We start from the raw sequence: 56,350 nt of genomic DNA, 5'->3' as shown, positions 1-56,350 counted from the left end.
ACCGTCGTACGTTACGTTCTGCGCCGCCCTCCGGTCAAACCGAACACACATATCCCCAATGACGCCGGGGCTTGTGCACAAGTTGTGGACAACCCTGTGGATGACGCGTGAGAGAGTGTTCGTCTGACGTTTCGCGGGAGGACTAACGCCCACTACCGGGGCGCCGGCCGCTTCGAGGGAGGGAACCAGGATATGGACGGGCTGGATCTTGCGCTCGTGTGGACGAGGGCCCTGGAGGCCCTGCCCGCCGATCTGCCCCCGCAGCATCGCGCCTGGCTCTCCATGACCCGGCCGCTGGCCCTGGTCGAGGACACGGCGCTGCTCGCGACGCCGAACGAGTTCGCCAAAGAGGTGCTGGAGAACCGCCTCCACCCGTTCATCACCGAGGTGCTGTCCGCCCAGCTCGGCCGGGAGATCCGGGTGGTGGTCACGGTGCAGCCCGACCCGTCGCCGTCCGCCGAGCGCCAGGTCCCCGCGGAGCCGGAGACCGATCACGAGCAACCGTCCCACGGCCCCGGCGGCTACCGCCTCGAAGGTCCCCGCTTCTCCACCGCGCCGCAGCGCGGACCGTCCGGCGACCCCGGCCCGTACGGCGAGCCGGGCCCCGGCCCCTACGGTGACCCGGGCCCCGGCTCGTACGGCGACCCTGGTCCGGCCCCGTACGGCGATCCGAACGCCCCGGCCCCTGCCGGACCGAACCTCGGCGGGTACGGCGACCCGGGCGCCGGTGGGCCGGGAGCCGGCGGATACGGGAACCGGGGAACCGGCTCGTACGGCGGTGACCGATACGGCTCCGACCGGTACCGCCCGGACCAGCAGTACGGCGGTGGCGACCCCTTTGGCAACGATGCCTATGCCGGCGAGGCCTACCGCGACCAGTACGGCGCGCCGAGCGGTCCAGGCGGCCAGGGCGGCCCGTACGCGCAGGACCAGCAGCGCCGCCCCGACCAGCAGGGACTGCCGAACGTTCCGGGCCGGCGCGACCCCTTCGTGCCGACGCCCGGCGCGGCGCCCGGTGGCGGCTGGCAGTCCCGGCCGTCGTCGGACCCGGCCGAGAAGACGAGTGAGCCCGCGCGGCTGAACCCGAAGTACACCTTCGACACGTTCGTCATCGGATCGTCCAACCGGTTCGCGCACGCGGCGGCCGTGGCGGTGGCGGAGGCTCCGGCCAAGGCGTACAACCCGCTGTTCATCTACGGCGACTCCGGCCTGGGCAAGACGCACATGCTGCACGCCATCGGCCACTACGCGCAGAGCCTGTTCAACGGGGCGCGGGTGCGGTACGTCAGCTCCGAGGAATTCACCAACGACTTCATCAACGCGATCCGGGACGGCAAGGCCGACAACTTCCGCCGCCGCTACCGGGACGTCGACATCCTCCTCGTCGACGACATCCAGTTCCTGGAGAACAAGGAGCAGACGCAGGAGGAGTTCTTCCACACCTTCAACACCCTCCACAACGCGAACAAGCAGATCGTGATCTCCAGCGACCGCGCGCCCAAGCAGTTGGTGACGCTGGAGGACCGGCTCCGGAACCGCTTCGAGTGGGGGTTGATCACGGACGTCCAGCCGCCCGAGTTGGAGACCCGTATCGCGATCCTGCGCAAGAAGGCGGTGCAGGAGGGCCTGGTCGCGCCGCCGGAGGTGCTGGAGTACATCGCCTCGAAGATCTCGACGAACATCCGGGAGCTGGAGGGGGCGCTGATCCGCGTGACGGCGTTCGCCAGCCTGAACCGCCAGTCGGTGGACCTGCAGCTCGCCGAGATCGTGCTGAAGGACCTCATCCCCAACGACAGCGGCCCCGAGATCACCGCGGCGACGATCATGGCGCAGACGGCGACGTACTTCGGGATCGACATGGAGCAGCTGTGCGGGCCGTCGCGTTCGCGGGTGCTGGTGACCGCCCGGCAGATCGCGATGTACCTGTGCCGGGAGCTCACCGACCTGTCGCTGCCGAAGATCGGGCAGCAGTTCGGCGGCCGTGACCACACGACGGTCATGCACGCGGAGAAGAAGATCCGCAAGCTGATGGCGGAGAAGCGGCCGATCTACAACCAGGTCACCGAGCTGACGAACCGCATCAAGCAGCAGGCCCGCAACGGTGGTGCGTGAGTTGTCCCCAGCGGTCGTCCACCGGACGCCTCGCTTGTCCCCAGCGGTCCACAGGCGTCCACAGGAGATGCACAGGGGTTATCCCGAGATCGTGGATTACACAGGGTGGGGATAAACCTGTGGATGGATCGCGGTGGACAACCCTGTGGAACAGGGGGGTGAATCGGTGGATGAGATGGGGACGGACGGTGGACGAGGTGGGGACAGATTCTCGTCATCCCCAGCCATCCACGGGATCCACAGGGTCGATGCACACCGGCAGTGGATACAGAAACGGGGTCTGACCTGCGGAGACTAGGCTTCTCCACAGTATCCACGGCCCCTATGACGATGACTCTCCTTGTATCTACAAAGAAAGAAAGTCAAAACGTAGAGGGGCATGCGGGCCCACCGGCCCGCCCCGTACGGTTTCTTAAGTTCCACCACACAAGGTGATCAAAACCTCAGGAGACGGTCCAAAGTGAAGTTCCGCATCGAGAGAGACGTTCTCGCCGACGCCGTTGCCTGGACCGCGCGCTCGCTGCCGGTCCGGCCGCCCGTGCCGGTCCTGGCCGGGATGCTCATCGAGGCCGGCGACCAACTGAAACTGTCCTCGTTCGACTACGAGGTCTCGGCGCAGATGACGATGGACATCGACGCCGACGAGCCGGGCACCGCGCTGGTGTCGGGCCGGCTGCTCGCCGAGATCTGCCGCAGCCTGCCCGCCGCCCCCGTCGAGATCACCACCGACGGGGCCAAGGTCACGCTGAAGTGCGGCTCGGCGAAGTTCACACTCCTCACCATGCCTGTGGAGGACTACCCGAGCCTCCCGGCGATGCCGCCGGCCGCGGGCACCATCGGCAGCGACGCGTTCGCCGCCGCCGTCTCCCAGGTCGCGATCGCTGCGGGCCGCGACGACACCCTCCCCATGCTCACCGGTGTGCGTGTGGAGATCGAGGGCGAGACCGTGACCCTGGCCTCCACCGACCGGTACCGTCTCGCGGTCCGTACGCTCCGCTGGCAGCCGGAGCGGCCCGACATCTCCGCGGTCGCCCTCGTGCCCGCCAAGACGCTCTCGGACACCGCCAAGTCCCTCACCTCGGGCGCGGAGGTCTCGATCGCGCTGGCGGCCGGCGGCAGCGGCGAGGGCATGATCGGCTTCGAGGGCGGCGGCCGCCGTACGACGACCCGCCTGCTCGACGCGGAGTTCGTGAAGTACCAGTCCCTGTGGCCGAAGGAGACCTCGGCCGTGGCGGAGATCCAGACGGGTCCGTTCGCCGAGGCCGTGAAGCGCGTGGGCCTGGTCGCGGAGAAGAACACCCCCGTCCGCCTGTCGTTCCGGCAGGAGGAGGTCGTGCTCGAGGCGGGCAGCGGCGACGACGCACAGGCTGTGGAAGTTCTGGGCGCGTCGCTGGACGGTCAGGACATCGACATCGCGTTCAACCCGAACTTCCTGCTCGACGGCCTCAGCGCGATCGGGTCGGACGTCGCCCGGCTGGCCATGACGACCTCGACGAAGCCCGCGGTCATCACCGGCAAGCCCGCCGACGACGGAGATCCGGACTACCGCTACCTGATCATGCCCATCCGGCTGTCAAGCTGAATCTCGGGGGTAACTAGGCTCAGACGGACACAGAGCGCCATCTGAGGAGATGTTCATGGAACTCGGGATGATCGGGCTCGGCCGCATGGGCGGCAACATGGCCAAGCGGATCAAGCAGGCCGGGCACACGGTCGTCGGCTATGACCGTGACCCGGCGGTCAGCGACGTCGGCTCGCTGGAGGAGCTCGTCCAGCGGCTGAACGCCCCACGGGCGGTATGGGTCATGGTCCCCGCCGGCGGCCCGACCCGGGAGACGGTCGACCGGCTCGGCGAGCTGCTCGAGGCGGGCGACGTCGTGATCGACGGCGGCAACTCGCACTACCAGGACGACCAGAAGCACGCCGAGCTGCTGGCCGAGCGCGGCATCGGCTTCGTCGACGCCGGCGTCAGCGGCGGCGTCTGGGGCCTGCAGAACGGCTACGCGCTGATGGTCGGCGGCGGCGACGAGAACGTCAAGCAGCTCATGCCGATCTTCGAGGCGCTCAAGCCGGAGGGCGAGTACGGCTTCGTGCACGCGGGCGCCGTCGGGGCCGGGCACTTCGCCAAGATGGTCCACAACGGCATCGAGTACGGCATGATGCAGGCCTTCGCGGAGGGCTGGGAGCTGCTCGAGGCCAGCGGCGTCGTCAACAACGTCCCGGAGACGTTCCGCAGCTGGCGCGAGGGCACGGTCATCCGGTCCTGGCTGCTCGACCTGGCCGACCGCGCGCTGAAGGAGGACCCGGAGCTGGCCCACCTCAAGGGTTATGCACAGGACTCCGGCGAGGGCCGGTGGACGGTGCAGGCGGCCGTGGACCTCGCGGTGCCGCTGCCCGTCATCACCGCGTCGCTGTTCGCGCGGTTCGCCTCGCGGCAGGACGACTCGCCGGCGATGAAGATGATCGCCGCGCTGCGCAACCAGTTCGGCGGCCACGCGGTGGAGACGCTGAAGGGCGCCGACTCCCCCGGCGCGGACGTCGCCCCGCCGCAGTCCTGAGCCCCGCCGTGGTCCCACGGGTCGCCGAGGCCCTGTGGACGGGCGCGACCCCGCGCCCCGGTGCTCCGGGGCGCATTCGTCCCCGATCATCCACAGGGCTGTGGAAAATCCGACCCGTTCTGGGGACGACGGTTACGGAGCCCTGGCAGCGGCCAGGGCCTCCCCGCGGTGCCGGGACGACCGTGTCGTCCAGGCCGCACCCGTGCCCGGCGGGGCCGGTGTGCGGCCGGGCAGCGGCGAGCGTCCACAGGGCCTACCCTCATCTGGGTGTACGTCGCCCACCTCGCGCTGCAGGACTTCCGGTCGTATGAGTCCGCGGAGATCGCCCTCGACCCGGGGATCAGCACCTTCCTCGGCCCGAACGGCCAGGGCAAGACGAACCTCGTCGAGGCGATCGGCTATGTCGCGCTGCACGGCAGCCATCGCGTGTCCACAGACGCGCCGCTGGTCAGGCACGGCGCGCCGCGCGCGATCGTACGGGCCGGGGTCGTCCGGGACGAGCGCAAGGCGCTGATCGAGCTGGAGATCAACCCGGGCCGGGCCAACCGCGCCCGGCTGAACCGGTCGCCCGTCCAGCGCCCCCGTGAGGTGCTGGGGATGCTGCGGACCGTGCTGTTCGCGCCCGAGGACCTGGTCCTGGTCAAGGGCGATCCCGGCGAGCGCCGCCGGTTCCTCGACGAGCTGCTGACCGTACGCGCCCCGCGGTTCGCGGGCGTGCGCTCGGACTACGACCGTGTCCTCAAGCAGCGCAACGCCCTGTTGAAATCCGCCGCCCAGCACCGCCGGGCGCCCGGTCCGGAGGTGCTGAGCACCCTCGACGTGTGGGACACCCACCTGGCGCGTACGGGCGCCGAACTGCTCGGCGCCCGTCTCGAGCTGGTCGCGGCGCTCGGCCCGCTGGTCGCCAAGGCGTACGCCGCGCTCGCCCCCGGCGGCGCGGCCGACCTGGAGTACCGCTCCTCCGTCGTGCTCCCCGGGAGGTCGGACGGGGCCGGTTGGTCGGGAGAAACAGGTTCGTCCGGGGAAGCAGGTCGGTCGGGGGAAGCGGAGTTGTCCACAGACCGTGCACAACTCGCCGAGGCCCTGTTGACGGGGATGGCGGAGTCGCGCAAGAGCGAGCTCGAGCGGGGGGTGAGCCTGGTCGGCCCGCACCGGGACGAGCTGGTGCTGGGGCTCGGCGACCTGCCGGCGCGCGGCTACGCCAGCCACGGCGAGTCCTGGTCGTTCGCGCTCGCGCTGCGCCTCGCGTCGTACGAGCTGCTGCGCGCCGACGGCGACGACCCGGTGCTGATCCTGGACGACGTCTTCGCCGAGCTCGACTCCGGGCGCCGTACCCGGCTGGCCGATCTGGTGGCCCAGGCCGAACAGGTGCTGATCACCGCGGCGGTCCCCGAGGACGTACCCGAACGGCTCAGCGGCGCGACGTACGAGGTCGCGAGTGGGGAGGTCACCCGTGTCCGATGACCAGCGGGATCCACAGCCTGTGGAAGAACCGAAGTCGGGAATCGAGCTGGCCCGGGAGGCCCTCGCGCAGGCCAAGGCCGACGCGAAGGCGCGCGGCGCCCAGCCCGGGCAGACGCGGAAGAAGCGTGCGGCGCGCGGCGGCCGGGAGGGCGGCCGGCGCGGCGGCGACCCGACCGCGTTCGGCCCCGCCATCCGGGAGCTCCTCACGGCCCGCGGCTGGCAGGAGCGGGCCGCGGTCGGCGGCGTGTTCGGGCGCTGGCCGCAGATCGTGGGGCCGGAGCTGGCCGAACACACCGAGCCGCAGACGTTCGAGGACGGGATCCTCGTCGTGGCCGCCGACTCCAACACCTGGGCGGCGCAGCTGCGCCTGCTGTCCGGGCCGCTGGTGAAGCGGCTCAACGAGGAGCTCGGGCACGGCACCGTTCAGCGGGTGAAGGTCATCGGCCCCTCCTCGGGGCCGCGCGGGACGGGCCGACTGAGGGTGACCGGCGGCCGCCGCCGTACCCCTTGAGAGGCTGTTGTCCACAGGCTGTGGGAGTGGCCTTGCGCGGCGGGCACTGATTCGTTTTCGTCGTCTGTACGCCTCGTGACCCCCCAGGACCGGTAGGGGGACCTCCGGGCGACTCTGTTCGTCGCTTGTGCGCGCTGAGAACGCCCTACATGGCCCAAGAACGGGTCCGGGACGGATAGAATGGAGGCCGGATACAGGACACGATCGCCGTTGCGGGCCGCCCGTGGATCGGGCGCCCTGCTTGTGTATACGGGGAGCTGCGCGGCGCGTGTCCTCCGGCAGGAGGATCTCCACTTGGCGTACGACGCTAGCTCGATCACTGTCCTAGAAGGCCTTGAGGCGGTTCGCAAGCGCCCGGGCATGTACATCGGTTCCACCGGGGAGCGCGGTCTCCACCACCTCGTCTACGAGATCGTGGACAACTCGGTCGACGAGGCGCTGGCGGGATACGCCGACACCATCGACGTGACGCTGCTGCCCGACGGCGGCGTCCGGGTCCAGGACAACGGCCGCGGCATCCCCGTCGGCGAGCACCCGGTGGAGAAGCGACCGGCCATCGAGCTGGTCCTCACCACGCTGCACGCGGGCGGCAAGTTCGACAGCAAGTCGTACGCCGTCTCCGGTGGCCTGCACGGTGTGGGGTCGGCCGTGGTGAACGCCCTGTCCACCCGGCTGGAGGCCGAGGTGCGCACCGACGGCCACGTGTGGCGGCAGTCCTACACCTGGCAGGGCGCCGAGGGCCCGCTGCGGAAGGGCGAGCCGACCGACGAGACCGGCACGACGATCACCTTCTGGCCGGACGGGTCGATCTTCGAGACGCTCGAGTGGAACTTCGAGACGCTCAGCCGGCGCATGCAGGAGATGGCGTTCCTCAACCGGGGCCTGTCCATCACCCTCCGCGACGAGCGGCCGGAGCACATCAACGGCGAGCCGCGGGTGGTCACGTACCACTACGACGGCGGCATCGAGGACTTCGTCCGCTACATCAACGCGAAGAAGGAGACCGTCCACCAGTCGGTCATCGCGTTCAGCGAGGAGACCGACGGCATGTCGGTCGAGGTCGCGATGCAGTGGAGCGGGGCGTACTCCGAGTCCGTGCACACCTTCGCCAACACGATCAACACGGCGGAGGGCGGCACGCACGAGGAGGGCTTCCGCGCCGCGCTGACGACCGTCGTCAACAAGTACGCGCGCGAGCAGAAGCTCCTGCGCGAGGGCAAGGACGACAACCTCGCCGGTGAGGACGTCCGTGAGGGCCTCACCGCGATCATCTCGATCAAGCTGGCCGACCCGCAGTTCGAGGGCCAGACCAAGACCAAGCTCGGCAACACCGAGGCCCGGTCCTTCGTGCAGCGCGCGATGTACGAGAACTTCCGCGACTGGCTGGACCGCAACCCCGGTGAGGCCAAGGAGGTCGTCAACAAGGCCACGCAGGCGGCCCGCGCCCGGATCGCCGCCCGGCAGGCGCGCGACCTGACGCGCCGCAAGAGCCTGCTGGAGTCGACCTCGCTGCCCGGAAAGCTGTCGGACTGCCAGTCGACCGACCCGGCCAAGTGCGAGATCTACGTCGTGGAGGGCGACTCGGCGGGCGGCTCGGCCAAGGGCGGCCGCGACGCCATGCACCAGGCGATCCTCCCGATCCGCGGCAAGATCCTCAACGTGGAGAAGGCCCGCATCGACCGGGTCCTGAAGAACAACGAGGTCCAGGCGATGATCACCGCCCTGGGCACCGGCATCCACGACGAGTTCGACATCGAGAAGCTGCGGTACCACAAGATCATCCTGATGGCCGACGCCGACGTCGACGGCCAGCACATCCGCACGCTGCTGCTGACCCTGCTGTTCCGCTTCATGAAGCCGCTGGTCGAGGCCGGCCACGTCTACCTCGCCCAGCCGCCGCTCTACAAGATCAAGTGGGATGCGCGGGGCAACGACTCCGACTACGCCTACTCCGACCGCGAGCGTGACGCGATCATCGAGGCGGGCATCGCGGGCGGCAAGCGCGACCCCCGCCCGCGCGACGGCGTGCAGCGGTTCAAGGGCCTCGGCGAGATGAACGCCAACGAGCTGTGGGACACCACGATGGACCCGGCAAACCGCGTTCTGCTCCAGGTCACGCTCGACGACGCCGCCCAGGCCGACGAGCTGTTCACCGTTCTCATGGGCGAGGACGTCGAGGCGCGGCGCTCGTTCATCCAGCGCAACGCCAAGGACGTGCGCTTCCTCGACATCTGACCGGCGCTCGGGCACCGGGCCGATCCCCGGTGCCGCCCGGCCACTGACTCAACAGCGGAAGAGGTTCTCAGGTGACGGACGTTACCTTGCCGCCGGAAGGCCCGGCCGACCGGATCGAACCGGTCGACATCCAGGTCGAGATGCAGCGCAGCTATCTCGACTACGCGATGTCGGTCATCGTCTCGCGGGCGCTGCCCGAGGTGCGCGACGGTCTCAAGCCCGTGCACCGGCGCGTGCTGTACGCGATGTACGACGGCGGGTACCGGCCCGACCGCGGCTACTTCAAGTGCGCCCGCGTCGTCGGTGACGTCATGGGTAACTACCACCCCCACGGCGACGCCTCGATCTACGACACCGTCGTACGCCTCGCGCAGCCGTGGGCGATGCGGTACCCCCTGGTCGACGGCAACGGCAACTTCGGCTCGCCGGGCAACGACCCGGCCGCGGCCATGCGGTACACCGAGTGCCGGATGGCGCCGCTGGCCATGGAGATGCTGCGGGACATCGAGAAGGAGACCGTCGACTTCTCGCCCAACTACGACGGGCGCTCCCAGGAGCCCGAGGTCCTGCCCAGCCGCTTCCCGAACCTGCTCGTCAACGGCTCGGCCGGCATCGCGGTCGGCATGGCCACCAACATCCCGCCGCACAACCTGCGCGAGGTCGCGGCCGGCGTCGAGTGGTACCTCGACAACTTCGAGGCCACCGACGAGGCGCTCCTCGACGCGCTGATCGAGCGGATCAAGGGCCCGGACTTCCCCACCCACGGCCTGATCGTCGGCCGCCGTGGCATCGAGGAGGCCTACCGTACGGGCCGCGGCCTCATCACGATGCGGGCGGTCGTCGAGGTCGAGGAGATCCAGGGCCGTACCTGCCTCGTCGTCACCGAGCTGCCGTACCAGGTCAACCCGGACAACCTCGCGCTGAAGATCGCCGAGCAGGTCAAGGAAGGCAAGATCAGCGGCGTCGCCGACGTACGGGACGAGACCTCCGGCCGCACCGGCCAGCGGCTCGTCATCGTCCTCAAGCGCGACGCGGTCGCCAAGGTCGTCCTCAACAACCTGTACAAGCACACCCAGCTGCAGGAGACGTTCGGCGCGAACATGCTCGCGCTGGTCGACGGCGTGCCCCGCACGCTCCGCCTCGACCAGTTCGTCCGCTACTGGGTCGACCACCAGGTCGACGTCGTCGTCCGGCGCACCCGCTTCCTGCTGCGCAAGGCCGAGGAGCGCGCCCACATCCTGCGCGGCCTCCTCAAGGCCCTCGACCGCATCGAAGAGGTCATCGCGCTGATCCGGCGCTCGCCGTCCGCGGCCGAGGCGCAGAACGGCCTGATGCAGCTCCTGGAGATCGACGAGATCCAGGCGCAGGCCATCCTCGACATGCAGCTGCGCAAGCTGGCCGCCCTGGAGCGCCAGCAGATCACCGATGAGTACGACAAGCTCATGGCGGAGATCGCGGACTACAACGACATCCTCGCCTCGCCCGAGCGGCAGCGCGGGATCGTCCGCGACGAGCTGCAGACCATCGTCGAGAAGTTCGGCGACGACCGCCGTACCCAGATCATCCCCTTCGAGGGCGATGTGTCGATGGAAGACCTCATCGCCGAAGAGGACGTCGTCGTCACCATCACCCGCGGCGGCTACGCCAAGCGCACCAAGACCGACCTGTACCGCGCGCAGAAGCGCGGGGGCAAGGGCGTCCGCGGCGCGCAGCTCAAGCAGGACGACATCGTCGACCACTTCTTCGTGACGACGACCCACCACTGGATCCTGTTCTTCACCAACAAGGGCCGTGTCTACCGCGCCAAGGCGTACGAACTGCCAGAGGCCGGCCGGGACGGCCGCGGCCAGCACGTCGCCAACCTGCTGGCGTTCCAGCCCGACGAGCGCATCGCCGAGGTCCTCGACCTGCGCGACTACGGCGTCGCGCCGTACCTCGTCCTCGCCACCAAGCAGGGCCGCGTCAAGAAGACCGACCTGTCGGCGTACGACTCGCCGCGGTCCGCCGGGCTCATCGCGATCAACCTCGAAGAGGGTGACGAGGTCATCGCCGCCCGTCTGGTCTCCCCCGAGGACGACCTGCTCATGGTGAGCAGCGGCGCGCAGGCCATCCGCTTCCCCGCCCGCGACGACGTTCTGCGCCCGATGGGCCGCGCCACCGCCGGCGTCATCGGCATGCGGTTCGACAACGGTCAGGAAGTTCTCGACATGCACGTCGTCCTCGAAGGCGAAGACGTGCTGGTCGCCACCGAGGGCGGGTACGCCAAGCGGACCCCCGCCGACCAATACCCCGTTCACGGTCGTGGGGGGAAGGGCGTACTGACCGCTAAGATCGTGGAGAATCGCGGCAGGCTGGTCGGTGCCCTCATGGTCAGGCCCGAGGATGAGGTGTACGCCATGACTGCCAGCGGTGGCGTAATCCGTACACGAGCGGCCGAGATCAAGCAGTCTGGGCGCTCCACGATGGGGGTACGCCTTATGAATCTCGCTGATGGGGACAGTGTGGTCGCCATCGCGAGGAACGTGGAGTCCATCGAGGACACCGAGGCTGAGCCGGACACAGAGTCCGGGGAGGGGAGCGACGCGTGAGACGCCTCGTGGCGCGTCATGACGTGAGTCGCCTCCCCGGGGAGGTTATATGACGGCCAACGCCGGAAAGGGCGCCGACGGGGAGTCCGGGCGTACCACCGGGAAGGGCGGCAAGAGCGGCCCGGGCAAGAAGACCAGCGCCGCGAACAGGCCGCCGACCGACGAGGTGACGGTGAAGAAGACCGACGACAAGGCCAACGAGGTGGAGCCGGCCGATCGGGCGGAGGAGACCGTCATCGACCTGGCCACCAATAAGGACGGCAGCGAGGACACCGTCCAGGACCTCAGGCTGCCGCCCAAGAAGCCGGACCCCACCGGAGACGCCGCCGGCAGCAAGGACCGGCTCGTCTCCCGGGGTTCCAAGAGCTCCCCGGGTGAGGGATCGACCACGGAAACGTCGAAGACGAGCGAGCCCGGCACCGCGTCGGGTAGGACGACGTCCATGGACATTCCCAAGACCAGTCCAGGGTTCGGCTCCACCGGCTCCGCGACCGGCCCCGGCCCGTCGTCGTACGGACCCGGCTCCTCCACCGCCCTGGAGCCCGCTCCGCGGCCGACGGACGCGACCCCACCCGCCGGCGGCAAGTCCGCCGGACGCAAGGCGCCGCGCAAGGCCCACCTGCAGGTCGCCCGGTTCGAGCCGTGGTCGGTGATGAAGTTCAGCTTCATCATGTCGCTGGTGTGCTTCCTGGTCCTGTTCGTCGCGGTCACCGTGCTCTACCTCATCCTGTCGGCGCTGGGCGTCTTCGACGCCCTCACCAACACGATCAAGGACCTGCAGGGCAAGACCAGCGGCGGCCTGAACCCCGCCAGCTGGTTCTCCGCGGCCCGGATCCTCGGCTACACCGCGCTGATCGGCACCCTCAACGTCCTCCTCATCACCGCTCTGGCGACCGTCTGGTCGGTCATCTACAACATGGCCGCCGACCTCGTCGGAGGCGTCGAGGTCACTCTCAAGGAGGCCGACCAGTAATCTGCGGTCCGCCGCCCCGGAGAACGGGATTCGATTTCCTGTTGGGGCCGACGATCGGGTATGTTTCTCGACGTCGCCCCGGTTGGTTCCACACGGGGGCGGCTGCATGGGCCTATAGCTCAGTCGGTTAGAGCGCATCCCTGATAAGGATGAGGCCGGTGGTTCAAGTCCACCTAGGCCCACGCGAGGCGGGTCACCATGGTCGGCGCTGGAGCGCCTTCCCGGTGGCCCGCGCTTTGTTTTTCGAGGGACGACCCCCCGAGCCCCCCGATGTGGGGGGCTCCGCCCCCCACGCCCCCTCGCGGGCTGGAGTTCGCGAAGGCCAACAGGTCGCCGAGGGGCGGCCTGCGGCTGAGGAGCCGTCGTGATCCAGACGTCCACCGAGACGATGCTCCTATCGGCCGGAGTGGGCGTCGCGGGTCTATGGGGCGTCGGGGTCGGAATCACCATGCTGACCGACTTCCGAGGCCTGGCGACTTGGTGGGCACGGCAACCCGATATATGGCGTCCGTCTCCCCGACGCGACGCGCCGATCACCCCACGGCGGTTGCTCCACACCAGAGTCACCGGCCTGTTCTTCTTGACCAGTGGTCTCCTGGCCGTGGTCTCCGCCATGGTCGTCGTCACTGACTCGATCGCCAGCAGGTGGGGCTGACGAGAGTGACAGCAGGGTCCACCGCCCAAGGCGTACCGAATGCTCGGCCACCGCGGTCCAGGAAAGGGTCAGAGCTGGCATATCAGCGCCTCGGGCGAGGCCTTACCCGAGCACCCGGTACGAGCTCAGGCGATCACTCCACGGAGAGAACGGACAATCTCCATGGATCGCAGCTCTCGCCGTGCCGCACGGTCACAGGTCGACCAGCAAGTGATTCACCGCGGACTGGTCGGTGCTGAGGTTCCTTCTCCGGCGGCCCCGCGGTACCCGAAAGGGGGAAATGCGACAGCCCTCTCCTGGAGGAGAGGGCTGTCAGTGGGACCGGGCTCCGCTCAAGGCGAAGCTCGGCGAGCGGTCAGCGGCCTCGCCGGGTGTTCCGCGCCTCGACGTCCATGCGGTAGTCACCGTCCTCGGCCGTCGTGAGCGTAGGGGTGCTCACTTGGACGTCCTTCGGGTCGCAGCCGAACTCGTTCGCGGCCACGCCACGCGCCTCATTGGCGATGCCGGACAGGTCCAGTTCCCGCGCGCTGTCGGTGGTGCACTCGACAGTCGTGGTCCCGGGGAAGTGCGCCCGTCCGCCCTTCTTGATCTCCGCCTTCATGGCAGTCTCCCGATTCTGGGGGTGTGGGCAGGCCACACCCGCCTGTCTGTGTTGTAGGGCTTTGCGATTACCGTCTGCGGAGATCGAGAGACGGCAACACCGCTCCCTGCGGGAATTCCCCCGGGCTCGCCGCCACCTCACCTCGCGGTCGCTTCGGGAGAGCTTGGCGCGTCCTGGAAAGAAGAACCGCCGAGACTCTCGTCTCGGCGGCTGGAGGGCCCGCAGCCCTCCTTGGGTCCAGCACCCGAAGGTGTGGACGGCGACGCCTCGCCGCGCCTACTGGAAGAACGCCATGAACGCGGCGTACTCCTGAGGCGTGGCGGGCCAGGCGTACGTTTCGGTGCCGTTGCCGGCGACGCTGTAGCCCATCCAGTAGGTCTCACCGTGCTTGAAGGCGAACCCCCGGCGCACGGCCCCCTTGATCAGGAAGAACTCCGCGCCCTTCGGGACCGACTTGTAGTATTCCCCGGTCGGGTTCTTCTCGACCGAGAGGTGCCCGATGCGGTGAGCCGTCGCGATCCGGCCGAGGAACTCCCCGGCCACGGCGGCGATCTTCTCCTGCTCCTCCCGGACGGAGAGGATCTCGCCGTCGTTGTGGTTGCGCCACATCTCCACCCAGCGGCGGGCGGCGGCGGCAGCGGCAATGGTGCGGAAGGTAACAGCAGCAGGCATGTGAACTCCCTGTTTGTCGTCGAGCTTCAGAGAGAACCGTGCCGCCATGGCCGCGTCGCGCAACCAGGAATCGCCCGACAGCGCGCTGAGGCCCTGATATGCTCTTTATCAACGTTCAGCCTTCCTGGTCCGGAATTCATCCGGCGGGGAGGCTTTTTTGATGTCTGAGGGCATCTTGCCCAGTGCCGGTGGACCCCTCGGTCACGGCCGGCCGAGTCCTGATCAGTGACTTCGGCCTGAAGCCTCGCCACTCTCGCCACTCTCGCCAAGGAGACTCGAATGCGTTTCGTCGCCGTCCCGATAAGGGGGCGTCGCTGAACATGACCGCACACGTCGGTGCGGCGGCCGCGGGGACCTGGAGGCTCGGTGACCTGACGGTCAATCGCATCGGCCTGGGCGCGATGCGCCTCACGGGGGACGCCGCCTTCGATCTCGGTGCGCCGCGCGACCGCGCGCGTTCGATCGGCGTGCTCCGGCGCGCGGTCGAACTGGGCGTGAATCACATCGACACGGCCGCGTTCTACTTCTCGTCGCTGCGGTCGGTCAACGAGCTGATCAATACGGCGCTGAGCCCGTATCCGGATGATCTGGTCATCGCCACGAAGGTCTGGCCGGGGCGGGACTCCTCCGGTGAGTGGTGGTGGGCCACACCCGCGCAGCTGCGCGGCCAGGTCGAGGAGAACCTCCGGCAGCTCGGTCGCGACCATCTCGACCTGGTGAACCTGCGCATCCCCCGGCGGCCGGTCGGCTCGATCGCCGAGCACTTCGGGGTGCTGGCCGCTCTCCGCGACGCCGGTCTGATCCGGCACCTGGGCGTCTCGAACGCCACCGCCGAGCACCTCGCCGAGGCTCGGTCCATCGCGCCCGTGGTCTGCGTTCAGAACGCCTACGGGGTCGGGGCGCCGCCCGAGGCCCAGGCGCTCCTGCGCACCTGCGGAGAGCAGGGCGTGGCGTTCGTGCCGTTCTTCACCATCGCGGGTGAAGGGCGCGAGGCCGGTGCCGTCACGACCGACAGCGCGCAGGTTCTCGCCGTCGCACGTGAACACGGCGCGACGCCGGCCCAGGTCCGGCTGGCCTGGGCGCTGCATCAGGGGCCGCACGTACTGGTCATTCCGGGTACCGGCGATCCGGACCATCTCGCCGAGAACGTTGCCGCGGGATCCCTGCGGCTGTCCGACGAGGAGGTGGCGTGCCTGTCGGGTCAGCTCAGGTAGTACCGGGCATACCAGCGACCCTGTGACGCCACGGAGAAGTCCGCGAAGTCACCGGCCGCCTCGCAGCTGAGCAGGTAGGCGAGCGCCGCCGAGGCGTCCTCGGAGGCGGCGGCCGCCAGGTGCTCCTTCGTCTCCTCCAGGCCGGCGCCGCAGAGCAGTTGCACATCGATCGAGAAGTGGGCGTCCCAGCTCGACTCCTTGGCCCGCCAGATGGTCGGTACGTCGCCCAGGTCGCCCGCGTTGAAGAGCTGCACACAGCTCAGCTTCATCAACTCGGTGTCACCGTCGCCCTGGCGCCGGCGTTCCATCGCCGTGCGGGTCTGCAGCAGTTCACGGATTCGTTCAAGATCTCCTGCGGATGGACGCAGACCGTACCGCCGCAGGCTCTCATCCTCGTCCACAGCGGGATTCTCGCATGGGCGGGGAGGCGGCCCGTCCGCGGCGAATGCTCGCCGGTTCACTGGAATTGGCCGGCTGTTTTCATTTCTTTCACATCGTTCACCGTGGCTACGGCGATCCGGTAAAGCGGCATGGGTCGAGTCCCGCGATAAACCCTTGTGCCGAACCGTGTTCTGGCGGCCGCCCTCCCGTACGGGGAGGCGGCCGCCAGAGATCACGAGCGCGACGGCACGTTCACCATCGGTACCAGCGGCGACGCGGGCCGCCGGAGGTCGCCGAGCCGCGGAACACGAAGCCCAGCAGCCACAGCACCAGCACGACGAGCGCGATCCACCACAGAACGTGGACGGCGAATCCGGCACCGCCGAGGATAAGAGCAAGGATGAGAACCGCGATCAAGAGGGGCACTTTTTTCTCCTTTCGGGCCTGGCGTCCTCTTCATGACCGACAGGAAAGCGGTTAAACATCCGCCGCGACGGCTCGTACGGCAAGCGCCGGAAAATAACGAATTGTGGATACGTGAACTCGCGGCGTGAACAGACGCAGGTGAGCCGTCGCGAGCCGACCCGTACCGGCGGACGCGCCGCGGCGCGGCGGCGAGGAGAACGTCAGAAGGCGAAGCCGCCCGGCCGTCCGTTGCGGTCGGCGATGAGACCGGCCAGCGTCGCGACGGCGATCTCCGCGGGCGTACGGGAGCCGATGTTCAGGCCGACCGGCCGATGCACCCGGGCGATCTCCTCGGCCGGCACGCCCAGCTCCGTCAGGAGCCGTACGTGCGGGCCGGGGTGGCGTGGATTGCCGAGCACGCCGATCCACCGGACGTCACGGGTCAGCAGGTCGCGCAGGACGAGCCCGAGGTCGGAGCGGTGGTGGTCGGTGACGACGACGTCCGCCGTACCGTCCAGGTCGGCGGGCGGGGCGGTCACCACCGCGGCGGAGTCGGGCGCCGCCGTCGCCGCGCGCTCGGCGTCCGGCTCCAGCAGGAGACATCGGTAACCGAGCTCGCCGCCGAACCGCAGCAGGCAGTCGGCCACCGGCGAGGCGAACACCGCGACGAGCGTACGGTCGCCCACGTCGCCGGGGGCCTCGCCGTGCGCGACGGCGCATGCCGGGTCGTGCTCGGGTCCGTCGGCCATGCCGCCAGTCTCGCACGGGTCCGGCGAGATTGACCTGAAGCATGGTTGAGGTTGCAGGGTGGAGCACCAGACGTGATCGAGCGAGGGAGAGTCCGTGCACGCCATCCGACAGCATGAGTTCGGCCCGCCGGAGAACCTGCGATACGAGGAGGTCCCGGACCCGCGGCCCGGCGCCGGACAGGTGGGCATCGCCGTACGGGCGTGCGGGGTGCACCTGGTCGACACGATGCTGCGCAGGGGGACGTACGAGGGGCCGTTCGCGCTGCCGGACCTGCCGATGACCCCCGGCCGTGAGGTGGCCGGGGTGGTCGACGGAATCGGCGACGGCGTCGACGAGAGCTGGCTCGGCCGGCGCGTGGTGGTCCATCTCGGCATGGCGAGCGGGGGCTACGCCGAACGCGCCGTCGCCAACGTTGCGGACCTGCACCCGCTCCCCGACGACCTGGAGTACGACGCCGCCGTGGCGATGGTCGGGACCGGCCGCATGACCATCGGCATCCTCGACGTCGCGCAGCCGACGGCGGAGGACGTGGTGCTCGTGACGGCGGCCGCGGGCGGGATCGGCACGATGCTCGTGCAGGCGGCGCGGAACCTCGGCGCCACGGTCGTCGGTCTGGCCGGCGGTGCCGCCAAGGTCGCCCGCGTACGAGAGTCCGGGGCCACCGTCGCGGTGGACTACACGGCGCCGGACTGGTCGGACCGGGTACGGGACGCGCTGGAGGGCCGCGGGATCACCCTGCTGCTGGACGGCGTCGGCGGACCGGCCGGACAGGCCGCCTTCGACCTGCTCGCCCCCGGGGGCCGACTGGTCGTCTTCGGCTGGTCCGGCGGTGAACCGATCCGGTTCGACTCCGCCGACCTGTTCAAGCGCAGCCTGTCGGCGTCCGTCGCCCTCGGCCCCGGGATCCTCCGCCGCCCGGGTGGTCTGCGCGGCCTCCAGGAGAGGGCGCTCGCCGAGGCGGCGGCGGGCCGCCTCGTCCCGGCCGTGCAGACGTTCGCGTTGAAGGACGCCGCGGCGGCGCATGCCGCGTTGGAGACACGCGCCACCGCCGGCAAGGTGGTCCTGGTGCCGTGACGGCCCGGAGGTAAGGCGGGATCCGCGGTGCTCAGCACTTCTTGAGCACCGCGCTGATGGCCTTCTTCTCGGCGGAGTCGACGGACAGGCCCCAGACGTACTTCACGCTGACGTAGGCGCGGATGTAGGTGCAGCGGAAGGCGCGGCGCGGCGGCAGCCAACGCGCGGGGTCCTTGCCGCCCTTCTGCTGGTTGACGGGATCGTCGGCGGTCCACAGCTCGGGATGCTTCAGGTCGTTGGCGAAGGCGCGGCGCTTGGCGGTGCTCCAGGACCTCGCGCCGGAACGCCAGGCCTCCGCCAGCGCCACGAGGTGCTCGATGTCGACCTTGTGGGGATTGGTGAGGTACTTCCCGTCGTACGGGCTGTACCAGCGGCCTTTCACGGGGTAGCAGTCGGAGCCGACGCGCACGTGCGCGCCGTCGCGCTTCAGGACGACCTCGCGGGTGTTGCACCCGTGGCCCTGGTCGATCCACTGGGGGAACTTCGCGCGGCTGTACCCGGAGAGCGTGCCTTCGCGGCGCACTTTCAGCCTGGCCAGTTCCTTCTTCGCCGTCGCCGTGGTGGGCGGCGACGGCGGCGCGGCGGAGGCGGGGGTAGCGAGGGCGACGGACAGCAGGGGGAGAGCGGGCAGGAGGGCGGTGACGGCGATCGCGCGTCTCACGGGCAATCTCCTCTCGGGGGGCTTCCCATGCGCGAGAGTCGCTCCCCCGAGCCACGCCGGAGCGATCACAGAGTGAACCGGGTATGGCGTTATGCGAGTCAAGTGGTAACAAGCGCCATTTACCGCACTTTGCCGGTGGTGTCATCACTCCGGGAAAGGTTCGGAGAGCCGGTGATCGACCCGCCGAGCCATCGGCCGGGGGTCGGCGGATTGGACTGCTCGAGGGCGCGGATCGGTGAAGGGATCACCGCTCCGGCGCACCGCCGCGACCCGGCGATCCCCGAGTTGTCCACAGGGTGTGTGGATAAGTGGGTGCGCCCGTGGCGGCGAAGTCGAGCTGCGGACCGCCGAAACGGCCGGTTATCCACAGGCGGTGGAGAACATCCTCAGGTCGACAGGGTGATCCCGGCCGTCGTCGATCCGGACGCCGTACGCGGAACCGGGCCGGAGTCGTACGCCAGATACGAAACCGCAGGTCAGCGCGGATCACCGACTGATCGGAACGGGAGGCCGCGCGGGGCCCCGCGGATCCGCGCCGTACGTCCCGCGCCGGGCGTCGTCCTTCACCGCCGCGCCGCCCCGGCTCATCCATGTCCACATGATGTCCACCGAGTGGTCCGGCCCCAGCTCACCCCGATTCTCGAGCGAACGAGACGCCGATACCTCCGCCGCAGGTGCGCCTCAACCGGGTATACGGGGATTGTGAGGCAATTGACCGCCTCGACGCTGAAGAACCATGGAATCCAGATGTTCCGCGACCCACGGGGGGAAGCGGCACGGGCTTGCCGGGGTGGTTGCTAGGCTGCGGTAACGCAGTGCTAGTCGAGGTTTGAAGGGGTTCCCATCGTGAAGAAGCTCATCGTTCTCGCGCTGGTCGCCCTCGGTGGTTTCGCGGTTTGGCGCCGGCTTCAGCAGGACCGGGCCGAGCTGGACCTGTGGACCGAGGCGACGTCGTCCGACAGCTGAGAGATGTCTTGACCGTGCCGGCGAGGGCATACGGGGGGTGGGCGTGGACGACGAGTCGCGGATCACGCTCGCCTGTCTTGACCTCGCCGGTACGACCGTCGCCGACGACGGAATGGCCGAGCGCGCCTTCACCGAGGCCCTGGTAACCCAGGGCATCGTCGCCGGCACCGATTCCTACCGCCGTGCCATGGCCCGGGTGCACGCCGCCCGCGGCAGGTCCAAAATCGACATCCTCCGCGACGTCTTCGCGGACGAGGACCGTGCCCAGGCCGCCAACCACGCGTTCGAGCAGGCGTACGACTCCATCATCGACCGGGTCGGCCTCTCCCCGATCCCCGGCGCGGAGGCGGCGATCGACGCACTCGCCGCGTCCGGAGTTCGCATCTGCCTGATGACCGGCTTCGGCAGCCGGACGCTGGGCCACATCATCGACACCCTCGGCTGGTGGAAACGCGCCGACCTGCTCCTGTGCCCCGCCGACGCGGGCGGCCGCGGCCGCCCGTACCCCGACATGATCCTCAAGGCGGCGCTCCACGTGCAGGTCGACGACGTCCGCCATATCGCCGTGTGCGGTGACACTGAGAGCGACATGCGCAGCGGCCATCGTTCGGGCGCCTCCATCGTCGCGGGCACCCTCACCGGCGCTCACGACCGCGCCCGCCTGGAAGCCGCCGGCGCGACCCACATCCTCAGCAGCATCACCGAACTCCCCATGATCGTCGAAGCCGTAGGATGCCCCGCCACCACGCCGCACGGCGATCAGGTGGCACCATGACGAGCGGGCAGCCCCCATCCCCCGGTAGGCTGTAGGGCGATCTCCAGGGGCCATAGCTCAGTTGGCAGAGCGCCTGCTTTGCAAGCAGGAAGTCCGGGGTTCGAATCCCCGTGGCTCCACCAGCCAAAACGCCCCCGTCCCGATCTTCGGACGGGGGCGTCGGGCCATTAGGCCACCGGGACAAGGGTTCCGGGGGAGCATCTTGTCCTCATCCACGGCCGTGGTCAGGATTGCCCGCAGCAGCCGATATGCCTTGGCCGCCGTCGAGATTGAGACACCGGCGCTCAAGAGGTTGCCCGCCAGGTCCGGACCATCTGAGGCGTCATCTTCCGGTGGCGCTCCCCGGAGGCCCCTGGTCTGCTTTCCTGGCGGATGGGACGACGACGGACGGGATGATCAGGCAGGGGAACCGTGCGGAGGTCCGCTAGGCGTTCACAGGTCGCGTTCGAGACGCGCTGCGACCTCTCGGTACCGGCTGACCGGCACCAAGTGCACGCCGTCGAAAGCGCCGCTGTCGCGAATGGCCAAGACCTGCGCGCATGCCGCGTCCACCCCGGCATCTCGGTCTCGCGCAACATTGTCGACCAACTGGTCGGGGATATCGATGTCGGGGATGGCGGCCGCCAGGTTACGGGCCATGCCTGCGCTGGCCAGCACCATTACCCCGGCATAGACAGGAACATCCAGACTGACGCTCTCGCGCCAGCGCAGCAGAGCATCGACCGAGTAGCTGACCTGGACGAACACAAAGTCCGCAGCGCTCTTCCACGCGGGAACCGGGCGCAGACCAGACGTGACGCCGACCCGGAAGGGCTGACAGCCGGCGAACGTTGGATCCTCGGACGCGCCACGTGTTTCTTCGATCATGGCCCGCACCGTCAGCTCGCTGGTGCGCCCGCCCGCGGTGGGCTTGTCGCCATAGACGAACAAGAACCGATCCACCCCATATGCGGCGGCCGTCAGCAAGTCCCTGCGAAACCCCAGCAGGTTGCGATCCCGGGAGTTCAGACATGCGATGCCACGAGCCCCCATCGTTTGAACCTCGTGGGCGACCGCCACGCTCGACACCGTCGCCCGCCCAATGTGGTTGTCAGGAATCAAGAACGTGTCCGCTACCGGGCTCAACACACCAATCTGGTGACGCACCCGCGTCAAGTCCGGACGGGCAGGCGGTTCGATCTCACAGACCAGCTCGAAACGACGATCAGGCATGCCGTCACCCTACCGACGACGCTCCAGGCGGCAGCCGGTTTGACGTGCCCGCTGCGCGCCCGTTCGAGCGGGCGATCGCAAGCTGCTTCAAGAGCCGTTTCGCGGTGTGCCGCGAAGCCTGCGACCAGCGCTGGTCGCAAGCGATCTTGTGCAACTGGTCTGCGAAGCGCTCGACCTCCGCTACACGATGTACATCACCGCGTCGGCCATGCCGCAGCTCCCTCAGGGCTGAGGCCAATCACGGCTGGCATATCCCACTCGACGGTGGGAGGTGCCAGCCGTTTGCCATGGTGGATCAGGTTGGGCAGTACCGGGACCGCAGTGAGAGCAAGTGCCGGGGTCGTCAGCCGCCCGCGAAGCTCAGGCCCACAAAAAGATGACTACGAGCATGACGGCCGAAAATGCGGCCAGGCAACCCCCAGACCGCCGTGCCTGGCCATAACCCATCCCACGCCTTACGGCATAGTGATCGGCCAACCCGCGAGGCCGATCCAGGGCGACGAGGAGACCGTAGACCAACGGCACAAGCCAGATCAGGCCGAGAAGGTTGCTCCCGGGATGCACGTGTCTCCAGTGGTCGTACACGCCCCAGCCCCCGTCTCCGCACCAATGGCTCGATCCGCCTTAGATCCGCCGACGTGGGCCGAGGTTCCCTCCGCTTTCAGGCACGGCGTGGTCGACGGTGGTGCCGATGGCCTCCACGCTGGGACGGGCGCTGGGCATAGCCTCTGGCCATGCCGAGCCTCGAGATCACACCAATAGGTACGGTCCGGAATGACCGGACGGATATCCAGCACACGGACAACTGGGGCGCCGTCCGCAGCACGATCACCATCGACGAGCGCTTCGGCGAGGCGTGCCTCCAGAGTCTGGAGGGCTTCTCCCACGTGGAGGTCCTCTTCGTCTTCGACCAGTTCCCGGAGCGCGAGGATTACCGCGAACCCCGCCCCTACCGCGGCCGCTCCGACCTCCCGCCCGTTGGCGTATTCGCCGGCCGCGGCCCCGGAAGACCGAACCGCATCGGTGTGACGTGCTGCGCCATCGAATCCGTCCACGGCCGCGAACTGACGGTGGTGGGCCTCGACGCGGTCTCGGCCAGCCGGTGAACGTCAAGCAGCCGGAATGGGTCAGCCGCCTGATGTCGGAGTACTTCCAGCCGTAAGCGGGGTCTGGGGGCGAAGCTCAACGCTCGGTGAAGCCGGCCCCGGCGCAGGCCTTATCGGGAGAAGTCGCCTTGCGGAGCGGCCTGTCGCCGAGCCTTTGGCGCGGCCTCGGCATCAATCGTGGCTGATCAGACTCCAAGGCCTCGCAGGAAGCCCGTGCCGGCGGATCGGACCGGATCCGGTCTTTCCCGGGATACGCCGTGGCCGGCCGCCCGCCGGCCCGGCTCCTGCGGCTTATGGTTGGCCCATCGGACTCCGGAGGTGTGAGCATGCCGCGCATGGAAACCCCGTCCGCGCGCTGATGCGACTCGACGACCGACTCCTGGGTGCCCGGCTCTACTACCGACCGCTGCCGCCGCTCCGCATGGACATCGCCCGTACGGTCGCCGCTGCCACCCTCGTGTCGCTCTTCGCCGCCCTCACCGGGAACCTGTTCTTCCTCGTTCTCCCGATTCCCGCCATCGCCGCAGTCTGGTACCGGCGAGCCCGTCACGATCGCCGATCCGGCTGACCGAGAAGCGCCTCCGGTGGGGGCACAGGCTCCAGGATCCCCGGGCCGGCCAGAGCGGCACCGTCGGGTGCCGACACCGCCGGCGGCGTACGGCCGCGCCGTGCTATCGGCCGGTCACCACGGGGCGGTCCGAGGGAATTCCCCACTCGCTCCAGGACCCGTCGTACACGGCCAGCTCCCGGTACCCGGCGAGCCTGGCCGCGAGTGCCAGGACGCAGGCGGTGACCCCCGAACCGCAGCTGAAGATCAGCTTTTCGCGGTCCTCAACGAGACCCGCGAAGATGCCTTCCAGCTCAGCGACGGGCAGCATCAGTCCCTCCCGCTGAACCTCGCCGAACGGCAGGTTGACCGCTCCCGGCATATGGCCGCCGCGCAATCCCGGGCGGGGCTCGGGGGCCGTACCGGAGAACCGGTCCCGAGAACGGGCGTCGAGGACCGTTGAGGATGGATCGATCAGGGCGGCCGTCACCTCGTCGCCGCCGACGATCCACCCCGGTCGCGGGCGGGCTGTGAAGCTCCCAGGGCGCGGTGCGGGTGCGGGCCGCCCGCTTTCCACTGGCAGCCCGGCTGCTTCCCAGGCGGGCAGGCCACCGTCGAGTACGGCGACCCGGTCGAAGCCCATCGCCTGGAGCATCCACCATGCTCGGGCGCTGGAGTAGATCCCTGCCGTGTCGTAGACGACCACCGTGCTGTCGTCATCCAGTCCGAGGGAGCGCATCTCGTCGGTGAACCGATCTGCCCCGGGCATCGCATGGGGCAGCGGATCGGAGTGGTCGGACAGTGCCCCGTCGATGTCGAAGGGCCGTGTACCCGGGATCCGCCGAGGGGCGCCGCGGTGCACTCCCACCGACGCATCAAGCACGACCAGGCCGGACGTACCCAACCGGCGCGCAAGCCAGTCGGCGGTAACGAGCGGGCCGAATGGTTCAGGGGCAGTTCCTGTCAACGCCTCGTCGGCTCGTTCCACGCAACGCCCTCCTCAGGACCCGCCAACCGGGGCCGCATCCTAGTACTACATAGCTAGATCTGGATGACCTGGAGGCGCAGTCGTCGCTTGACGTGGTGCCTGCGTGCTTCGGCTTGATGGGCGCGCCGGACGATTGACCAGTAGAGCCCCTGGTCAACCATGTGATCGTCGTTGTCGATCAGGTTGAACAGGCGGCGGACCTCGCCGATGGATAAGGCGATCAGCCGGCGGATCGGGTGCGGAGGCGCCTCGTCGGTGTCGCATGAGGATTCGTGCTGATTCGCCGGGTGTGCGACGTCAGGTGCTGGCGGTCGTCCACAGGTCGTGGATCCCCTTTTTACCGGCAGAACGCCCGCATGCTCTGCCAAGTGAACGGCGAGGCGTCGCACCGTGTGCAATCCGGAATACCCCCACAGGTCGAACCACACGACATCCTCTTCGGCCAGCGCGCCGTGGCGCCGTCCCGGCGATGTCCTACGGGCGTGGCGTCCGGTCACCCTCCAAGTCCCTGAAGGAAGTCCGCGATGGCGGCTCGGACCGCATCCGGTCTCTCCAGGTGCACGTCGTGACCGGCCCCCGGCACCGTGACCACGGTCGTGTCCGGCCGGTCACGCGCGATCTCGCGCGCGGCGTCGGCGGAGAAGAAGCCGGACTCGGCGCGCACGACGAGGGTCGGACAGGACACCCGCCTCCACTCCGGCCAGAACGAACGCTGAGACAGCTCCACCACGGACCGGACCATGAGCTCCGGTTCGAAGCGCGGCCACCATCCGCCCTGCCGTTCCTCCAGTCCGGCCGCCCATCCCGAGCCCACCGGGCCGCCGCCGAAGAACTCGATCGCCGCATTCTGCGAGCCGAATGGCACGGGCCATGACGCGAGCCAATCCTTGATGGCGCTCGGGAGGTCGGCGTCGGGGTTCCCGGAGCCTGCCTCGACCAGCACCAACGCCTGGACCAGGTCGGGACGGGTGGCCGCCGCGAGCATGGCCGTGTGACCGCCCAGAGACTGCCCTATCAGGACGGGCTCTCCCAATTCCAACTCGTCGATGATGGTGACGACGTCGGCGACGTAGGCCGCTCGGGACACATCGGCCGGATGCCGCTCACTCGCGCCATGCGCACGCTGATCGAAAGCCACGACGCGGTGTCGCTCCCGCATCCACCCGGCGGTCGTATCCCACTCTCCGGAGTGACCGGCCAGCCCATGGATCAACACGACCGGCGACCCGGACCCGCCGTAATCGCGGACCGCCAGGCGGACCCCGTCCCTGACCACGATGCGTTCCACCCAGTCCACCATGGGCCCTCCGTTGCGAATCGGCATCTGACCCCTCATCGGGGAACGATCGCCGGCCGGCCTCAACCAGGACCGCTTCGCCCGCGCCGCGATCGCGTACGGCCGTCGTTGTCAAACGGGTTCTGAGGCGGCCTCCCCAGGTTGGAGTGCGGCGGCGTCCGGCTTGGTCGGCCCGGCGGGGACCAGCAGGAAGACCTTCGGGCTGAGGCGTTCCATGTCGCCGCCTCGTGCGCAGATGAGGCCGGCGGCGAAGTCGACGAGTTGTCTGGCCTCGTCGTCCGTCATCGCCGTGAGGTCCATGACGACCGGAACACCCTTACGGAAGTAGTGCCCCACGTAGAGCACCTCGTTGTAGTCGCGTGGCCGCAGCCTCTTCACGATGCCCGTCGTGGTGCCCGGCTCGGCAGGTGTCGAGGGAATCAGGAGGAAGACCTTGGGACCGAGGCGTTCCATGTCGCCGCCGCGCCCGCAGATGAGGCCCGCGGAGAAGTCGACGAGTTGTCTGGCCTCGTCGTCCGTCATCGCCGTGAGGTCCATCACGACCAGAACGCCCTTACGGAAGTAGTGCCCCACATACCGGACGTCGTTGTAGTCACGAGGCCGCACTGTCTCGACTATCACGGCCCCAGTCTTCCGCAGCCACCAGGAACATCAAGGCTCCTGGGCGTACGCCTGCGGTCGTGGCGGCCGCAGTACGCGACACCGGCCGCTGATGCTGACCTGACGTGACCGGGTTGTGTTGGTATAACGCAGAGTAGCCAATGAGGCGGCCTCGGCTCTGCAGGATCTCGTCAGCGCTTGACGGTGCCCGGATCCACGCGTACGGAAAGTGCCCCGTACGCGCGCGGTCCGCGCGTGCGGGGCACCGCTCCGGCAGGGCCGCTCAGCGACCGGTGGTCGCGATCAGCGGCTCGTGGCCTTGCCCTTGGTCCAGGTGGATTCGAGGTCTCCACCGTTCCGCGTCGTCGTCTCCTTGCGGACGGTGTTCTGCGCGGAAGTGGACGTGCCTCCCGCGAGTCGGACCGCGATCTTGTCCTCGATGTCCTTCGGGGCACCGCCCTGGTAGCCGTTGAAAATGATCGAGAAGATCAGTGGCTGCCCGGTGTCGTCCTTCACGTAGCCGCTCAGCGCGGTCACGCCGGTGAGCGTGCCGGACTTCGCGTGGACGTTCCCGGCCGCGGGGGTTCCCTTCATCCGCGAGGCCAGGGTGCCGCCGACGAACTGGTCCGGCTGGCCGGCGATGGGCAGCGCGTTGTACCAGGTCGAGAACCAGGGCTTCGCCTGTACGGCCTTGAGGATGACACTCACCTGCCGGGGTGTCGTCTGGTTCGTACGCGAGAGCCCCGAGCCGTCGGTCTGCTTCACCTTGGTGGTGTCGACGCCGAGCGTCTTCAGGTACCGGGCGGTCGCGGCGATTCCCGCCGCGCGGGTGCCCTTGCCGGCGACCTTGTGGCCGATCGCCTTGGTCAGGATCTCGGCGATCTGGTTGTTGCTGAGCTTGAGGAAGGGCGTCGCAAGCTGGGACAGCGGTATCGACCGCCGGGTGGTGACCATCGTGGCGATCTTGGGGTCGCGGCCCGCTTGGTCGCCCCCACGACGGTGACTCCATGGGCCTTGAGCGCGCTGCGGAAGACGTCGGCCGCGTACTGCGTCGGGTTCGGCGCGGTCGAGAGATGGTCCTCCTTCCCGCCGTCCGCCGGGTAGGAGCCGGTGACGACGATCGTGTCGGTGCCGCCCGTACGGTCGACCGACACGGTCGAGCCCGTTCCCGCCTTTCCCGTCGTCGCCCGATTATCGATCTTCACGACGCTCGTCGGAGGATTCAGCGCGACGTTGACGGGCCGCCCCTCCTGGCCGGGGGTGATGGTCACGCCGATCGATCCGGCGTCGAACACGTCGTCCGGCGAGACGTTCAGCGCCGAGATCCCGGCCGCGTAGGAGTAGGGCAGGTCCGACGAGTCCCAGCCCGGCGGGGTGTACTGCCGGTCGAACCAGGTGTCGTCGGCGACCAGGCTGCCCTTGATCTTCTTGATGCCCTTGGCCGCGACCGCGGCGGCGATCTTGTCGTAGTCGGCCGCGCGCAGGGTCGGGTCGCCGGTGCCCTTCAGGTACAGGTTCCCGCCGCGCGTGTAGACGCTCGTACGGAACCGGTAGCCGGCACCGAGGATGCCGAATGCCGCGGTGGACGTCTCGATCTTGTTGTTCGAGCCCGGGATCTTCTGCGCGTCGGAGTCACGGTCGTAGAGGATCGCGCCGGTCTTGGCGTTGCGGACGATGACGCCGATGCTCGCGCCCTTGAGGCGGCTGTCCGTGAGGATGTTGTCGATGTCGGCCTTGAGGTCGCCACTGGTGGCCGCCGTCGGCGTCACCGTGTTCGTATCCGTCTGGGCGAGGGCCACGGCCGCCGTCGCGACGACCGCGCCGCCCGCCATTACGGCGATCGTCCCTTTCAAAGATCGACTCATGACAACCGATGGTAACGATCAAGACACGCCGCCTACGCAAGACTTGCGGTATTCGCCCGATATCCGCCCACCGAATTCGGGGGCGACCATGCGTTGAAAACGGGGTAAATCCCCGCTGACCTTGGAGAATTCACCGCTCGCATAGCGCGGCTCATGGGGTTCTCACAGGCATCCTGACAGCCGGCACCGACACTTCCGGACCCACCCATCAGGGGGCCGGAAAATGTCGGCGGGGTCGGCCATGCTCTCTCGCGGGTTCCCCGAGAAGAGAGGCTTCCCCATGTCGATCCCTGTCTCCGGCCGGCGCGCAGGCGCGTGTACGGGACGGTCCGTGAACTCATCGGTCCCGTTCTGGGGCGGGTCACCGGCCGCTGACCGGCCGTGCCGGGCGCGTGTCGAAGGGCGCCGGCGATGACCGAGTGGGAGCGGCGGAGCGTGGTGCGGGTGGTTCCGCCCGCCCGGCCGCGAAAGCTGGCGAAGGTCCCGTTCGTGGAGCTGGCGGAGGGGCGGCTGCAGGGCGTGGTGTCCAGCGGATCGGACATCGCCCGGGTCTATGTGTCCTCGATCGCGGCGGGCACCCACACGTACAGCTGCGGTACGAACAACAACCGGCCCTGCGGCGGGCTGTACGGCGCCCCGTGCAAGCACCTGCGGGCGCTCGTCAGCGAGGCGGTGCTGCAGTACGGCCTCGACCGCGTCGCCCGCTACCTGCGGGTCGACGTCGGTGAGGGCGAGGACCTGATCAGTCGCCTGGACGGAGGGCCGGAGCGCGCGCCGGCCGCGGGGGTGTTCAGCCGCTTCCTTCGCCACCTGGCCTATCTGGAGCTTCCGGACACGACGGAGCCGATCGCCGAGTTGCAGTGGTTCCCGGCCACGAGGGAGGTGGGCTGATGCTCGGGGTGCAGCTCGCGGCCCTCCTCGACGGCGCGGTGCCGGGAGTGGCGGAGACCCTCGACCTGGTGGCCGGATTCGACGACGCCCTGGTGTACGGCCTGGGCCGGATGGACGAGGAGCAGACGGGACGGCTCGCCGCCATGGCGGGCGCGCTGCGCGACACGCCGCTCGGCCCCGCGGTGGGCGAGGCGGTCGAGAAGATCAGGGCGGGTTCGGTCGGGGACGAGCAGTTGGCCACGCTCGCCGGCGCCCGTACCGCACTGCTCGGCGCGGTGCACGACGCACAGCTCGGCCGGTTCGACGCGGCACTCGGCCGGGCCAGGGCCGCGTGGGAGGAGACACCGGCCGCACCGGTGGACGGCCCGCTCGGCGCGAGCCGGTCGTGGCTGCAGGAGCTGGCGATCACGGGCTGGCGGGGCGTCGACCACGACCTCGTCTCCTCATCCGACCAGGCCATCTCGGCCCTGCTGGCCGAGCCGCGCCTGCGCGGGGCGGCGGTGCTGCTCGACGGGCTGGCCGCGGAGCTGCGGGCCTCGTGCCCGGTGACGACGATGGACCGCGTGCCCGCCCGGCGCTGGGCCGACCTGTGGGCCCGCGCCCTGCTCCTCTCTCAGCCGGGGACGGGCGGCCCCGCGCACGTCGGCGTGGTCTCGGGGAGGCTGCTGCCGCTCGGCGTCGACGTCCATGAGCACGGTACGGCCGTGCAGGTGCAGGTCCATGGGGTGCTCGAGGCCGCCGACGGTTCCTCCGCCCGTCTCGTACGGGCGAGCGTGACGGCGGCGAAGGTCGACACGATCGTCGGACCGACGCTGTGGCGGCTGCTGGACAGACATCCCGTACTGCTCAAGGCACTGGCCGAGCACCGGAGCGTGGACCTGGCGGAGCTACCCGTCACCGCGGGCGGGGACCTGATCTGGCGGGACGACCAGGCGACCCTGGGGGAACCGGCGGATCCGTTCGCGACGGCCCGGCTCCGGCTCACCGACGCGCTCGCTCCGGCGGTCCCTCCCCTGGAGCGCCATCCGGTGCGGATCGCCGAGCCCGTCCTGCTCGAGGGGTACACGATCGACGGCGACGCCCTGGCCCTGGACGAGCACAGCCTCACGGTCGACCTGGAGCGGTTGCCGAGCTGCGGGCCGCTGACCCCGGAGCTGGTGGCGGCGTCATCGGCCTGCATCGGCCTGGTCCGGTGGGAGGCCGGCCGGTGGACGCTGCAGCCGCTGGCCGTGCGGGCGACGGTCAAGCGCAAGGCCGTGGCGGCGCACGGCGGCGACTGGGCGCTCGGCCCCACGGATCCGAAGGTCGTGAAGGCCGAGGCCAGGGCCGGTGACGCGGTGGCCGTGCTGCGCGAGCGGGCGGGGAGGTTGTTGCGGCGATGAGCGACCAAACGCCCGGTGCGGTGGCGAGCGGTCAGACGTCCGGTGCGGCGATGGGTGAGCCGACCACGGCGGTGGGCGAGGCGGCCGGGGCGAGAGACGCGGCCTCGTCGGCGGACGAGAACCGGCGGCAGGTGCTCTACTGGCGGCTGCTGGCGCGGATGTTCGACCACGAGGAGCAGCCCGCGCTGGAGGCGGCGAGCGTGGCGATCGTCGAGGACATCGGGCTGCCGCCCGCGCTGCTCGATCCGTCGGTGTCGGTGGACAACCTCGTCCAGCGCTTCCCCGATCTCCAGGCGGAGCTGGACGGGCTGCTGACCGCCGGCGACGACGACCAGCGGGTGCGCCGCGCCGCGCTCGTCTCGAAGCTGCTGCTCAACGTGCTGTCGACCGGGTCCGGCGGCGTGACGGCCAGCCGGCTCGCCGACTGGCAGCGGGACGCCGGGTGGCTGAAGCGGGCGCTCGGCGCGGAGGGCGCCTGCGAGCTGGCCGGGGTGCTGTCGGGGCTGGAGGGCGACCTCGTGAGCCGGATGCGGCTGCGTGAGGTGCTGGCCGATCCGGCGCTGGCCCGGCAGCTCACGCCGAGCATGTCGCTGATCGAGCAGCTCCTGCGCGACAAGTCGAACCTGTCGGGCGTGGCGCTGGCCAACGCGAAGGCGCTGATCCGCCGCTACGTCGACGAGGTCGCCGAGGTGCTGCGCACCCAGGTCCAGCAGACCAGCGTCGGGGCGGTCGACCGGTCGGTGCCGCCGAAGCGGGTGTTCCGCAATCTCGACCTCGACCGCACGATCTGGAAGAACCTCACCAACTGGGACCCGGAGGAAGAACGGCTGTACGTCGACCGGCTGTTCTACCGGCAGACCGCCAAGCGCACGACGCCCGCCCGCCTGATCGTGGTGGTCGACCAGTCCGGGTCGATGGTCGACTCGATGGTGAACTGCACGATCCTGGCGTCGATCTTCGCCGGCCTGCCGAAGGTCGACGTCCACCTGATCGCGTACGACACCCGGGCCCTCGACCTGACGCCGTGGGTGCACGACCCGTTCGAGGTGCTGCTGCGGACGAAGCTCGGCGGCGGCAACGACGGGCCGGTCGCGATGGCCATGGCCCGCCCGAAGATCACCGATCCGCGCAACACGGTGCTGGTGTGGATCTCCGACTTCTACGAGTTCGACCGCTCGCAGCCGCTGTTCGACGGAATTCAGGCGGTGCACCGGTCCGGGGTGAAGTTCATCCCGGTCGGGTCGGTGAACAGCTCGGGGCACCAGAGCGTGAACCCCTGGTTCCGACAGCGTTTCAAGGATCTCGGCACGCCCGTGATCTCAGGCCACATCCGCAAGCTCGTCTTCGAGCTGAAGAACTTCCTGGACTAAGAGGAGAACGATGACCGACGAGATGCTGCGCGCCCCGGCCGAGGTCAAGTACGCCGAGGAGCTCGACTGGCTGGAGTCCGTCGACGACGGGCCCAAGCCGTTCTCGTGGCGGCTCAGCCCGCGGATGGTCCGGCTGTTCATCCTGGGCTCCGAGCGGTCCGACGGGCTGGACCGGGAGATCTCGCAGAAGTGGTTCGGCGACCGGAGCTTCGTCGAGCGGAGCATCGTGACGCTCGCCTCCGACCGCGGTCTGCTGCTGATCGGCGATCCCGGCACCGGCAAGAGCTGGCTCGCCGAGCTGCTGTCGGCGGCCATCTGCCGTAACTCGACGATGGTCGTGCAGGGGACGGCGGGCACCACCGAGGACCACATCAAGTACTCGTGGAACGTCTCCATGGTGATCGCCAAGGGGCAGTCCCGCCAGTCGATGATCCCTTCGCCGATCATGACGGCGATGGAGCAGGGGATGATCGGCCGGTTCGAGGAGCTGACCCGGTCGACGAGCGACGTGCAGGACGCCCTGATCTCGATCCTGTCCGAGAAGTACGTCTCGATCCCCGAGCTCGACGACGACAACATCGTCTTCGCCAAGCCCGGTTTCTCGATCATCGCCACCGCCAACAGCCGTGACCGGGGCGTGAACGACCTGTCGTCCGCGCTCAAGCGGCGGTTCAACTTCGTCCGCATCCCGGTGGTGACGAGCAAGCGCAGCGAGGCGGAGATCGTCCGGTTCCGTACCGCCGAGCTGATGCGCCGGCACCGGATCGACCTGGAGGTGCCGCCCACGCTGCTGGACATCCTGCTGCAGAGCTTCGCCGACCTGCGCGCCGCGGCGGCCTCGGCCACCAGCGACGACGAGAAGCTGGAGTCGGCGCTGTCCACGGCCGAGCAGATCGGCGTGCTGGAGGACGCCATCCTGCACAGCCAGTTCTTCGGCGACCGCACGCTCCGCGCGGAGACGCTCGCGGGTTCGCTGGTGGGTTCGCTCGCCCGGCGCAGCCCGGAGGACCTTGCGATCCTGAACAAGTTCTGGCACGGCGTGATCGAGCCGCGCAGCAAGGAGGACGACGGCGGGTCATGGCAGGCATTCCTGGAGGGCGGCCGGCAGGCCCTGGGCACCCTCTCTTGACGTCCTCCCCCGCTTAGGGCGGGGGATTCCAACCAGCTTTACCTCAAGGAGGGAACAGGTTGAGGTTCGCCGTTCATAGCCCCGCCCAACGGCTGGAGGGCTCCCCGCCCGGGAGGTCGGTCGGGGTCGGTTGGTCGGGGCAGGCACGTCACCGTCCGCCCGACGGCGATATCTCTGATGTTCTTGGCCGCGTTCACATCCGCATGATCGGCATGCCCGCAGGCGCGACAACGAAAGACCGCTTGGCTCTCACGGCTCTCCGCAGCGCAGTGCCCACAGGCATGACAGATCTGGGACGTGTACGCGGGATCGACCTTCTCCACCCGGCCCGGCGCCTTCTGCTCCAGACGGGTCACCAGGAGACCCCAGCCGGCAGCGTGAATGGAACGGTTGAGTCCGGCCTTGGCCCGTACGTTCGTGCCCGGCGCGTCGAGGGTGCCGCGAGCGGACCGCACGATGTTCTTGATCTTCAGGTCTTCGACCCGGATGAGGTCGTAGCGGCGGGACAGGGCGGTGGAGGTCTGCTCCACCCAGTCCTTACGCCGGTCGGTCTCACGTGCCTTGATCCGGCCGATCGCCGTCTTGACCCGCGCCCGCCGATTCGACCCCGGCTTCGCGCGCGCCAACCTGCGCTGCAGACGTCGCAGGCGGTTGGCCTCGGTCTTGTGCAGACCGGGCACCGTCTGCGACCCCGCCGCCAGCCAATCGAACGATTCTCTGGCCTCGGTCAGCTGGCGGGACTGCTCGGCATAACCCGGCGCGCTCGCCCGGCCCGGCCGCCAGTGCTGGTGCTGCTCGACCGCGAGATTCCACACATATCGGGCGTGCGAACAGTGGTCCAGCAGCGCCTGCTCTTGAGCGGGCGTGGGCGCGAGCCGGAACCGCATGCCCGCACCCTAACCACCACCACTGACATTCCGAGGAGGGAGCGGCGTTTGGATCCCGGTTTGACGTTCGGGGTTTTCACGCCGCGATGCCGATGAGCGGATCGACGCTTTCGGCCGCCGGCGTGGCGGCGGGTCCGTTCGGAGCGCTGCGTGGGCAACTGCTCGACGCGGCGGCCGCGTTCACCCGGCACAGCGGTACGGATCCGGTGCCCGGCATCCTGGCCGGCATGGTCGACGACGTCGACCGGGCGCTACGGGAGGAGTTGGAGATCTTCCCGGTCTGCCACCACTCGCCCGCCTCGGCGCTGGCCATGGCGCGGCGGCTGCGCGAGAAGCGGCCCGCCGTCATCTACCTCGAACTCTGCGAGGACCTGCGACCGCTGCTCGACGAGCTGCGCAACTGCCGGCTGCCCGTCGCGCTGCAGGCGTTCGCCACCGAGCTGGACGACTTCCCGGCGGCGTGGGCGCCGCTCAGCGTGGTGGCGCCCGTCACCGAGGCGTCGGCCGAGTACCAGGCCATCGCGTACGCGCTCGACACGCCCGGCGTCGAGCTGGTGCTGGTCGACCGGTCCACGGACCACGTCTTCCAGTGGGAGCCCCGTACACCGCCGGAACCCGCGCCCGGACCCGCACCCGCGGCGGACGGCGGCGAGGACGCGGCCCTGCACGGTGACGCGGTCGGCATCGAGATCGGTGACCTGCGTCCCCGCTTCGCCGAGCTCGAGGCGCACCTGCTGCACCACGGCAAGGTCAGGCACTGGTCCGAGTGGTGGGACCAGTACGTCGAACAACCCCTCGTCGGCGCCGACTACGACACGTATCGCCAGGTCATGGTGATGATCGGCAGCCTCTTCCGGCGGCTGCGCCCCGACCGCGACGCCCGGAACGACCGGGACGAGGACCGCGAGCGCTACATGTGGACCCGCATGCGCGAGCACCTCGCCGCCTCCGGGGCCGACCCCGAGCGGTGCCTGTACGTCTGCGGCGCGTTCCACGCGGCCAGCCGCGTCGAGCAGTTCGGCCTGCGCGCCGACGCGCCGTTCGAGATCACCCCACGTACGGCGACCCGCTGGCAGTACGGCCTGATCCCCTCGAGCCACTCCGCCATCGAGGCGCAGTTCGGCCTGGCGCCCGGGTCGGTGTCGATCGCCGCGGCCACCTGGGCGAAGGCGGTGAAGGGCAGCGGCGTCACGCCGTACCGGCTGAAGGGCCAGAAGGGGGACAAGCCGAAGGCCGTACGCGCCGGGCGGGCGGCCGATCCGGGCGGGGAGGTCGCGGACCGGCTGTCCGGGTTCCTGTCCCGGCCGCCCGCGCCGAGCGGCATCGACGAGGACGAGCTGCTGGGCTGGTGCGTCGACATCGTCCGGCTGGCCCGCCGCAACGGCTACCTCGCGAGCACGGCCGACGCGATCGCCGTGTACGAGACGTCGATCCTGCTGGCGGGCCTGCGCGGCCGGGGGCGTCCCACCCCGTACGACTTCCAGGACGCCGCGGTCACCTGCATCGAGAAGGACACCGTGCCGGGTCGCCGCGACGTGCGCCGGCTGTGCGAGATCCTGCTCGGCGGCGACCGCGTCGGGCAGGTCGGCTACGAGTCGCTCCCGCCGCTGGCGCGGGACGTGCTCGACCGGCTGGAGCCGCTGGGGCTCGACCTCACCAAGCGCACGATCCAGCGCGCGCTGCTCGACCTCGACGCGAACCCGGAGCTGCGGCCCTGCTCCGACCTGCTGTGGGTGCTGCGCCGCCTGCTGCCGACGGAGGCCGCCCGCCCCATCATGGGCTCGCGGCGGCTGGGCGAGCGCCCCATCCAGGAGAGCTGGGACCTGGCGATCGGCCGGCATCAGCGGTCGATCGTCGAGCTCGGGTACGAGGGCGTCACGATCGAGCAGGTCCTCGAACAGCGGTTGCGCCGGACGGTGGCGGATCCCAAGGCGACCGCGGCGGTGGCGCTGGAGGCCGTGGAGGACGCCATCCTCTACCTCGGCGGCGGGCGGGTCGCCGACGACCTCGGGAGCCGCGCCGTCGAGCTCCTCGCCGCCGAGCGGACCGTGGACGACGCTCCCGACGTGCTGCGCCGGATCCGCAGGCTGCTCGCGTACTACCGCACCACCACGTCCGCCCTGCCGGAATGGTGCGGACGCTTCGTCACCGCCGGGTACGCGCACTACTGCACCCTGCTGCCGACCGCGTTCCTGGACGAGGACACCGGCGTCCGGCAGGTGGCGGCCATGCTGGGCTTCCTGTTCGGCATGGAGGGTCTCGCGCTGTCGCTCGGCTGCGACCACTCCCAGCTCGAGCTCGCCGTGCGGCAGTCGCACCCGGAGACGCCGGCCAAGGTCGCGCTGCTGTGGGCGGCCCGGTCGCAGCTCGGACTGCTGCCGGTGGCCGAGCTGCGCGCGCGGTACGACGAACTGCTGGCCAACCCGCTCGTCGTCCCGTCGATCCCGCTCTACCTCAGCGGGTTCGTCCAGGCGCTCGAGCCGGTCCCGTCCCTGGCTCCCGTCGTGGTGGAGGTGATGTCCAAGGCGTTCGCCCGGCTGCCGGATCCCGTCCTCCTCCCCTGGCTCCCCAAGCTGATCACCACACTGCGGGACCAGGCGGCCGAGCTGGTGCCGGTCCTCGTACGGGAGGCGGGCCGGGTGTTCCCGGCCGCCCTGCCCGCCGTCGACGCCTGGGTCCCGCCCTGGTCGGCGCGCCGGCCGGCGACGCCGGCACCGGCGTCGGTTCCTGCGTCGGCCCGAGTGGTCGCGGACCTCCTGGCGGCCCACCCTGCGGCGTGCGACGCGGTGGCCGGGCTGCTCGGGCACGACGCCGGATGGCGGCCGGCCGCCGACGGCGGAGCCGAGCACGAGCAGGTCACCGACCTTCTGGCCGCCCACGGCGACACGGCTCACGCCGTGGCGGCGCTGCTGGGGAGGGCGTGATCGCGTAGCGGGCCGACCGACAGGCCCCGCTCCCGTACCTCGTCCAGGAGCGAAGGCAGCGCGCCGAGCGTGTTCCTCCACGACTCGGGAGCCGACGTGCAGTCGGAGTCGTGGAGGAGCACGGTCGCTCCCCCTTTCAGGTCGCGCGTGACCGTCGCGAGGACGGACGCGGGGGTGGCCGCACGCGTCCAGTCGCGGCCCCAGTTCGTCCAGAGGACCGGCGTGAGGCCGAGCCGGCGCGCCGCCCGCAACGCCGACGCGCTCAGCACCCCGTACGGCGGCCGGTACCAGCGCGGCACCGTGCCCGTGACGTCGACAATCGTCTCCATCGCCCGCGCCAGGTCGTCGTACGTCGCGGCGGGGCCGCGCAGCAGCATGCAGCGGTGCGCCCAGCCGTGCACCGCGATCTCATGCCCGGCGTCGACCAGCTCCCTTCCCACGTCCGGCGCCTCGGTCAGCATCCGGCCGAGGAGGAAGAAGGTCGCCGTCACCTCGTACTCGCGCAGCGCGGCCAGGAATGCCGGCGTCGAGCGCGGGTCCGGTCCGTCGTCGAACGTCAGCGCCACATGACCGGGATCTCCGACCCCGGCCAGACCGGGGAACAGGCGGCGGCGCAGCGGGCCGATCGAGGTGATCGCCGGTGCCGCGTGCGCGGCGGCCAGGACTCCCGCCGCGGCGGCGGCGGCCCGCGAGCCTCGCCCGCCGGGACGGAGACGGGCGGCGCTCATCGGGACGCCTCCGCCACGGCGAGCTCCGGTGTGCCCGCCGGGTTCCGGTCCGCGGTCACCGTCGCGGTCCGCTCGGCCGCGAGGGCGGCGACGATCGCCGCCGGGTCCGCCGCGACGGCGGGATCCACCGTCCGGGGCCCGGTCAGTGCCGTGAACAGCGTCTCCGGGAGCCGGTCCGCGTCGCGCGCCCACGGTGCCCAGCCGGCCTTCTCCAGTACGGCGGCGTTCGCCCTGCCGTGGCCGGGGAGGCAGCGGTAGCTGAGCAGGGGCAGCCCGGACGCCAGCGCCTCGAGGGAGCTGAGGCCGCCGGCGTTCTGCACCACGACGTCGCAGGCGCGCATCAACGCGGGCATGTCGTCCACCCAGCCCAGGGTGATTCCCGCGCCGGATCGGGCGAGCTTCTCGCGCAGCGCCGTGTTGCGCCCGCAGACCACGACCGGGGTCACCAGCCCGGTCGCGGCGACGTCGGAAACGGTGGCCGCGACGTCGCCGCTGCCCCAGGACCCCGCGGTGATCAGGGCCAGCCGCTCGTCGCCCGGCAGGCTGAAGCGCAGCCGCGCCAGCTCCCGTTCGAGGACCGACGACGGCGGCCGGAACCCGGGGCGCACGGCCGGCGCGCACACTCGTACGTCGGCGGCGCCGAGCCGGTGGGCCTCGGCCGCCGTCGCCGGGTGCAGCGCGAGATGCACGTCCACTCCCTCGGCCACCCAGAGCGGATGCACGGACAGGTCGGTGAGGTACGTGACGACGGGGGCCCGCAGGACGCCGCGCCGCCGCAACCGGCCCAGCGCCTGGCTCGCGAGCGGGTAGGTCGAGACGATGGCCGCGGACTCCGGCGCGGCCGTACGGGCGATGCGCCGCGCGGCGAGCCCGCTCAGGGCCCGCACCGCCGCCGCGAGGTTCCGCCGCCGGTCCAGCGCGGTGAACAGCCGTTCCCAGCTCTCCGGCGCGGCCCGCAACTGCACGGCGTACGACTGCCGCAGCAGCCGTCCGAGCGAGGCGGGGAGCAGGTCCAGGAAGTCATGGCAGTCGACCGAGAACCCGGCCGCGCGGAGCCGCCGGGCCAGCTCGTTCGCCGCGCCGTCGTGGCCCGCGCCGACGCTCGCCGACACGATCGTGACATGGCGGCTGCCGCCAGGTCGGATGAGGGAGGTGTTCACTGCTCGATGCCTGCCTATGTCGTGGTCATCCGGCCTCGTCGGCCGGGTTTCGGGAAGGGGACGTCGGGGCCGCCGGACGGGGGCCGGCGGGGAGGGCGGTCAGGGTCGGCGGCCGCCCCGGATGCGGAGGCGTCCGCACGAGTCACCGCGATGGCTGACCCGGACGGTCGTGAACCGGCCGTGCGCGACGGCCAGCCAGCAGAACCCGCCGACCATGAACACGTCGGCCGGGTACCGGCGCGTCCAGCCCGCGAACAGCACCTCGGGGAGGGCCGTGGCGGCCGGAAGCCGGCCCCAGGCGATGGCGCACGGGCCGCCCGGGGAGACCGCGCGCCGAGCGCCCCGCAGGGTCTCCGGCGCCACCGGCGTCTCGACGACGACGTCGACGAGCGTCTCCGCGTCGTACACCTCCAGCGCGGCCCGGCCCGCCGAGCTCCGACCGAGCCGGACCGCCCACGGGGTGCCGGTCAGCCGGCCCGCGGCGGGCGTCGCGCTGGTGGCCATGGGGGATGCTCCTTCCGCGCCCGGCTTGTCGGGCACGGCACCAGCGTCGTGGGCGGAGGCACTCCAGAGCAGTAGCGCGGTCATCCGATTCGGGGTGGCACCAGGTACACCTTCGGACCTCGTGCCTGCTCCAGGGAGGCCGTTGACCTGCGAGGACGGGGCCACGACGGGTCGGAGACGCGCGTCGTTAGACTCTCGGCGTGATCATCCCGACGGACGAAGAGATCCGCGCGTTGCACGAGCGGCACGCCCCGACGGAGGCGGCCTTCGCGCTCGTTTACACGCACTGCGAGATCGTGTGCGGGATCGCCGAACAGCTCCTCGCCGATGGTCCCCCGGACGTCGACGCGGACCTCGTACGCGCCGGCGCCCTCCTGCACGACATCGGCGTCTACCGCCTGTACGACGCCGCGGGCCGGATCGACGAGGCGGGTTACATCCGGCACGGGATCCTCGGCCACGAACTGCTGAGCGACGAAGGGCTGCCCGAGGCCCTGTGCCGCTTCTGCTCATGCCACACCGGGATGGGCATCACCCGCGAGGACGTCCGGCGGCAGGAACTTCCTCTGCCGGTCGCCGACTATGTGGCGGAGTCGCGCGAGGAGGAGTTCGTCATGTACGCCGACAAGTTCCACAGCAAGACGGACCCGCCGACCTTCGTCACCCCCGGCTCCTACGCCGCCCGCCTCCGGAGGTTCGGCGCGGACAAGGTCGCGAAGTTCACGTCGATGTGCGAGACCTTCGGCGTCCCCGACCTCAGGCCGCTCGCCGCCGAGTACGGGCATCCGGCGGGGTAGGCGGAATCGCCGCCCACAACGTCGATCGCTTCGGGGACACCGGCAGGGTCGACCTGTCCTACCTTGCGGGACTGTCCGCCGACGCGGCTCCCGCCCTCGATCGTCTCCCCGAGCCGCAACGCTCGTGCGTCCTGCGCCATCTCGCGGAATCGCTCCGCTCGGGGGACTCATGGACCCGCTACAACCTGTCCAGGGACCGGGCGCGGGACCTCCTCGGCAGGCGCCCGGCCTTCCGGTCGTCCGCCTGCTGAGGATCGCCGTCACTCCGCCGTCACTCCGCCGGCCTGCGGACGAGGAGACGGCCGTGCAGGAACCGCTCGTTGTCGCCCGGCTCCCGGCGCATCCGGGCGAGCTCCACCAGTCCGGCCTCGCGCGCCAGGCCCGCGAGGTGGTCGATGGACAGCCGGTAGGCCGTGGTCACCTTGTGGTCGAAGGGCTCGGCCGGGTTCGGCGAGTCACCGTCGGTCGTGAAGAAGCCGAGCAGCAGGTGACCGCCCGGGGTCAGCACGCGGGCGAGCTCCGCGAACACGGTGGGCAGCTCCGCCGGAGGCAGGTGGATGAAGGAGTACCAGGCGAGCACCCCGTCCACCGAGCCGTCGGCCAGGTCCAGGGCGGTCATCGAGCCCTGTTCGAACCGCAGGTCGGGGTACTCCTTCCGCGCCAGCTCGATCATCGTCGGCGACAGATCGATCCCGAAGGCGGGGACGCCGAGGGACCGCAGGTGCGCGGTCAGCTGCCCGGGGCCGCAGCCGATGTCCGCGACCTGCCCGGCGCCGGCCCGCACGAACTCGGCGAAGGCGCCGATCATCGCGCGGTCCAGTGGGGCCTCGTCGTGGGCATTGCGAAACAGCTCGGCGTAGAGGACGGCGACGTCGTCGTACGCCGTCCGGATGCTGTCCAGGGAGGATTCGATCACGGTCGACGACCCTAGAGCCCTCGGCGGGCGCCCGGACGGCCTGCGGAGCGGTGCTCAGGCTTCCGCGATGACGACGAGGTAGCCGTCGAGGTCGCGCAGCCAGATCTCGCGGTGGCCGGCGTTCGGGTTGACGTGCACGTCCGTGACGACGTGCGCGCCCACGGCCCGGACGCGTTCCACGGCGGCGTCGAAGGCGGCCGTCGCGAACCAGAGCGCGACGCCGTTGCCGACCGGTCGATCGGGGTCCGCGAGGGTGCCGTGATGGTGCCCGACCTCGAGCCGGTGGAGCTGCATGATCAGGTGGCCGTCCACCAGCAACTGCTCGTACTCGGAGCCGCCGTGACCGCTGGTGGCGCCGAGCACCTGCCGGTACCACCGGCCGGCGCGCTCGACGTCCACCACACAGATCATCGGCTGGGGACGCATCCCGGGCATCGTCTGCTTCGTCATGCTCCGACCATGCCCGTACGGCCGCGGTCCGAGCTTGGACGAATGGGAGCCCGGTGTCGGAGTGGACCTCGGTGCGCGGTGCTACTCGGGGCGACCCCGGCCGAGGGCTTCGGCGATCTCGTCACGGAACTCGGCGCCCGCGAGGTTGTCGCCGTAGTCGCGCGAGTGGACGATCAGACCGTCCCTGACCCGGATCACCATGATGTACGAGAAGACGAACGGCCGGCCCGAGCGGGTCATGGCGCCGTGCAGGTCGTACTCGGCGACGACCACCTCCGGGTCCTCGGTCTCCCGGAGCACCACCGAGTCGACCTTGGTGAAGCGGCGCGCCGGGGCGACCGCCTTGAACCGGGCCCGGTGGCCCTCGCGGCCTTCGAAGCGCTTCGGGACTCCCGGCGGCGCGAACGGCAGCTCGATGACGGAATCCGGCGCGTACAGGTCGGCGAGGTCGTCCCAGGCGTTGTCGGCGGAGGCACGGAGGAAGCGCTCGACGACCTCTCGGGGCGTGGCGGTGGTCGATGTCGGCACGGCAGACTCCAGAAGTCGGGGACCGATAGAATCGGAGTGGTTGCTCCGGTTAGCCAGACGTTACGGAACGATCGCTCCGTTTGTCAACGACGCGGACCGCATCGGTCGGAAGAGGTGAGGCATGCCCGGAGACGCCGAACGTGCGGCCGGCGAGCGGCGGGCGGACGCCCGGCGCAACCGCGCTCGTGTGCTGTCGGTCGCCGAGGAGGTCTTCGCGGCCGACGGGCTCGCGGTGCCCCTGAGTGAGATAGCCCGGCGGGCCGGAGTCGGCCCCGGCACGGTCTACCGGCACTTCGCGAGCAAGGAGGCGTTGTTCGAAGCGGTGGTGATCGACCGGATCGCCCGGCTCGTCGACGACACCTGCGCCCTGGCCTCCGATGACGATCCCGGAGCGGCGTTCTTCGCGGCGTTCGCCATGGTCGTCCGCCAGGTGGCGGTCAACAAGGCGCTCTGCGACGCGCTCACGGCGGAGTCGGGGCGGGCGATGGCGGTCGGGCCCGAGCTCGGAGAGCGGTTCCGCGCCGCGCTCGCGGTGCTGCTCGAGCGGGCCCAGCGGACCGGCGCCGTACGCGCCGACGTGACCGTGGACGACGTCCAGCGCCTCGTGCACGGCTGCGTGCGAATGGAGCAGGCGGGGCCGACGGGGCGGCCCACCGCGATCGTCTGCGACGGGCTCCGGCCCATGGCCTCCGAGCGGCCTGCCGGGCTTCCGGACGTAACGGAACTCCCGGCCGCGGCGCGTAACGAAACACGGCCGAAGGCACCCGCCGGGGGGGCACGGCCCGGCGCGACGGCGCCCCGGTGCGCGGAGTGCGGCGGACCCATCGCGGCCGCGCGCACCGGACGGCCTCCGCGGTTCTGCGGGGCGGCCTGCCGGCAGAAGGCACACCGCCGCCGCGCGCGCGAACATCAGTGACGCGTCCGGAGGCGTCCCGCGATGCGTTCGGCGGCGCATTCCGGGCTGGTCGCCGGAAAACGATCTCCGGGGTCCGGGCACCATTCGTAGAATTCGCCGCAGGGGCTCACGGAGATCCACACTTTGGGATCGGCCGGACCGCCGCTGACCGACAGCGCCGGTCGGGCGTCACTCATCACCGACGGCAGCCCGAGCCTGGCCAGTTCACGGCACAACGCCACCAGAAGCCGCATTTTCTCGCTGTGATCGGCGCACACCGCCGCTGCCCTCCAACGCCCCCGGAACAGGTCCCTCACCCTCTGGCGATAGCATCCTTCGTCTCGCTGTTTCGTCTCGATGCCATCAAAGGCGCTTTTTCGACGACAATGTCTTGCCTCTGTCTCCATTTTGTATCGTCATGCGGATAAGGGATGGATAGCCTGGACGTGCACTGACCGTGGCGGAGGGGCGGAATCATGGTGCGGCGACCGATCCTGCTCAATGTCCTCGTCCAGCAGCGGCAATTAGTGCGGTATGGCATGTTTCGTGCCGCTTATGAGAACGCGGCGAAGAAAGTCGATCGCGAACTCATCGGCACCGCTCCGAGCCGCGCCCAACTGCACCGCTGGATCTCGGGCGGTCTCAAACGCCTGCCGCACACCGACCACTGCCGGGTCCTGCAGAGGATGTTCCCCGGCTGGACGGCCGACCAGCTGTTCGCGCCGTGCCCGGACGACCTCCTGTCCGCCGAGCCGAGACCTCCGGAGACGGCGGCCCGGACGCCCCCGGTGACGCGGCGGGAGGCCGCGCCCGCCCACCGCCTGGTGGAGGTCGACGCGCGGAGCGGGCCCGGCCTGCCGCTGGCCGATGTGGCCGCCGTCTTCACCACCCGGGCGGAGTTCACGTACGCCATGCCGCCGCAGGCGATGTTCGACGACGCCAAGGAGATCAGGGCGGCCGGGCTCTCGCTCAACCTCCTGTGCCAGCAGTATCCCGATCAGCGACTGCGGCTCCTGCTGGAGAACGGCGCCCGGCTGGAGTGCCTGTTCCTCGACCCGGAGGGCGACGCCATCAAGGCGCGCGAGCGGGAGGAGGGCTACACCGACCACTTCCTGACCACGCTGACGAGGCTCAACATCGAGGTGCTGTCCCGCGTTCGCGACCGGCTGCCGGCCGAGGCGCGGGACCGGCTCTCGCTCGCCGTCTATGACGAGACGATCCGGTTCGGCATCGTCCTGATCGACGGTACGACCTGTGTGATGCAGCCGTACCTGCCGCAGGCCCGCGGTGTCGACTCGCCGACCTTCCTGCTCCACCGTGACCCCGATACGGCGGGGCTGTATAACACTTTTGAGCAGATATACCGCGAATTGTCGGAACGGAGCCGCCCGGTATGACGACGTCCGTCGGAGCGCTGCTCCCCGTCGCTCTGGACGCCGCCACGATCGCCGCCGATCTGATCCGCTCCCGGGCCCCCGGCCTGCTCACCGCCAAGGGCGACCGGGACATGGCCACCGACCTGGACTACGCCGTCGAGCGCGCCGTACGGGCGCACCTGCGCGACCGCACGCCCGGCGTGCCGATCCTCGGCGAGGAGGAAGGGGTCACCGGCGACGGCGGCGGGGATCTGCTGTGGGCGCTCGACCCGATCGACGGCACGGTCAACTTCGTCCACGGCGTCCCCTTGTGCGGCGTCTCCCTGGGGCTCCTCCGGAGCGGGCGCGCGGTCCTCGGAGTGATCGACCTGCCGTTCCTCGACGCCCGCTACTCGGCCGCCGAGCACGCCGGCGCCCACCTCGGCGAGCGGCGCATCAGGGCGAGCTCGACCGGCCGGCTGCGGGACGCCATCGTCGCCGTCGGCGACTACGCCGTCGGGGCGGACGCGGAGGAGAAGAACCGGCTGCGTCTCGCGCTGACCGCCGCGCTGGCCGCCGAGGTCCAGCGCGTGCGAATGCTGGGCTCCTCGGCCATCGACCTGGCCTGGGTCGCCGAAGGCAGGCTGGACATCAGCCTGAGCATGTCCAACAAGCCATGGGACACCGCGGCCGGCGTCGCCATCGCCCGCGAGGCCGGCGCCGTGGTGGTCGACCAGGACGGCAGCGAGCACACGGCCGACTCGGCGGCCACCATCGCGGCGGCCCCGGGCGTCGCCGAGCAGATCGGCGCGCTGGTCGGGCGCACCGTGGACGGCCTGGCCCTCGCCTGACCGGCGCGGTCAGCGGTCCGACGGCCCCGCGACGGTGAGGACCGCGTCGAGCAGGCCGGGGAACCGCGCCTCGAGGTCCGCGCGCCGCAACGTCATCCAGCGGTTCCGTCCCTCGACCCGTGTCGACGTCAGACCCGCGTCGCGGAGCGTGCGCCAGTGGTTGGACAGCGTGGACTTCGGCACGCACAGGTCCGGCGCACCGCATCCGACCTCGTCGCCGGTGGCGAGCCGGCGGATGAGCTCCAGGCGCACAGGGTCGCCGAGCGCGTGGAGGACCGTGGCGAGATCCAGGGCGCCGACGGCGGGTTCCGGGGGCGTACGCGCCATCATCGCCACCTCCTGGCCTCCGCGGCTCACCGATCGAACCCGTGCATGATATCTATGTTCCATAGTTCGGGTTAATCGAACAATCGGAGGGCTGGATGAGCATCGGGATCACACTTCCAGCGGGCGACGAGGTCACGACCGCCGCGAACGCCGTGGACAGGATGGTCGACGACGCGAGACAGGCGGCCGCCGCCGGCCTGGACGAGATCTGGTTCTCCCAGCGCCTCGACCACGACGCCATCGCCGTCGCCGGGATCGTCGGCCGTGAGGTGCCCGGCATCCGGGTGGGCACGGCGGTCGTGCCGATCTACCCGCGTCACCCGATCGTGCTGGCCGGGCAGGCTCAGACCGCGCAGGCCGCGACCGGCGGCCGCTTCACCCTCGGTCTCGGGCTGTCCGCCCCGCAGCGCGTCGCGAACGTCTTCGGAGTGCCGTACGACCGGCCGATCCGCCATCTGCGCGACCACCTCACCGCCCTGAGGTCGTTGTTCGCCGAGGGCACGGCCGACGTGGCAGGCCCGACGCTCACCGCCCGCACCGGCGAGGGGCGGCCGGCGCGCGTCCCCGGCGCCGAGCCCCCGGTGCCCGTGGTGGTGGCCGCGATGGGGTCGCAGGCGCTCCGCGCGACCGGCGAACTCGCCGACGGCGCCCTGCCCTACCTCGCCGGTCCCAAGACGATCGCCGGCCACATCGTGCCGACCATCACCGAGGCGGCCGAGGCCGCGGGACGGCCGGCTCCTCGCGTCATCGCCGCCTTCCCCGGGGTGGTGACCGCCGACCCGGCGACCACGCGGGCCGCCGCGGAGCGCTCGCTGGCCTTCTACGGGACGATCCCTTCGTACCGCACCGTGCTCGACCGCGAGGGCGTCGACCATCCCGTCGAGTTGGCCGCGATCGGCGACGAGGACACGCTCGCCGGGCACGTCGCGGCGTACTTCGCCGCAGGCGCCACCGACGTCCTGATCACGAACACCGGTCTCGGCACCCCGGAGGACCGGCTCCGCACCTGGGAACTGCTCGGCCGGCTCACCCGCGAGCGCCGCTGACACTCGTGTCAGGAGGCCGGCAGGCCGACGTCGCCGGCCGTCAGGGGATCAGGCCGAGCTCCCCGGCGTGCACGCCGGCCTGGAACCGCGACTCCGACTCCAGCAGCCGCATCAGCTCGGCGACCCGCCGCCGGTAGGTCCGCAGGGAGAGCCCCAGCCGCCGGGCGGCGGCCTCGTCGGTGAGTCCCTCCCCGAGCGCCCGGAGCACCCTCCGGCCCTCAGCGTCGACCTGCGGCGGGTCGCGGCGGAGGTACGCGGCCAGCTCCGTGGCACCCTCCCACGTGGCCTCGAACAGCGCGTACACCCCGTTGATCAGGGTCGGCGACGTGGTGACGGTGAACTCGCGGTCGCCGGCCACCGGGGCGCCCGCGAGGATCATGACCCGCCGGTCGATGATGATCGTCTCGTGCTGCAGCAGCCCGGTGCCGCAGATGCGGACCCGTGCGCCCATCGACGCGAGCGTCAACAGGTGGTTCCGCTGCTCCTCATCCGTCAGCGCGGCGGGGGTGTAGAGCTTGCGGACCACCGGGCCGTCCGCCCGGTGCCGCATCCGGTCGGCGATGGCCTCCCGTGTGTCGGGACGCGACCAGGTGTTCAGGTCCGTGGCCGCGCAGACGAACTCCGAAGTCGTTCCCGCGAACAGGTGCCCGGCACGCGCGGCGAGCTCCTGCTCGCCGCGGATGGTGATGACCTGGTGATCGCCGCTCACCCCACCAAGTCTGTCCAGTCGGCGGCACGGGAGCAATGGCAGCTTGCTGCCAGCCGCTCGCTCCCACGGCGGCTCCGGGCCAGAGTCGGAGGCATGACGACGAACGTGACGGCCGCCGACGGCGGCGACTTCCTCCTCGGTGGCGACCTGCGCGTCAACCGGCTCGGCTTCGGCGCGATGCGGCTCCCCGTCGGCACCTTCGACGGGCCCACGCGTTCCCCGGAGAACGGGATCGCGGTGCTGCGCCGTGCCGTGGAACTCGGGGTGAACCACATCGACACGGCCGGCTTCTACGGACGCGACGACGTTCACGCCCACGAACTGATCCGCGAGGCGCTGTCCCCGTACGCTTTGGACCTGGTGATCGCCACGAAGGTCGGGCCGCTGCGGGGGCCGGACGGCATCCCGACCGGGCAGGCGACGCCCGACCGACTGCGCGGGCTGGTCGAGGAGGACCTCCGGCGTCTCGGGCTCGATCGCCTGGATCTGGTGTACCTGCGGGTCGGCGGCTTGGCGCTTCCCGGAGGCGAGTCGATCGCCGAGCGATTCGCGGTCCTGGCGGGGCTGCGCGAGGAGGGGCTGATCCGCCACCTCGGCGTCAGCAACGTCGACGCGGGGCAACTCGCCGAGGCGCGCGCGATCGCCCCGGTCGCCGCGGTGCAGAACCACTTCCACGTCCAGTACGGCGACGACTCCGGGCTGCTCGCCCAGTGCGCGCAACTCGGCATCGCGTTCGTGCCGTTCTTCCCGCTCGGCGGCGGGAACCGGCCGCTCGACCGAGACCGTTTGGCGAAGGTCGGAGCGCGCCACCAGGCCACGCCCGAGCAGGTCGCCCTGGCCTGGCTGCTGGCGTCCTCTCCGGTCATGCTCGCCATCCCGGGCACCGGCTCCCTGGACCACCTGGAGGACAACGTCGCCGCCGCCGGCGTCCACCTCACCGAGGACGACCTCACCGACCTGACCACCTGACCGGCGCATCGACGGCGACATCGTCGAACGGGGCGGCCCAGGCGGCGCGATTCGTGAGTCTGTCCGTTCGTGTTCCTGGGGTGATCGTTCAGGTGAGTACCGGATGCTCGGAGAAGGGCCGCCCAAGGCGCTGATATGTCGGGCTTTGCGCCTTCTCGGGTCGCGATCACCGAGCATTCGGTACGCCGGCACGGCGCGCGGGGGCGCCTGGGCGTGACGCCGACCTGCCCAGGCGCCGAGCACTCCGTCAAACATGGTTTCCCTACTTGGATACTCTGGTATGGACACGATGGGCCGGCCGTCGGGCGGGTCCCCGCGCGCCGCCGAGGGGCGCCGTGCGGATCATCGCCGTGCCGGCGCGGCCCCCGTGCCCGGCGCCGCCAGAGGAGGGTCAATGCCGTTTCCGCTGCCGTCGTACGAGCGGTCCCGCGTCGTCGTTCCGCCGCCCGGGGACACTCCCGGGCACTGGGCGGGCGCGCCCAGCGCCTGCGTGGCGGACGGCGAGATCTATCTGGCGTACCGCCTGCGCCGTCCGATCGGGGAGGGCCGGGGCTACGCCGTCGTGGTCGCCCACGCGGTCGGCGGTGAGCGGCCGGAGACACTGGCCGTCATCGACAGCGACCGGATGTCGGCGGAGTCGCTCGAGCGCCCCGCGCTGGTCGTGACCCCTGAGGGCACCTGGCGGCTGTACCTCAGCTGCGCCACACCGGGGACCAAGCACTGGCGCGTCGAGGTGATCGAGGCGGCCGACCCGCGCTCCTTCGACCCGTCGACGGCCGAGGTGGTGCTCCCCGGCAGCGACGCGATCGGAGTGAAGGACCCGGTGATCCTCCGTCAGGGCGACAAGTGGCACCTGTGGGCGTCCTGCCACCCGCTCGCCGACCCGGACGAGACCGACCGGATGGTGACCGACTACGCGACCAGCGCCGACGGCCTGGACTGGACGTGGCACGGCACGGTGCTGACGGGACGCCCCGGGCGGTGGGACGCGCGCGGCGTACGGATCTCGTCCGTGGTGACGGACGGCGGCCGGACCGTCGCCTGCTACGACGGCCGGGCCAGCGCCGCGGAGAACTACGAGGAGCGCACCGGCATCGCCACCGGCGACGGGTTCGGCATGTTCGAACAGCAGGACACCGGCCCGGCCGCCGTCTCGCCGTACGCCGGCGGCGGCCTGCGCTACCTGACGGCTCTTCCCCTCGGACACGGCCGATGGCGGCTCTACTACGAGGCGACCCGCGCGGACGGCGCCCATGAGCTGCGCACGGAGTTCATCGCGGCTTGAGCCAGTCGCCGTAGTCCTCGCCGGTGATCTCTTCCAGCAGCCGGATGTCCTCGGTGAAGTAGGGGATCAGCCGTTGCCGGTCCTCCCAGGTCAGCGGCTGCCGGGGGCGCCGCTCGCGGTGCAGCGCCGCCAGCAGCGGACCGCGGGCCAGCCGGCGTACCGGCAGGGGCAGGTCCCGGCCGATCCGGGCGCCCGCGCGCAGCGCCTGCCGCAGGGCACGGGTGGCCGGGGAGTCGGTGATGTGGTTGGTGACGTTCTCGCGGGGGATCGAGTCGATCACGCCGGTGCGCACGCCGAGGAACGCGCAGATCCGGTCGAGGGCCGCGGCGGGCTCCTCGTGGATCCGCCGGTACCTCATCACCAGCACCTGGTCGCGCGGGAACAGCTTGTAGAGGTGCTGGAGCTGCTCGCCATAGCGGCTCAGGTCGACGTACCGCCAGAACGCCGCCCAGCCCGCCGCGATCCGTTCGGGTTCGGCCGCGCACGCGTCGACGACGTTCCCGATCGGCTCGAGGCCCGCCGACCACAGGTGCGTCCAGTTGGAGTGCGCCCGTTCCACCGGGTCGCGGAGGACGGCGACCAGCCTCGCGTCGGGGATCAGCGCGCGGATGCGGAGTTGGGCGTCCCGATCGTGGAGGTAGAACGGCGTGCTCTCCCCGCGCCGCGTCCCCTCCGGGGCGGCCGCGAACAGCGCCTCATAGTCCGCTCGCCGCCAGATGTGCTCCCGGTAGGTCTGGGCGTCGCCGGGACCGCCGCGGGTGGGCGGCGGCCCGTCGGTGAGGAAGAACTTCGGCTCCTTGACCGGAGACATGAACAGCTCGGGGTGGCGGGCGAGCGCGGTGTGCAGGGCCGTGGTGCCCGCCTTCGGGGCACCGATCAGCAGAAAGTCCGGAAGGGCCATTCATCCTCCCCGGCCGGGTGTCCAGCGATGCAGCAATCATTCCATACCTACCTAAAAAGGAGGGAAATATCCGTCTTCCGGATTCTTCTGGTTCGGGATGGATGACGGGACGAACGATCGCCGCCGATACCCGCCGGCCGAGGCGTCAGCCGTAACTGTCGATGCCGAGCTTGACGGCGACGGCCACGCCGCAGACGGCGACGATGACGCGCAGCGCCTCACCCGGGAGCCGGCGGACGAGCGCGGGGCCGACCCAGCCGCCCACGAGGAAGCCCGCCGCCAGCGGCAGGACGGCGTCCCACCGTACGGGACCGAACAGCGCGAACCCGACCGCGGCGACGCCGTTGGCCAGGCCCGCGATGACGTTCTTCACCGCGTTGACCCGGACCAGCGGCAGGTCGATCATCGCGGACAGCACGGCCAGCGTGAGGATGCCGCCGGCGGCGCCGAAGTACCCGGTGTAGACGGCGACCGTGAACAGCGCCAGGCGGAGCAGCCGGCCGTGCGCACCAGTGGAGCGTTCCGCGAGCCGCCCGGCCTTCGGCTGCAACAGCAGGATGAGGGACGCGCCCGCGATGAGCCACGGCGCGATCAGCTCGAACGTGCCCGACGGCGTCACCATGAGGAGCACCGCGCCGGTGGCTCCGCCGAGCGCCGTCAGCAGGCCCAGCCGCAGGACCAGGGCGCGCTGCCCGGTGAGCTCTCGCTGGGATCCGGCCGTCGCGCCCACCGCCGTGAAGACGAGCGCGACCGTGTTGGTCACGTTCGCGCTGAGAGCGGGCAGCCCGAGCGCCAGCAGGGCCGGGTAGGAAACGATCGACGCGAGGCTCACCACGGTGCTGACCACCCCGGCCAGCACACCGACCCCGAAGAGGATGGGCAGGTGGGCCGTGAACATCCCATACCAGTAGCACACCGGGGATCACCGGATGAGCCGGGCGTCCCGCCACGGCGTCGACCACGTCGGCCGATCGCCGGAGCCGGGTACCCGCGCCGAGCGCTCGGGTCAGCTCCCGACCTTCTCGGAGACGATGTCCGGAGCGAGCGTGGCGACGACGGCCCTTGAGCCGGGGCATCGGGACCCCCGCGAAAAAGCCGCTCAACCTCGGATCCGCCAGCACCCGTACGTAGAAGTCGTCGACCACGGCGACCAGCGCGTCCTCGCCGCCGATCCGTTCGTAGATGCTCTGCTCCGCGGTGCTCATCGTGCCGCCTTCCTGGCTCGTCCGTCGGGGAACAAGGCCGGCGTCGAATCCGCCCATTACGACCGGCGCCGCAGGCGGTAACCATGGGGTGACGCTCGGCGCACCGGCGGGCGGCACGGCGGTGAGATCGGTCGGTGCCGTCGCGCGACGCCGTCGGTCGGCGGCCGGCGATACCGATGCCGGCGTCTCCCGCCGATGCGGGCGTCTCTCGATGGAGACAATGGCTTCGTGCGCATCGCCATCCTCGGGCCGTTGGACGTACGGGACGGCAACGGCCGACCCGTCGAGATCGGCGGCGCCCGGCTGCGCGCGCTGCTCATCCGGCTGGCGATCGAGGCGGGGCGTACGGTCTCGGCCCAGCGGCTGATCGAGGACATCTGGGAGGACGCGGCGCCCGATCGGGCGGTCAACGCGCTGCAGGCCCTGGTGTCCCGGCTGCGGGGCGTCGGCGGACGGGACCTCGTCGCGTCGGCGCCCGGCGGTTACCGGTTGGCCGTCGCCCCCGCCGACATCGACGCCGTCGCGTTCGAGGAACTCCTGAGGAAGGCCGACGCCGAGGACGACCCGGCGCGTCGAGCGGACCTGCTCCGGGAGGCGCTCGGCCTGTGGCGCGGTCCGGCGCTCGCGGACGTCGCGGACAGCGCCTTCGCCGTCGGCCCGGTCGCGCGGCTCGAGGCCCTGCGGCTGTCCGCCGTCGAGAACCGCGTCGACGCCGAACTCGCCCTCGGCGACGGTGCGCGCCTGCTCCCCGAACTGCAGGAACTGACCGCGCGCCACCCTCTGCGGGAGCGGCTGCGCGGGCAGCTCATGCGGGCACTGTGCGCGGCGGGTCGCCGGGCGGACGCGCTGGCCGTCTACGAGCAGACGCGGCGGGAACTGGCCGACGCGCTCGGGGTCGACCCGTCGCCGCAGCTCGCCGCCGTCCATCTGGCCGTCCTCCGCGGCGAGCCGGAGGCGGCGGCAGCCGGGGGCGCCCCGCCGGCCGGGGGGCCACCGGACGTACGTCGGGCGCGGGGCACGGCGGCGGGCCCGGCGAAGGGGCCGCACAACCTGCCGGCCCTGCTCACCAGCTTCATCGGCCGGGACCACGAGCTGGGCCGCGTCGCCGGCCTGCTCACCCGCTCGCGGCTCGTCACGCTGACCGGGCCGGGAGGCGCGGGCAAGACCCGGTTGGCGATCGAGGCCGCGGCCCGGGCGGTCGCCGACACGCCGGACGGCGTGTGGTTCGTCCCGCTAGCGCCCGTACGGGACGTGGCCGAGGTGCCGCAGGCCGTCGTCGTCGCCATGGGGCTAGTGGAGACGGTCCGGCTGATCGAGGCCAAGGAGATCGTGTGGCCGCTGGACCGGCTCGTCGACGCGCTCGCGGACCGGCGGATCCTGCTCGTCCTGGACAACTGCGAGCACCTGGTCGACGCGGTCGCGCGGCTGGCGGACCGGGTGCTGGCCGCAGCGCCGGGCGCGCGGATCCTCGTCACCAGCCGGGAGCCGCTCGGCATCACCGGCGAGGCGCTGTGCCCGGTCCCGTCCCTGCCGCTGCCGCCCGAGGACACGGACGTCGAGACGGCGATGGCGCATGACGCGGTCCGGCTCTTCGCCGACCGCGCCGCGGCCGTGCGGCCCGGCTTCACGGTCGACGGCGAGACCGTCGGTCCCGTCGTCCGGATCTGCCGCGCGCTCGACGGCATCCCGCTCGCCATCGAGCTGGCCGCAGCGAGGCTCCGGGCGCTGACCCCTTCGCAGGTCGCGGACCGGCTCGGCGACCGCTTCCGGTTGCTGACCGTCGGCAGCCGGACCGCGCTGCCCCAGCACCGGACGCTCCGCGCGATCGTCGACTGGAGCTGGGAACTGCTGGACGACGCCGAGCGCCGCGTGCTGCGCCGGCTGTCGGTGTTCACCGGGGGCGCGACGCCGGAGGCGGCCGAGCGGGTCCTCGGGGAGGACGTCATCGACGTGGTCGCCGCCCTCGTCGACAAGTCGCTCGTGGTGGCGGAGGGCGACAGCGAGGTCCGCTACCGGCTGCTGGAGACCGTTCGGGCCTACGCCGCCGAACGCCTCGCCAAGGCCGGTGAGGAGAAGGGGTGCAAGGACGCGCACGCCGCGTACTTCCTCGCCCTGGCCGAACGCGCCGAACCGGAGCTGCGCCGCCGCGACCAGCTGTACTGGGCCGCGCGCCTGAGCGCGGAACGCGACAACCTCAACGCGGCACTGCGCCATTCGATCGACACCCGGGACGGGGCGACGGCGGTCCGTCTCGTCGGGGCCCTCACCTGGTTCTGGGTCCTGCGGGACATGGAGGCGGAGGCCGGTGACTGGGCCACCGAGGTCGTGGACACGGTCGCGCCCGACGCGCCCGACGCGCCGGGTGGGGTCGAGGACGCCTACGCGATCTGCGCCTTCACCGCCGCGCTGATGAAGGAGATGTCGGGCGGCGAAGGGCCGTCGCTGGAAACGCTGAGCGGCGCGATGGCGCGCGCGGTGGCCCGGCTGCCCGAGCGTCCGACCCACCCGGTGCTGGCGCTGGGCCGTCCCATCGCCGCCGTCTTCGGCGGCGACCTCGAGGCCTGCCGGCGTGAGCTGGACGGCATCGCCGACCATCCGGATCCGTGGACGCGGGCCGCGGTGCGCGTCTTCCACGCGTATCTGGCGATGAACCGGGGGGAGATCGAGCGGTGCCGCGCCGAGGCGGAGCAGGCGTACGCGACCTTCCACGACCTCGGGGAACGCTGGGGCATGGTCGCCTGCCTGGGCATCCTCGCGGAGTCGTCCCTGGTCCGCGGCGCTCCCGAGGAGGCCATCCGGGCGGTCGGCGAGGCCTACGGATACGCGACGGAGGGCGTGACCCCCGAGCAGGGCGGCATGCTGCTCATCCACCTCGGCCGGGCGTACGGTCAGGCGGGAGACGCCGAACGGGCCCGTACGGAGCTGCGGCGAGCGATACGGGCCGGTGAGCGCATCGGCGAGTACGGCCTCATCGCCTACGGCCACGTCTGGCTCAGTGAGGTGGCGCGCCGGTCCGGTGATCTACGCGAGGCCCGGATGCTGCTGGAGCGCGCGCTCGAGACCGTCGAGCCGCGGAAGGCGCGGGTCGATCTGGCGGTCACCGTGGCGACGGTGTACGGCAAGCTCGGTTGTCTCGCCGAACAGGAGGGCGACCTGCGCTCCTCGGCCGACTGGCACGCCAAGGGCATCGCCATCCTCGCGGATCTCGGGCGGCTGCCGATCGACCAGGCGGTGGGGGCGTTCGCCGAGGGGCCGGCGGCGCTGGCGGCGGCGCGCGGCGAGCACGTCCGGGCGGCCGAGATCCTGGGCGGCGCGCACGCCCTGCAGGGCTTCGTCCCGCCGTGGAGCCTGGAGACCGACCGGGTCCGGGCCGCCGCGCTCGCCGCGCTGGGCGCCGACGCCTTCGACGCGGCCTACGCCCGGGGTCGACGTCTCAGTCGTCCGGAAGTGCTATCGCTTGATCAAATTACATGATTAGTCACACCGCGGTTACCACCACATGCTGTCCAAGCACCTGGGCAGGGCCATCACCGAGCGGCAGCGCCGCCGGTGGGTCGAGCTCCTTCTCGACGCGGCCGACGAGGTGGGACTGCCGCACGACCCGGAGTTCCGGGCCGCCTTCCTCGGCTACATCGAATGGGGCACCCGGATCGCGCTCGCCAACTCCCAGCCGGACGCGCACCCGATCCAGCAGGCGCCCGTGCCGCACTGGGGCTGGGGCGTCGCTCCGCCGTACGTCGGCGCGTGACGGACACCCGACCCGCCGGCCGGTGACGCCGTCACCGCCGCCGGTCGCCGACGGTACCGGCGTCGGCGGCGGGGCGGCTCGGACGCCGGTCAGCTCGCCAGCTCGCCGGATCCCCGGATCGGCGGCAGTTCGGCCAGCGCCGCGAGTGTGGCCTCGTCCAGCGGGGTCTCCGGGAACGGCGGGCGCCAGCCGGTCTCCGGGTCGTAGCGCCGTACCACCTTGGCGGGCACCCCGGCGATGACGCTGTGGTCGGGGAACTCCCCGCGCACCACGGCGCCACCGGCGACGACGACGTTCCGCCCCAGGCGGGTGCCGGGCAGGATGATCGCGCCCGCGCCGAGCCAGCAGCCGTCGCCGATGACGACCGAGTCGTTGACCGGCCACTGCCGGCCGACCGGCACGTCGGGGTCGGCGTAGCCGTGGTTCTGGTCGGTGATGTAGACGTACGGGCCGGTGAAGACGTCGTCGCCGATCTCGATCGACTGGTGGCCGACGATGTGGCTGCCCCGGCCGATCGAACAGGCCTTGCCGATCCTCACGATGGGGTCCGGGCCCAGGTCCAGGCCGGGGGCGAAGCCGGCCGAGATCGTGACGTGCACGCCGACGAGCGTGTCGTCACCGATGTGGATCCAGGGTTCACCGAACAGCGCACCGGTGGGGAAGCCGATGCAGACGCCCTTGCCCAGATGGCCGAACCTCCGTCCCGCCGGGGTGCCGGGGGTGATCTCGCCATGCCGGCGGACCCACTCCCAGCCCCGGTGCAGAGCCACCGCCACCACCCTGCGGGTCGCGGAACCGATCGACGACCTTAGCGACATGCCGGAAACGGTACGGCATGTGATGTCCGATTTGATCCCCCGATATGGCATCCAGCGGGCGGATTTCGGCGCTGCATCCGTTCAGCGGGAAAGGCCGGCCGGACCGCGAAGAATGCCTTTTCGGCGGGAAAACGGCGGTGAGCCCGGCCATCAGGCCGGGCTCACCGCCGATGGACATCCGTCAGGACGTGCGAGCCCGGTCGTCGCTGTCGCTGTCCGACACCGAGGAGAGGTGCTCGGACGGCGTGGACGTGGGCTCCTCGGCCTGCCTCCGCGCGGCGTTGCGACGCGTCGCGACCGCTCCGGCGGCACCGAGCGCGCCACCGGCCAGCAACAGCGTGGCGGCCATGCCCCGGCGGGCCCGC

The 56,350-nt window shown here is 70.8% G+C and carries 54 protein-coding genes, 2 tRNA genes and 2 pseudogenes (1 of these 58 running past the window's edge); 31 read left to right on the top strand and 27 right to left on the bottom strand.

The annotated features are described in order from the left end of the window. The first annotated feature begins 192 nt into the window (after positions 1 to 192). The 10 genes from dnaA to AB0K82_RS12190 all read left to right on the top strand — a co-directional run bounded on the left by dnaA (position 193) and on the right by AB0K82_RS12190 (position 13,096). Complete coding sequence (gene dnaA, locus AB0K82_RS12235; protein ID WP_364395723.1) at positions 193 to 2,112, top strand: chromosomal replication initiator protein DnaA; 1,920 nt, start codon at positions 193 to 195, stop codon at positions 2,110 to 2,112. 460 nt (positions 2,113 to 2,572) lie between these two features. Next, positions 2,573 to 3,694, top strand: coding sequence for a DNA polymerase III subunit beta (dnaN, locus tag AB0K82_RS12230; protein WP_364395721.1), 1,122 nt, complete (start codon positions 2,573 to 2,575; stop codon positions 3,692 to 3,694). Between the two features lie 55 nt (positions 3,695 to 3,749). Beyond that, on the top strand, positions 3,750 to 4,670 hold the full coding sequence (gene gnd / locus AB0K82_RS12225) for a phosphogluconate dehydrogenase (NAD(+)-dependent, decarboxylating) (RefSeq protein ID WP_364395719.1): 921 nt from the start codon (positions 3,750 to 3,752) through the stop codon (positions 4,668 to 4,670). 267 nt (positions 4,671 to 4,937) lie between these two features. Then, positions 4,938 to 6,134, top strand: coding sequence for a DNA replication/repair protein RecF (recF, locus tag AB0K82_RS12220; RefSeq protein ID WP_364395717.1), 1,197 nt, complete (start codon positions 4,938 to 4,940; stop codon positions 6,132 to 6,134). Next, complete coding sequence (locus tag AB0K82_RS12215) at positions 6,124 to 6,645, top strand: DciA family protein (RefSeq protein WP_364395715.1); 522 nt, start codon at positions 6,124 to 6,126, stop codon at positions 6,643 to 6,645. Before recF ends, AB0K82_RS12215 begins: the two co-directional genes overlap by 11 nt. 294 nt (positions 6,646 to 6,939) lie before the next feature. Then, the gene (gyrB, locus tag AB0K82_RS12210) at positions 6,940 to 8,880 is read left to right on the top strand and encodes a DNA topoisomerase (ATP-hydrolyzing) subunit B (RefSeq protein WP_364395713.1); all 1,941 of its coding nucleotides are present in this window, start codon (positions 6,940 to 6,942) and stop codon (positions 8,878 to 8,880) included. A gap of 71 nt (positions 8,881 to 8,951) precedes the next feature. Continuing rightward, positions 8,952 to 11,468 carry a DNA gyrase subunit A gene (gyrA, locus tag AB0K82_RS12205; protein ID WP_364395711.1) on the top strand — a complete coding sequence of 839 codons (2,517 nt, stop codon included), beginning with the start codon at positions 8,952 to 8,954 and terminating at the stop codon, positions 11,466 to 11,468. A gap of 49 nt (positions 11,469 to 11,517) precedes the next feature. After that, the gene (locus tag AB0K82_RS12200; RefSeq protein WP_364395709.1) at positions 11,518 to 12,441 is read left to right on the top strand and encodes a DUF3566 domain-containing protein; all 924 of its coding nucleotides are present in this window, start codon (positions 11,518 to 11,520) and stop codon (positions 12,439 to 12,441) included. Between the two features lie 108 nt (positions 12,442 to 12,549). After that, a tRNA-Ile gene (locus AB0K82_RS12195) sits at positions 12,550 to 12,623 on the top strand. A 182-nt stretch (positions 12,624 to 12,805) separates the two neighbouring features. Beyond that, positions 12,806 to 13,096: a hypothetical protein gene (locus AB0K82_RS12190; protein WP_364395707.1), complete on the top strand. Its 291-nt coding sequence runs from the start codon at positions 12,806 to 12,808 to the stop codon at positions 13,094 to 13,096. A 355-nt stretch (positions 13,097 to 13,451) separates the two neighbouring features. Here the strand turns inward: AB0K82_RS12190 and AB0K82_RS12185 are convergent, their stop codons facing one another. Both AB0K82_RS12185 and AB0K82_RS12180 read right to left on the bottom strand, forming a co-directional pair. Beyond that, entirely contained in the window at positions 13,452 to 13,697 is a 246-nt protein-coding gene (locus AB0K82_RS12185) for a hypothetical protein (RefSeq protein WP_364395705.1), read from the bottom strand. A gap of 276 nt (positions 13,698 to 13,973) precedes the next feature. Next, positions 13,974 to 14,369: a hypothetical protein gene (locus AB0K82_RS12180; RefSeq protein WP_364395703.1), complete on the bottom strand. Its 396-nt coding sequence runs from the start codon at positions 14,367 to 14,369 to the stop codon at positions 13,974 to 13,976. Positions 14,370 to 14,689: 320 nt separating this feature from the next. Between AB0K82_RS12180 and AB0K82_RS12175 the strand changes: the two genes are divergently transcribed. Next, a complete protein-coding gene (locus tag AB0K82_RS12175) occupies positions 14,690 to 15,583 on the top strand; it encodes an aldo/keto reductase (RefSeq protein WP_364395701.1) in 894 nt (297 codons plus the stop codon). Here the strand turns inward: AB0K82_RS12175 and AB0K82_RS12170 are convergent. The 3 genes from AB0K82_RS12170 to AB0K82_RS12160 all read right to left on the bottom strand — a co-directional run bounded on the left by AB0K82_RS12170 (position 15,571) and on the right by AB0K82_RS12160 (position 17,118). Beyond that, complete coding sequence (locus AB0K82_RS12170; protein WP_364395699.1) at positions 15,571 to 15,984, bottom strand: hypothetical protein; 414 nt, start codon at positions 15,982 to 15,984, stop codon at positions 15,571 to 15,573. The genes AB0K82_RS12175 and AB0K82_RS12170 overlap by 13 nt on opposite strands. 232 nt (positions 15,985 to 16,216) lie before the next feature. Continuing rightward, a complete protein-coding gene (locus AB0K82_RS12165) occupies positions 16,217 to 16,390 on the bottom strand; it encodes a hydrophobic protein (RefSeq protein WP_345366331.1) in 174 nt (57 codons plus the stop codon). Positions 16,391 to 16,590: 200 nt separating this feature from the next. Continuing rightward, positions 16,591 to 17,118: an XdhC family protein gene (locus tag AB0K82_RS12160; protein ID WP_364395697.1), complete on the bottom strand. Its 528-nt coding sequence runs from the start codon at positions 17,116 to 17,118 to the stop codon at positions 16,591 to 16,593. A gap of 94 nt (positions 17,119 to 17,212) precedes the next feature. Here AB0K82_RS12160 and AB0K82_RS12155 point away from each other — a divergent pair, with 94 nt between their 5' ends. Further along, positions 17,213 to 18,193, top strand: a complete 981-nt coding sequence (locus tag AB0K82_RS12155) for a zinc-binding dehydrogenase (protein WP_364395695.1) — start codon at positions 17,213 to 17,215, stop codon at positions 18,191 to 18,193. Between the two features lie 31 nt (positions 18,194 to 18,224). Here the strand turns inward: AB0K82_RS12155 and AB0K82_RS12150 are convergent, their stop codons facing one another. After that, positions 18,225 to 18,854: an HNH endonuclease family protein gene (locus tag AB0K82_RS12150; protein WP_364395693.1), complete on the bottom strand. Its 630-nt coding sequence runs from the start codon at positions 18,852 to 18,854 to the stop codon at positions 18,225 to 18,227. Positions 18,855 to 19,700: 846 nt separating this feature from the next. Here AB0K82_RS12150 and AB0K82_RS12145 point away from each other — a divergent pair. The 3 genes from AB0K82_RS12145 to AB0K82_RS12135 all read left to right on the top strand — a co-directional run bounded on the left by AB0K82_RS12145 (position 19,701) and on the right by AB0K82_RS12135 (position 20,717). Next, entirely contained in the window at positions 19,701 to 19,820 is a 120-nt protein-coding gene (locus tag AB0K82_RS12145) for a DLW-39 family protein (RefSeq protein WP_252785262.1), read from the top strand. A gap of 43 nt (positions 19,821 to 19,863) precedes the next feature. Further along, entirely contained in the window at positions 19,864 to 20,595 is a 732-nt protein-coding gene (locus AB0K82_RS12140; protein WP_364395691.1) for an HAD family hydrolase, read from the top strand. A 46-nt stretch (positions 20,596 to 20,641) separates the two neighbouring features. After that, positions 20,642 to 20,717: transfer RNA gene (locus AB0K82_RS12135), tRNA-Ala, on the top strand. A gap of 310 nt (positions 20,718 to 21,027) precedes the next feature. On the opposite strand, the gene AB0K82_RS12130 is transcribed toward AB0K82_RS12135, so the two are convergent. Further along, entirely contained in the window at positions 21,028 to 21,807 is a 780-nt protein-coding gene (locus AB0K82_RS12130; protein ID WP_364395689.1) for a methylenetetrahydrofolate reductase, read from the bottom strand. A gap of 734 nt (positions 21,808 to 22,541) precedes the next feature. Between AB0K82_RS12130 and AB0K82_RS12125 the strand changes: the two genes are divergently transcribed. Together AB0K82_RS12125 and AB0K82_RS12120 are read left to right on the top strand one after the other, a co-directional pair. Next, positions 22,542 to 22,913, top strand: a complete 372-nt coding sequence (locus AB0K82_RS12125) for an SAM-dependent methyltransferase (protein WP_364395687.1) — start codon at positions 22,542 to 22,544, stop codon at positions 22,911 to 22,913. Between the two features lie 358 nt (positions 22,914 to 23,271). Continuing rightward, positions 23,272 to 23,481 (top strand): hypothetical protein, encoded by a 210-nt coding sequence (locus AB0K82_RS12120; RefSeq protein WP_364395685.1) that lies wholly within the window; start codon positions 23,272 to 23,274, stop codon positions 23,479 to 23,481. Positions 23,482 to 23,584: 103 nt separating this feature from the next. Here AB0K82_RS12120 and AB0K82_RS12115 read toward each other — a convergent pair whose 3' ends face one another. The 5 genes and pseudogenes from AB0K82_RS12115 to dacB form a co-directional block, all read right to left on the bottom strand. Next, complete coding sequence (locus tag AB0K82_RS12115; protein WP_364395683.1) at positions 23,585 to 24,448, bottom strand: sulfurtransferase; 864 nt, start codon at positions 24,446 to 24,448, stop codon at positions 23,585 to 23,587. A gap of 53 nt (positions 24,449 to 24,501) precedes the next feature. Next, positions 24,502 to 24,876, bottom strand: coding sequence for a hypothetical protein (locus tag AB0K82_RS12110; RefSeq protein ID WP_364395681.1), 375 nt, complete (start codon positions 24,874 to 24,876; stop codon positions 24,502 to 24,504). Positions 24,877 to 24,941: 65 nt separating this feature from the next. After that, positions 24,942 to 25,748, bottom strand: coding sequence for an alpha/beta hydrolase (locus AB0K82_RS12105; RefSeq protein WP_364395679.1), 807 nt, complete (start codon positions 25,746 to 25,748; stop codon positions 24,942 to 24,944). A 108-nt stretch (positions 25,749 to 25,856) separates the two neighbouring features. Next, a complete protein-coding gene (locus tag AB0K82_RS12100; protein WP_364395677.1) occupies positions 25,857 to 26,351 on the bottom strand; it encodes a cell division protein SepF in 495 nt (164 codons plus the stop codon). 297 nt (positions 26,352 to 26,648) lie between these two features. Beyond that, positions 26,649 to 28,177, bottom strand: a pseudogene (gene dacB / locus AB0K82_RS12095) (D-alanyl-D-alanine carboxypeptidase/D-alanyl-D-alanine-endopeptidase). Between the two features lie 444 nt (positions 28,178 to 28,621). Between dacB and AB0K82_RS12090 the strand changes: the two are divergent. The 4 genes from AB0K82_RS12090 to AB0K82_RS12075 are packed head-to-tail and all read left to right on the top strand — an operon-like array spanning position 28,622 to position 32,982. After that, entirely contained in the window at positions 28,622 to 29,101 is a 480-nt protein-coding gene (locus AB0K82_RS12090; protein WP_364395675.1) for a hypothetical protein, read from the top strand. Next, on the top strand, positions 29,101 to 30,483 hold the full coding sequence (locus tag AB0K82_RS12085) for a hypothetical protein (RefSeq protein WP_364395674.1): 1,383 nt from the start codon (positions 29,101 to 29,103) through the stop codon (positions 30,481 to 30,483). Before AB0K82_RS12090 ends, AB0K82_RS12085 begins: the two co-directional genes overlap by 1 nt. Then, a complete protein-coding gene (locus AB0K82_RS12080) occupies positions 30,480 to 31,853 on the top strand; it encodes a VWA domain-containing protein (RefSeq protein WP_364395673.1) in 1,374 nt (457 codons plus the stop codon). Before AB0K82_RS12085 ends, AB0K82_RS12080 begins: the two co-directional genes overlap by 4 nt. A 10-nt stretch (positions 31,854 to 31,863) precedes the next feature. After that, the gene (locus AB0K82_RS12075) at positions 31,864 to 32,982 is read left to right on the top strand and encodes an AAA family ATPase (RefSeq protein WP_364395672.1); all 1,119 of its coding nucleotides are present in this window, start codon (positions 31,864 to 31,866) and stop codon (positions 32,980 to 32,982) included. 38 nt (positions 32,983 to 33,020) lie between these two features. Here the strand turns inward: AB0K82_RS12075 and AB0K82_RS12070 are convergent, their stop codons facing one another. After that, a complete protein-coding gene (locus AB0K82_RS12070) occupies positions 33,021 to 33,869 on the bottom strand; it encodes an RNA-guided endonuclease TnpB family protein (RefSeq protein ID WP_364395670.1) in 849 nt (282 codons plus the stop codon). Between the two features lie 92 nt (positions 33,870 to 33,961). On the opposite strand from AB0K82_RS12070, the gene AB0K82_RS12065 reads away from it, so the two are divergent. Next, positions 33,962 to 36,793, top strand: a complete 2,832-nt coding sequence (locus tag AB0K82_RS12065; protein ID WP_364395668.1) for a hypothetical protein — start codon at positions 33,962 to 33,964, stop codon at positions 36,791 to 36,793. Here the strand turns inward: AB0K82_RS12065 and AB0K82_RS12060 are convergent. The 3 genes from AB0K82_RS12060 to AB0K82_RS12050 form a co-directional block, all read right to left on the bottom strand. Next, the gene (locus AB0K82_RS12060; protein ID WP_364395666.1) at positions 36,760 to 37,521 is read right to left on the bottom strand and encodes a polysaccharide deacetylase family protein; all 762 of its coding nucleotides are present in this window, start codon (positions 37,519 to 37,521) and stop codon (positions 36,760 to 36,762) included. The two genes, AB0K82_RS12065 and AB0K82_RS12060, sit on opposite strands and share 34 nt — an antisense overlap. Next, a complete protein-coding gene (locus AB0K82_RS12055; protein WP_364395665.1) occupies positions 37,518 to 38,681 on the bottom strand; it encodes a glycosyltransferase in 1,164 nt (387 codons plus the stop codon). Before AB0K82_RS12055 ends, AB0K82_RS12060 begins: the two co-directional genes overlap by 4 nt. 99 nt (positions 38,682 to 38,780) lie before the next feature. Further along, positions 38,781 to 39,185 (bottom strand): hypothetical protein, encoded by a 405-nt coding sequence (locus tag AB0K82_RS12050; RefSeq protein WP_364395663.1) that lies wholly within the window; start codon positions 39,183 to 39,185, stop codon positions 38,781 to 38,783. A 200-nt stretch (positions 39,186 to 39,385) separates the two neighbouring features. Here AB0K82_RS12050 and AB0K82_RS12045 point away from each other — a divergent pair, with 200 nt between their 5' ends. Further along, on the top strand, positions 39,386 to 39,982 hold the full coding sequence (locus AB0K82_RS12045; RefSeq protein WP_364395661.1) for an HD domain-containing protein: 597 nt from the start codon (positions 39,386 to 39,388) through the stop codon (positions 39,980 to 39,982). 271 nt (positions 39,983 to 40,253) lie between these two features. On the opposite strand, the gene AB0K82_RS12040 is transcribed toward AB0K82_RS12045, so the two are convergent. From AB0K82_RS12040 to AB0K82_RS12030, 3 genes are all read right to left on the bottom strand, one after another. Then, positions 40,254 to 40,898 (bottom strand): class I SAM-dependent methyltransferase, encoded by a 645-nt coding sequence (locus AB0K82_RS12040; protein ID WP_364395659.1) that lies wholly within the window; start codon positions 40,896 to 40,898, stop codon positions 40,254 to 40,256. 54 nt (positions 40,899 to 40,952) lie between these two features. After that, the gene (locus AB0K82_RS12035; protein WP_364395657.1) at positions 40,953 to 41,348 is read right to left on the bottom strand and encodes a VOC family protein; all 396 of its coding nucleotides are present in this window, start codon (positions 41,346 to 41,348) and stop codon (positions 40,953 to 40,955) included. 81 nt (positions 41,349 to 41,429) lie between these two features. After that, positions 41,430 to 41,876, bottom strand: a complete 447-nt coding sequence (locus AB0K82_RS12030; RefSeq protein WP_364395655.1) for a nuclear transport factor 2 family protein — start codon at positions 41,874 to 41,876, stop codon at positions 41,430 to 41,432. Positions 41,877 to 41,997: 121 nt separating this feature from the next. Here AB0K82_RS12030 and AB0K82_RS12025 point away from each other — a divergent pair, with 121 nt between their 5' ends. Beyond that, entirely contained in the window at positions 41,998 to 42,792 is a 795-nt protein-coding gene (locus AB0K82_RS12025; RefSeq protein WP_364395653.1) for a helix-turn-helix domain-containing protein, read from the top strand. Here AB0K82_RS12025 and AB0K82_RS12020 read toward each other — a convergent pair. Then, complete coding sequence (locus AB0K82_RS12020; RefSeq protein ID WP_364395651.1) at positions 42,786 to 43,025, bottom strand: hypothetical protein; 240 nt, start codon at positions 43,023 to 43,025, stop codon at positions 42,786 to 42,788. The genes AB0K82_RS12025 and AB0K82_RS12020 overlap by 7 nt on opposite strands. Before the next feature lie 222 nt (positions 43,026 to 43,247). Between AB0K82_RS12020 and AB0K82_RS12015 the strand changes: the two genes are divergently transcribed. Both AB0K82_RS12015 and AB0K82_RS12010 read left to right on the top strand, forming a co-directional pair. Continuing rightward, positions 43,248 to 44,168: a DUF5919 domain-containing protein gene (locus AB0K82_RS12015; RefSeq protein WP_364395649.1), complete on the top strand. Its 921-nt coding sequence runs from the start codon at positions 43,248 to 43,250 to the stop codon at positions 44,166 to 44,168. After that, positions 44,165 to 44,977 (top strand): inositol monophosphatase family protein, encoded by an 813-nt coding sequence (locus AB0K82_RS12010; protein WP_364395647.1) that lies wholly within the window; start codon positions 44,165 to 44,167, stop codon positions 44,975 to 44,977. Before AB0K82_RS12015 ends, AB0K82_RS12010 begins: the two co-directional genes overlap by 4 nt. Before the next feature lie 9 nt (positions 44,978 to 44,986). On the opposite strand, the gene AB0K82_RS12005 is transcribed toward AB0K82_RS12010, so the two are convergent. After that, entirely contained in the window at positions 44,987 to 45,304 is a 318-nt protein-coding gene (locus AB0K82_RS12005; protein ID WP_364395645.1) for a helix-turn-helix transcriptional regulator, read from the bottom strand. A 95-nt stretch (positions 45,305 to 45,399) separates the two neighbouring features. Between AB0K82_RS12005 and AB0K82_RS12000 the strand changes: the two genes are divergently transcribed. Further along, entirely contained in the window at positions 45,400 to 46,350 is a 951-nt protein-coding gene (locus AB0K82_RS12000; protein WP_364395643.1) for a TIGR03564 family F420-dependent LLM class oxidoreductase, read from the top strand. A 40-nt stretch (positions 46,351 to 46,390) separates the two neighbouring features. Here AB0K82_RS12000 and AB0K82_RS11995 read toward each other — a convergent pair whose 3' ends face one another. Continuing rightward, entirely contained in the window at positions 46,391 to 47,059 is a 669-nt protein-coding gene (locus AB0K82_RS11995; RefSeq protein ID WP_364395641.1) for a DNA-binding response regulator, read from the bottom strand. A 93-nt stretch (positions 47,060 to 47,152) separates the two neighbouring features. Here AB0K82_RS11995 and AB0K82_RS11990 point away from each other — a divergent pair, with 93 nt between their 5' ends. Together AB0K82_RS11990 and AB0K82_RS11985 are read left to right on the top strand one after the other, a co-directional pair. Continuing rightward, positions 47,153 to 48,028: an aldo/keto reductase gene (locus AB0K82_RS11990; protein WP_364395639.1), complete on the top strand. Its 876-nt coding sequence runs from the start codon at positions 47,153 to 47,155 to the stop codon at positions 48,026 to 48,028. 394 nt (positions 48,029 to 48,422) lie between these two features. Next, complete coding sequence (locus AB0K82_RS11985) at positions 48,423 to 49,313, top strand: hypothetical protein (protein WP_364395637.1); 891 nt, start codon at positions 48,423 to 48,425, stop codon at positions 49,311 to 49,313. Here the strand turns inward: AB0K82_RS11985 and AB0K82_RS11980 are convergent. The 3 genes and pseudogenes from AB0K82_RS11980 to AB0K82_RS11970 all read right to left on the bottom strand — a co-directional run. After that, on the bottom strand, positions 49,300 to 50,214 hold the full coding sequence (locus AB0K82_RS11980) for a sulfotransferase (RefSeq protein WP_364395635.1): 915 nt from the start codon (positions 50,212 to 50,214) through the stop codon (positions 49,300 to 49,302). The two genes, AB0K82_RS11985 and AB0K82_RS11980, sit on opposite strands and share 14 nt — an antisense overlap. A 145-nt stretch (positions 50,215 to 50,359) precedes the next feature. Beyond that, positions 50,360 to 51,112 carry a sulfite exporter TauE/SafE family protein gene (locus AB0K82_RS11975; RefSeq protein ID WP_364395633.1) on the bottom strand — a complete coding sequence of 251 codons (753 nt, stop codon included), beginning with the start codon at positions 51,110 to 51,112 and terminating at the stop codon, positions 50,360 to 50,362. A gap of 175 nt (positions 51,113 to 51,287) precedes the next feature. Beyond that, a pseudogene (locus AB0K82_RS11970) lies at positions 51,288 to 51,419 on the bottom strand (group 1 truncated hemoglobin); the annotation flags it as partial. Between the two features lie 228 nt (positions 51,420 to 51,647). On the opposite strand from AB0K82_RS11970, the gene AB0K82_RS11965 reads away from it, so the two are divergent. After that, complete coding sequence (locus AB0K82_RS11965) at positions 51,648 to 54,893, top strand: BTAD domain-containing putative transcriptional regulator (RefSeq protein ID WP_364395631.1); 3,246 nt, start codon at positions 51,648 to 51,650, stop codon at positions 54,891 to 54,893. 25 nt (positions 54,894 to 54,918) lie between these two features. Further along, a complete protein-coding gene (locus AB0K82_RS11960; RefSeq protein WP_364395629.1) occupies positions 54,919 to 55,167 on the top strand; it encodes a hypothetical protein in 249 nt (82 codons plus the stop codon). 89 nt (positions 55,168 to 55,256) lie between these two features. Here AB0K82_RS11960 and AB0K82_RS11955 read toward each other — a convergent pair whose 3' ends face one another. Both AB0K82_RS11955 and AB0K82_RS11950 read right to left on the bottom strand, forming a co-directional pair. Next, a complete protein-coding gene (locus AB0K82_RS11955; RefSeq protein ID WP_364395627.1) occupies positions 55,257 to 55,985 on the bottom strand; it encodes an acyltransferase in 729 nt (242 codons plus the stop codon). 181 nt (positions 55,986 to 56,166) lie between these two features. After that, positions 56,167 to 56,350, bottom strand: the final stretch of a protein-coding gene (locus AB0K82_RS11950) for a hypothetical protein (RefSeq protein ID WP_364395626.1). It continues 410 nt past the right edge of the window; the window shows 184 of its 594 coding nt (coding positions 411-594); its start codon lies beyond the right edge, outside the window; its stop codon occupies positions 56,167 to 56,169.

Source organism: Actinoallomurus sp. NPDC052274 (assembly GCF_040679475.1).
GTDB lineage: Bacteria > Actinomycetota > Actinomycetes > Streptosporangiales > Streptosporangiaceae > Actinoallomurus > Actinoallomurus liliacearum.
The sequence above is the reverse complement of the archived record's forward strand: the minus strand, read 5'-3'. Positions and strand labels throughout refer to the sequence as shown.

Coding starts and splice junctions, on each gene's coding strand:
- dnaA (WP_364395723.1), top strand. CDS start 193: ATGGACGGGCTGGATCTTGCGCTCGTGTGGACGAGGGCCCTGGAGGCC.
- gnd (WP_364395719.1), top strand. CDS start 3,750: ATGGAACTCGGGATGATCGGGCTCGGCCGCATGGGCGGCAACATGGCC.
- AB0K82_RS12200 (WP_364395709.1), top strand. CDS start 11,518: ATGACGGCCAACGCCGGAAAGGGCGCCGACGGGGAGTCCGGGCGTACC.
- AB0K82_RS12185 (WP_364395705.1), bottom strand. CDS start 13,697: ATGAAGGCGGAGATCAAGAAGGGCGGACGGGCGCACTTCCCCGGGACC.
- AB0K82_RS12180 (WP_364395703.1), bottom strand. CDS start 14,369: ATGCCTGCTGCTGTTACCTTCCGCACCATTGCCGCTGCCGCCGCCGCC.
- AB0K82_RS12175 (WP_364395701.1), top strand. CDS start 14,690: ATGACCGCACACGTCGGTGCGGCGGCCGCGGGGACCTGGAGGCTCGGT.
- AB0K82_RS12160 (WP_364395697.1), bottom strand. CDS start 17,118: ATGGCCGACGGACCCGAGCACGACCCGGCATGCGCCGTCGCGCACGGC.
- AB0K82_RS12130 (WP_364395689.1), bottom strand. CDS start 21,807: ATGCCTGATCGTCGTTTCGAGCTGGTCTGTGAGATCGAACCGCCTGCC.
- AB0K82_RS12125 (WP_364395687.1), top strand. CDS start 22,542: ATGCCGAGCCTCGAGATCACACCAATAGGTACGGTCCGGAATGACCGG.
- AB0K82_RS12120 (WP_364395685.1), top strand. CDS start 23,272: ATGCGACTCGACGACCGACTCCTGGGTGCCCGGCTCTACTACCGACCG.
- AB0K82_RS12105 (WP_364395679.1), bottom strand. CDS start 25,748: ATGGTGGACTGGGTGGAACGCATCGTGGTCAGGGACGGGGTCCGCCTG.
- AB0K82_RS12090 (WP_364395675.1), top strand. CDS start 28,622: ATGACCGAGTGGGAGCGGCGGAGCGTGGTGCGGGTGGTTCCGCCCGCC.
- AB0K82_RS12085 (WP_364395674.1), top strand. CDS start 29,101: ATGCTCGGGGTGCAGCTCGCGGCCCTCCTCGACGGCGCGGTGCCGGGA.
- AB0K82_RS12080 (WP_364395673.1), top strand. CDS start 30,480: ATGAGCGACCAAACGCCCGGTGCGGTGGCGAGCGGTCAGACGTCCGGT.
- AB0K82_RS12075 (WP_364395672.1), top strand. CDS start 31,864: ATGACCGACGAGATGCTGCGCGCCCCGGCCGAGGTCAAGTACGCCGAG.
- AB0K82_RS12070 (WP_364395670.1), bottom strand. CDS start 33,869: ATGCGGTTCCGGCTCGCGCCCACGCCCGCTCAAGAGCAGGCGCTGCTG.
- AB0K82_RS12065 (WP_364395668.1), top strand. CDS start 33,962: ATGAGCGGATCGACGCTTTCGGCCGCCGGCGTGGCGGCGGGTCCGTTC.
- AB0K82_RS12060 (WP_364395666.1), bottom strand. CDS start 37,521: ATGAGCGCCGCCCGTCTCCGTCCCGGCGGGCGAGGCTCGCGGGCCGCC.
- AB0K82_RS12050 (WP_364395663.1), bottom strand. CDS start 39,185: ATGGCCACCAGCGCGACGCCCGCCGCGGGCCGGCTGACCGGCACCCCG.
- AB0K82_RS12035 (WP_364395657.1), bottom strand. CDS start 41,348: ATGACGAAGCAGACGATGCCCGGGATGCGTCCCCAGCCGATGATCTGT.
- AB0K82_RS12025 (WP_364395653.1), top strand. CDS start 41,998: ATGCCCGGAGACGCCGAACGTGCGGCCGGCGAGCGGCGGGCGGACGCC.
- AB0K82_RS12020 (WP_364395651.1), bottom strand. CDS start 43,025: ATGCGGCTTCTGGTGGCGTTGTGCCGTGAACTGGCCAGGCTCGGGCTG.
- AB0K82_RS12015 (WP_364395649.1), top strand. CDS start 43,248: ATGGTGCGGCGACCGATCCTGCTCAATGTCCTCGTCCAGCAGCGGCAA.
- AB0K82_RS12010 (WP_364395647.1), top strand. CDS start 44,165: ATGACGACGTCCGTCGGAGCGCTGCTCCCCGTCGCTCTGGACGCCGCC.
- AB0K82_RS12005 (WP_364395645.1), bottom strand. CDS start 45,304: ATGGCGCGTACGCCCCCGGAACCCGCCGTCGGCGCCCTGGATCTCGCC.
- AB0K82_RS12000 (WP_364395643.1), top strand. CDS start 45,400: ATGAGCATCGGGATCACACTTCCAGCGGGCGACGAGGTCACGACCGCC.
- AB0K82_RS11990 (WP_364395639.1), top strand. CDS start 47,153: ATGACGACGAACGTGACGGCCGCCGACGGCGGCGACTTCCTCCTCGGT.
- AB0K82_RS11985 (WP_364395637.1), top strand. CDS start 48,423: ATGCCGTTTCCGCTGCCGTCGTACGAGCGGTCCCGCGTCGTCGTTCCG.
- AB0K82_RS11980 (WP_364395635.1), bottom strand. CDS start 50,214: ATGGCCCTTCCGGACTTTCTGCTGATCGGTGCCCCGAAGGCGGGCACC.
- AB0K82_RS11975 (WP_364395633.1), bottom strand. CDS start 51,112: ATGTTCACGGCCCACCTGCCCATCCTCTTCGGGGTCGGTGTGCTGGCC.
- AB0K82_RS11960 (WP_364395629.1), top strand. CDS start 54,919: ATGCTGTCCAAGCACCTGGGCAGGGCCATCACCGAGCGGCAGCGCCGC.
- AB0K82_RS11955 (WP_364395627.1), bottom strand. CDS start 55,985: ATGTCGCTAAGGTCGTCGATCGGTTCCGCGACCCGCAGGGTGGTGGCG.